Here is a 54,751-nt window from a genome sequence, read left to right as displayed (position 1 = left end):
GATCTATTCGTCCACCAGCGGCTTCAACGACCGGCGCGCCGTGCCGGACAGCGTTTTCCTGGGCAAGCCCTTCCGGATCCAGGACGTGGTCGACCTGGCCGGCCTGATGATGCAGGAAGCCGACCCGGCCTCCGAGCCGCCGATCCTGCGCGCGGCGGGCTGAGAGGTTCGCCGCCGTCAGGCCCTGAACAGGGCTCGGACGGCCGCGTTGGCCCGCCATCCCTCGACCCGGATGCAGCCGAGCGCCTCCGGCGCGTGGCGTCGGTAGATCGCGAAGCTCGCCGCGATGAATCCCGGAAGGTCGTAGAGCTTCGGGTCGCTCCGGCGTGCCCGGTCCTTGAACAGCATGGCGCCCGTCAGCCCGTAGCGTGCGGCGAGGTCGGGGTAGAGCGGCCAGACCACGTCGGCGGCGAGCTCGTCGGGGAGATAATCCTCGACCCGGGCCGGGATCGGCTCGAGGCCGGCTTCCGTGGCGAGGCGCCGGGCGAGGTCGGCCAGCACGAACAGCTTGGGATGGTTGAGGACGTGCATGAAGCAGCCGCGCCGGGACCAGCGGGCGAGCTCCGCCTCCAGCGGGAAGGCGATGTCGCGGGCGCTGCCGAGGAGCTCGGCCGCCGCGACGTTCCAGGCCTCGTAGAAGCCGAGCCTCGTATAGATCGAATCGCGGAACAGTCCGGCGGTGTCCTCCGGTCCCAGTCCTTCGAGGTAGGCGCACAGGACGATGGCCGAGTGATAGGGGCCGACCGGCGAGGCGATCAGGCGCGAGGCGGAGAGCGCGCCGACATCGCCCACGAGCACCATGTCGGGCTGGTAGCCGGGGAACAGGATGGTCGGGTAGAGGCGGATGCGCGGGTCCTGCGCGCCGAGTACGTGGACGTTTCCGCCGTCGACGAAGCCCTCGGGAAAGAACTGCGTGAAGACGTGATCGAAGGGGGCGAGATGGGCCTTGAGCCGGTCGAGGCTGCCGTAGCGGCGCCCGAGGCCGTCGAAGGGAACGAGCTGGACCCGGGCCCGGGGGAGCAGGAGGCGCAGGGAGCGGGCGATGCCCTCGGCCTGGCAATTGCCCATGACGGCGATCCGCGGCCCGTCCCGCGACGGATCGCTGGCGTCGCCGCCGGGCCGGCGCCATGCTCCCGCCCAGGATCGCCACGATGAGACCGGGCGTGCGAGGGAGGCCGCCCGCGCCGCCAAGGAACCCGGGATCGCCGTCTTGGTGGTCTTGCGCGGCAATGGCGTGAGCGATCGAATGGAGATGCCGCCGTGGTGACGAACCCTTACGCCGATCTACCGGCCGAGCGATTCTGGCGCAAGGTCGTCGCCGGCGTGCCGCCCTTCGCCCTGGCCCCGGGCCCGAGCGGCCGCTTCACCATCGCCCCCGACGCCCGGGTGGCGACCGCCGGCTCCTGCTTCGCGCAGCACGTCGCCCGGGCCCTGACCCAGGCGGGCTTCGGGCACTACCTCGCCGAGGCGGCCCCCGACGGTCTGGCGCCCGAGGCCGCCGCCGACCGGCAATACGGCACCTACTCGGCCCGCTATGGCAACATCTACACCGCCCGTCAGCTCCTGCAGCTGTTCGATCGCGCCTACGGCACCTACGCCCCCGCCCTCTCGACCTGGACCCGTCCGGACGGGCGCCTGGTCGACCCGTTTCGCCCGGGCATCGAGCCGGCGGGCTTCGCCGACCCGGACGCGGTCGAGGCCGATCGCCGCCGGCACCTCGCGGCGGTGCGGACGATGTTCGACAGCCTCGACGTCTTCGTCTTCACCCTGGGCCTGACCGAGGGCTGGGTGCACCGGCCGGACGGGGCGATGCTCCCGCTGGCCCCCGGCGTCGTCGGCGGCGCCTTCGATCCCGAAACCTACGCCTTCGTCAACGCGGGGGCGCGTGACGTGCGCGACGACATGCTGGTATTCCTGGAGCGTCTATTCGCGGTCAATCCGCGTGCGCGGGTGATCCTGACGGTCTCGCCGGTGCCCCTGATCGCCACCTACGCGGACCGGCACGTGCTCGTCTCGAACACCTACAGCAAGGCCGCCCTGCGGGTCGCCGCCGAGGAGGTGGTCGCGGCCGAGCCGCGGGCGGTCTATTTTCCGGCCTACGAGATCGTCACCAGCACCGCCAACGCGGCGCGCTACTACGACGACGACCTGCGCTCCGTCACGCCCGCGGCCGTCGCCCACGTGATGCGGGTCTTCCTCGACGCCTTCACCGCCCGGGCGAAGGCCCCGATCCTGACCCAACCCCTCGGGATCGAGTACCGGCGCGCGGCCAGCGTGATCTGCGACGAGGAGGCGATCGAGCGCAGCCTGGCGTGAATCCCTACTGGAGATGCCGGGCGTAGGTGTCGCCCGCCGCCCGCTTCAGCTCGGCGCCGGCCTCCCGTCCGATCCGGGCGGCGTCCGCGACGGCGCCGGAGCGCTGCACCGCCCAATGGGCGCTGCCGTCGGGCAGGAACAGCAATCCGTCGAGGTTGAGGGTGTCGCCGGTGATCCGCGCCAGGGCGGCGATCGGGGTCCGGCAGGAGCCGTCGAGCTCGGCGAGGAGGCCGCGCTCGGCATCGAGTTCGGCGGTGGCGCGGGCGGAGACCAGGGGGGCGAGGAGCGCGCGCACGGCGGCATCGGCCTCGCGGCACTCGATGCCGAGAGCGCCCTGCGCCACGGCCGGCAGCATCTCGTCGACCGCGAGGACGCTCCGGGCCATGTCGGCCATGCCGAGGCGCTCCAGGCCGCAGAGGGCCAGCAGGGTGGCGTCGCAGGTGCCCTCCTCCAGCTTGCGCATCCGGGTATTGGCGTTGCCCCGCAGGGGAACGATCCGCAGGTCGGGCCGGCGCATAAGCACCTGGGCGGCCCGGCGCAGGGACGAGGTGCCGACCCGGGACCCGGACGGGAGCTCGGCGAAGCCGGCGGCCCGCGGCGACAGGAAGGCGTCGCGCGGGTCGTCGCGCTCGAGGATGCAGGCGATGACGAGCCCGTCGGGCAGCCAGGTCTCCACGTCCTTCATCGAATGGACGGCGACGTCGACCACGTCGGCGTAGAGCGCCTGCTCCAGTTCCTTCGTGAACAGGCCCTTGCCGCCGATCTCCGAGAGGGGGCGGTCGAGGATGCGGTCCGCCACGGTGTTGACCACCACGATCTCGGTCTCGAGACCCGGATTGGCCGCCACGATCCGGTCCCGGACCATCCCGGTCTGGGCCAGGGCCATCGGGCTTCCGCGGGTGCCGATGCGGAGGGGGCGTTGAATCATGGGCGAGGATCGCTCGGAAGACAGGGGCGCCGGGAACGGCCCGGCCTGCGTCGATCCTAGGTACGCAGTCCGCGGGCGGATGTCACCGGGAGCCCGCGCGCGGGCTTCGGAAGGCGTTCAGTATTCCGAAAGCACGCGCGCAGGTCACGGGACTCCGGGGCCTTCGCGTTAGGCGAGGCTTAGCCCTGTTCGTACGACCCTCGGTTCAGGAGTCCGGCATCGGCCCGGTCGGCGGACGCTCAACCATGACGCGCAGCAAGCTCGAAGCCTACTACGAACGGGAGTTCGGTCCGCGCGACCGCGAGCCGGACGAGGTGGCGGACGATTCGCCGGTCCGGCGCCCGGCCCGGCCGGAGCGCGGCCCGGTCCGCCGCCGCGGGTTCGGCATCGGCCGGATGCTCAAGCTCACCCTGATGCTCGGCCCGATGACGATCCTGCTGGGGGCGAGCTTCCTGATGGATTGCGAGCGGGCGGCGGCGCGCGGGTCCTGGGTTCCCGAGATCCTGCGCGGCACCGCCTGCGCCCGGCGCAACCTCGCCGGCCGCGTCCTGCATCTCGACGGCGATCTTCGGACCGTCGCGAACAGCCTGCGGTAGCCGGGGATGATCGGGCGCGGGACGGACCCATGCGGGAGGGCGCGGTGAAGGCCGGCGCGGAGATGCTGGGCCCGGAGGCGTTCGACGCGGCCGCGCGGAGACCCGGCGAGAGGACGGCCGACGGGCCGGAGCCGGTCGGGCAGGCCCGGCAGGCGACCATCCGCGACGGGATGCGCACGCCGCGACCGGTGCGCAGCTTCCGCGAGACCGCGTTCGAGGCGGAGCCGGCGGCCCCACGCTTCACCCTGGGCTGGGCGCCGTCGCTCGTCCTCAACCTCCTGCTGCTCGCCGCGCCCTTCGGGCTGGTGATCGCGCTGCCGCCGGTGATGGCCTGCCGCGAGCGCGCCGAGCAGTTCGGGTTCTTCGCCGGCGAGACCCTGGCGAGCTGCTCCGAGCGCGGCATCCGCACGCGGATCGGCCGGCTCGACGACCGCATCAAGATGCTGGTGCGCGGCTCCGGCCGGTGAGGCGGCCTGTCAGAAGGCCTGGAGCGCGAGTTCGGTGTGCTCGACGCTGGGCGGCGCCTCGAAGCACGGCGAGACCATGGCCCGGTAGTCCTTCCAGGCCTGGGACCCGGTGAAGTCGACGGTGTGGTTCTCCAGGGTCTCCCATTCGATGAGCAGGCGGTAGCGCTGCGGCTTCTCGATGGAGCGGCGCAGCGCGAAGCTGCGGCAGCCCTTCGCCGCCTTGAAGATCGCCGCGGCCTTGGCGATGCCGGCCTCGAACTCGGCCTCCATCCCGGTCTTGACGTCGATCTGCGCGATTTCGAGGATCATGGGAGTCTCCGGCCGTACGGCGTGCGGGGGATCAGCGAAGGAATCGGTGAGGGGATCAGCGGAGGGGGCGGCCGAGGGCCTGGGCGAGCAGGCGCTGCGGGCTGCGCTCGGGGCGGGCCTGGTCGGCCACCGCGAGGTAGGCGGTCTGCTCCAGCATATACTGGCCGCCCATGGCGCCGTGCATCACGAGGTCGGAGAAGGTCACCCAGGTCTGGCCGGGGGCGAAGTGCACGTCGGCCTGGGGCGCCGTCTCCTGGTAGCCCAGGTCCTGCTTCAGGGCGTCGTGCAGGTGCAGCATCAGGTGGTCGTACTCGCTCCGCCGCGCCTTGGTGATCTTCAGCAGTGCCAGCATCCGGGCCGAGAGCGGCGAGTATCCGGGCAGGCGCGGCAGGAACTTCTGCGCCATGCTCGAGAAGTCCTCGCCCACGCGCCAGTGGCGGGGCTGGCCGTTCGGGTTGATGTTGCGGAAGATGCGCAGAATGCGCTTCTCGCCGATGGGGTTCGACGGGAAGGCGTCCACGTGCAGGCGGGTGTCGTCGCGCCGCCAGCTCAGCTTGCGCCGGTCGACGTCGAAGGGCCGGTAGGAGGTGCCCGCGAAGGAGACCTTGCCGGCATAGGCCGGCAGGTGCTCGGCGACCAGCGCCTCGGCGAAGCCGCGGTAGCGGATCAGGACCTGGCGCAGGGCCTCCTGCTCCTCCGGCGTGCCGGCCGCGCCCCGCAGGGTGGCCTCGGGCCCGCGGATGTTGACGTTCTTGGCCTTGCCGTCGGCGAAGGGGCGCTCGACGAAGCGCTCCTCGAAAGGGCTGAAGGGAAAGTCGAGGTCGGGGAACATCAGCACCGCACCGTCCTCGAGGGCCTCCACCAGGGAGGGCGTGCCGGGAGGCGGCCCGGCGCGGGAGACGGACACGATCGGGCTGATCATCGGGCGGGGATCCTCGAAAACCGCGGCGGGACCGGCGGTTTAGCCCAAGCACGGGCGCCTGACCACGGGCGCGGCGCAGCGTCGCCGACCTCACGCTCCTGCCTCACGCTCCTGCATCCGACCTTCCCCGCGCGACGGATAGCGGTGCGGATAGCGGTGGATGACGGATCTTGCCTGTTGTCACGACGCCCCGGCAGGCCCAACCCTGCGACCCTGTCCGGCGCAACCCTGGCGTGACGGTCGCGTTGATGGAACAGTCGCGGTTCCGGCCTCTCGGAACCCCGCGGCGATGAGGATGCCGACGATGGCGACGTTGAAGGAATTCGAGGAATCCCTGCGCGAGCACGGCATGCACATGGCCCTCGCCCTGCTGGAGCGCTTGCGCGAGCGGGACCGGGCCACACGCACGATCAAGCCGGCCCGGCGCCTCACCGGCCAGAAGATGACCCCGGAGCTCGCCCGCGCCATCCTCGACCTGCACGCCTCCACCGGCATGACCCAGCAGGAGATCGCCTTCAAGGTCGGCGTGAACCAGGGCCGGGTCAACGAGGTGATCAAGCGCGGCAAGTGGCTCGACGACGATCCGAACGCCCCCGAGGCCATCGCCCGCGACAGGGCGAAGGCGCGCCTGCGCGCCGATCCGCCGGCCCAGCGGCCGGTCGCGCGCCGGGCGACGGGAAAGCCGGCGGCCAAGCGCCCGAAGGCCGAGGGGCCCGCGCGCCGGCCGAGCCCGCAGGGCCAGCTGATCTTCGGCGACCTGTGACCGTCCGCCCCGCCTGAGGGGTGCGGGGGGCATGCGGCCCGACCTGGAACACGGGATCGCGCCGGGCCCGAGCGCGTTGATGCGCCATGCCGAACCGCGTATCCGCCCTCGCCCTCGCGCTCTCCATCGGCACCGCGCCGGCCCTGGCGCAGCGGGCATCCACGACGACCCTCTCCTGCGGTCAGGCCAAGGCGATGGTGGACCGGAGCGGCAGCCTCGTGCTCGGCACCGGCGGGCAGACCTATGACCGCTTCGTGCGCGACCGCAGCTTCTGCGAGGTCACCGAGATCACCGTCCCGGCCTTCGTGCCCGCGGGCGACACGCCGCGCTGTTTCATCGGCTATCGCTGCAAGGAGCCGAGCCGGGGCGACTGGTTCGACGAGGGATTCTGACGTGTTGGCGATGGGCCGGCCGCATGCCCGGCAGGCCCGCGACGTGAGAACGCCCCGGCCTCGCGGCCGGGGCGCTCCCGAAGTGCATCGGCGCCGATCAGGCGGCCTGCTGCACCGAGCCCTCGATCACCGGGGCCTGCGGGGCGCGGCCGGTGGCGATCTGGATCTGGCGCGGCTTCTTCGCCTCCGGAATCTCGCGGACGAGATCGATGTGGAGGAGGCCGTTCTCCAGGGCGGCGCCCGTCACCTGGACGTAGTCCGCCAGCTGGAACCGGCGCTCGAAGGCGCGGGCCGCGATGCCCTGGTGCAGGAACTCCGCCGGCTTGGCGGCGTCGGACTTGCGCTCGCCCCGCAGCGTCAGCGCATTCTCCTTGACCTCGATGGCGAGATCGGAATCCGTGAAGCCGGCCACCGCCACCGTGATCCGGTAGGCGTTCTCGCCGGTGCGCTCGATGTTGTAGGGCGGGTAGGTCGGGGCCGCGTCGGCGCTCACGAACTGGTCGAGGGCCGAGAACAGGCGGTCGAAACCGACGGTGGAGCGATAAAGGGGAGCAAGGTCGAACTGACGCATCACATATTCTCCGTAAGAAGCAACATGCTGGTTTCGGGTCCGCCCGGGGGCCGGACCAGTCGCACCGCCGTATTGGCCGGTGCTCGCCTGATATCGGGGCGGGATTTGAGCCTCGCAAGAGCCTGGACTGCCGCCAGGTCCAAAAATTTCGCTCCCTTTCTCTGCGCGAGACTTCGCCGATGCTGACCCTGCGTTCCACCCCCGACAATCCGGTTCCGCCGGGCGGCGCCCTGAAGGCGGTGCGCACCGAGGACGGGATCACGCTGCGGGCCGCCCATTGGCGCCCGACCACCCGCCTGGTGAAGGGCACGGTCTGCCTGCTCCAGGGCCGGGCCGAGTTCATCGAGAAATACTACGAGACCATCGCGGACCTGCGCGGACGGGGCTTCGCCGTCGTCGCCTTCGACTGGCGCGGCCAGGGGGAATCCCAGCGCCAGGTCGACGACCCGCACCGGGGCCACGTCGCGCATTTCGACGATTACCGGCGCGACCTGAAGGCGATCGAGGAGGCGATCCTGCGCCCGCTGATGCCCCATCCGCATCTCTGCCTGGCGCATTCGATGGGCGGCGCCGTGGCGCTCACCGGTGCCCATGACGGCTGGCTGCCGTTCCGGCGCATCGTCACCGTGGCGCCGATGCTGTCGATCCGCATGGTGCGCTGGCCGGCGGGCGCGGCCTTGCTCGCGCGCGCCCTGCACGGGATCGGCTGGGGCCGGCGCTACATCCCCTTCGGCTCGGCGGTCTCCATCGCCACCAAGCCCTATCCGAACAACCGCCTCTGCCGCGACCCGGAGCGCTATGCCCGCAACGCGGCCGCCGCCCGCGACGTCGGGGCCGGCGCCGTGGGCGATCCGAGCATCGCCTGGCTCGCCGGCGCCTTCCGGGCCATGAAGCGCCTCGCCGACCCGCGGGTGCCGGGCCGGATCGCGACCCCGACCCTGATCGTCGCGGCGGGGGCCGACCCCGTCTGCGGCACCCGGACCACGGAGCGGTTCGCCCGCGGCCTGCGCGCCGGGCACATCCTGGTGCTGCCCGATGCCCGCCACGAGATCCTGTCGGAGCGTGACGCCATCCGGCAGGATTTCTGGGCGGCCTTCGACGCCTTCATGCCGGGCTCGGACGCGGCCGAGCCGGCCGAGCGGGCGCGGGTTGAGGCCTGAGCCTCACGGATTGAGGCGGCGCAGGGCCGCCTCGTGCAGGCGGCGGTCCCCGGCGGCGACGATGCGGCCGCCCCCGGTGGCGGGGCCGCCGTCCCAGGTCGTCACCACCCCGCCGGCGCCCTCGATGATCGGGATCAGCGCGACGATGTCGTAGGGCTTGAGCCCGGCCTCGACCACGAGGTCGACCTGCCCGGCCGCCAGCATGCAATAGGCGTAGCAGTCTGTGCCGTAGCGGGAGAGGCGCACCGCGCCCTCCAGGGCGAGGAAGCGCTCGCGCTCCTCGCCCTCCGCGAACAGGCGCGGATCGGTGGTGGCGAGGATCGCCTGGTCGAGGGCGGTGCCGCGCCGGGTCAGCAACGGGCGCGCGCCGCGGGGGGCGCGCAGGTGAGCCTGGGCCCCGTCCCCGGAGAACAGCTCGCCGAGATAGGGCTGGTGCATCAGGCCGCGCACCGCCGCGCCGTGATGGGTCAGGCCGATCAGCGTGCCCCAGGTCGGCAGCCCGGCCACGAAGGCGCGGGTCCCATCGATGGGGTCGAGCACCCAGACGCATTCGGCCTCGAGGTTCTCCGAGCCGAATTCCTCGCCGAGGATGCCATGGGTCGGCAGCTGGCGCCGGATCATGCCACGCATCGCCACCTCGGCGGCCCGGTCGGCCTCGGTCACCGGGTCGAAGGCGGCCCCGCCGCGGGCCTTGTCGTCCATGCCGAAGGCGGCGCGGAAGAACGGCAGGATCGCCTGCCCCGAGGCGGCGGCGAGATCGTCCATGAACCGCGCGAGATCGACGACGCTCATCGGCACTCCCCCTCGGGCCCGGCCCGGAACAGCGCGGAGCGAAGCGGACGGAGGGGCCGCCGGTCAAGCCCAAATCGCCCCGGCCCCAGGCCTTCAGACCGGCATCGGCTGCGCCCGGGCGAATTCGGGCTCCGGTTCCGGCTCCGCGGCGGCCGGGGCCGAACCGCCGTGCGCGGCGGCGACCACCGCCTCCACGGCGGCCTTCAGGGACGTGACGTGGATGTCGGCATCCACCGCCCGGCGCCGGGCCGCCGGGTCGAGGCCGGCATCGTCCGCCTGCCACAGGCCGAGGACGAACGGGACCCCCGGCAGCGTGCGGCGCAGGCGCTCGGCCAGCCGGCGCAGGTGGGTGGGCTCGCCGCTGATCGCCATCGACACGATGCAGACGAGCCGGGCCGGGCCGGGATCGAACGCCGCGATCCGTGCCCGCGCCACGTCGGCGAAGGGCACCACCCGGGCGCCGATCCCGCGCTTGGCCAGGAGCTGGGCCAGGATCGCGCAGGCGGATTCGTCGACGAAGCTGCGCCCGGCCACGCACAGCACCGTGCCGTCGGCTCCCCAGGCCTCCGGCACCGGGTCGGGGCGCGGCGCGTCCGGATCGGCCTTGGCCTCGGTGTCGCTGCGCAGGTCGTCGCGGTCGGCCATCTCCTCGATCAGGCCGCCGACGCTGGCACGGATGTCGCTCTTCTGCTCGGTGGTGAGCACCCCCCGGGTGGCGTCCCGGGCGGCGAGCTCGAGGCCCTTCACCACCACCTCGTCGTAATAGGCGGTCAGCGAGCAGGTCTTCAGGATCAGGTCGGCATGCTCCTGCGCCTCCTCCGGGTCGTCGGCCAGGATGCGCTGGTAGAAGTTCTCCACCGGGGTCAGGGCCGGCCGGTCGCCGAACAGAACGTCGAGGAATTCGAGCTTGTCGACGTGGCGCCCGAGCACCACGAGGCAGACCGTCAGGGGCGTCGAGAGCAGCAGGCCGACGGGTCCCCAGAGCCAGGTCCAGAACAGGGCCGAGACCAGGACCGCGAAGGGCGACATCCCGGTGGACTGGCCATAGAGCATCGGCTCGATGAAATGCCCGACCAGGGGCTCCAGGACGAGGAACAGGATCAGCGTCCCGATCACCATCGACCAGCCCGGATCGACCGCGGCGGCGAGCGCCAGGGGAAACAGGGCCGACACGAAGGCGCCCACGTAGGGCACGAAGCGCATCAGCGCCGAGAAGATCCCCCACAGGACCGGGTTCGGCACGCCGAGGAAGTAGAGCCCGATGCCGACCACGAGCCCGAACGAGGCGTTGAGGCCGAGCTGGACCAGGAAGTACCGGCTCAGGCGCTTGGTGGCGTCGTCCATCGCGACCGTGGTGCGGTGGAGGTCGCTGGAGCCGGCCAGGCGGATCATCCGGTCGCGCAGGTCCTCCCGCTGCATCAGCAGGAAGAGCAGCACCACGAAGACGATGCCGATGGTGGCGAGCGGGTGCAGGATCGGCGAGAGCAGCGTGCCCGCCAGGGTCACCGGCCCCGGCGCCCGCTCCTTGACCTCCACCAGGACCGCCTTCTCCGGCGGGGCGGGGTTGGCGCGCGAGTCCGATCGGGGCTCGGGCTTGGGCTCCGGCTTCGCCTCGTCGTGGCTCTCGTGCATCGTGCGGCCGATGCTGGCGACGTAGCCGGCGAGGCGCCCGGCAGGGGTGTCGTTGAGGCCCTCGATCTTGCGCTCGATGGTGCTGCGGTAGCGGGGCACGTCCTTGGCGATGTCGGCGATCTGCACGCCGATCAGCGTCGCCAGGGCGGCGGCGGTGCCCAGCGCCAGCAGGACGGAGGCCGCCACCGACAGGAAGCGGCCGAAGTGCCAGCGCCGCAGCAGGTTCACCAGGGGCCCGAGGACGAAGGAGAGCAGGATCGCGATGGCGATCGGGATCAGGACGTCGCGGCCGACATAGAGCCCGACCATGATCAGGGCGGCGACGATGATCGGCGAGGTCAGGGCCTGGGTCGGGGTTCCGGCCGCCGCGATGCGCGTCGGTCGCGGCGGGACGAGGGACGGCTTCGGGTGTGATCGCAGGGCCATTCCGAATTCCGTGTTCCAGACGCGACGCGCGGAGCCCGCGCCTCCGCCGGCACCGCTGCGTTGAGAACGAAGCGCCCGCGAAAATCGATCCCTCCGGACGGCCCGGTCCGTCGCGAAACCGTGATCGCGGCGCGCGGGGCCTGCATCGAATGCATGGCTTGAACGCCAGCGACGCCCAGGCAACCGGAGGTTCGGACCGCGAACCGGACCGGGCCGCGCACGTCGTCCGCCGGGCAGTGCCAGGACTTCGCCCGCGCCGATCGAGAGCAGGACAGGGCCTCCGGCCCGCGATACAGGGCGCCATCTTGCGCCCGGGGGACGACGACGTCCTTCATGGGTCGACGGCTCCGATGTCGCGCGCTTGATCTTGATGAGAGCCGCAGAATCCTTCGCGGATTCCCGCTGATCGCCGACCGGAACCGCAGGATAACAAAGGATAGATCCCGCCTATACCCGCACACCGACTGCAAAGGCGGTGCCCTTTAATCGAATGATAAGTGAAATCTGGCAAAAGCCTCCAGGAACCACGACTTTTCGGTTCCGACGACGGCTGGAGGCAGTTTTGCATACGATGGCGATTGATGCCGGCGCCGCGCCCGATGCCACCAACCTGCGTGGCATCGCCAGCGAGATCGCGGAACTCCAGCGCATCTCGTCCGACAAGAGCCGGCGCATCCAGGCGATCACCGGGCAGGTGAAGATGCTCGCCCTCAACGCCCTGATCGAGGCGTCCCGCGCCGGCGAGATGGGGCGCGGCTTCTCCGTGGTGGCGCAGGAGGTGCGGGCGATCGGCACCGAGGTCGAGAACGTCGCCCGGGCCCTCGAGGTCGAGCTGTCGAACCGGATCGCCGGCCTGCAGGTCCGGGTCCGGAGCTTCGCCGAGGACTCGCAGACCGAGCGCCTGATCGACCTTGCCCTGAACGCGGTCGAGCTCATCGACCGGAACCTCTACGAGCGGACCTGCGACGTGCGCTGGTGGGCCACCGACGCGGCCCTGGTGGCCTGCGCCGCCGCCCCGACGCCGGAGGCGGCCACCTATGCCACCCGGCGCCTGGGCATCATCCTCGATGCCTACACGGTCTATCTCGACCTCTGGCTCTGCGACCTGCAGGGCAACGTGATCGCCCATGGCCGGCCCGACCGCTATCCGGGCCTCGTCGGGCGCAATGTCGCCGACCAGGACTGGTTCCGGCGCGCGGCCGCCCTCCCGGACGGGGATGCCTACGTCGCCGCCGACGTGACCGGACAGCCCGGCCTCGGGGGCGCGCAGGTGGCGACCTACTGCGCCAGCGTCCGGGCGGACGGGGACAGCCGGGCCCGGCCGATCGGCGTCCTGGCGATCCATTTCGACTGGCAGGCCCAGGCCAGGGCCATCGTCGACGGCGTGCGGGTGGCGGTGGAGGACCGGGCCCGCACCCGGGTCCTCCTCGTCGATGCGCGCCACCGGGTGATCGCCGCCTCGGACGGGCGCGGCGTGCTGGAGGAGACCCTGCCGCTGGCCGTCAACGGGCGCGCGAGCGGCGCCGACCAGGACGCCCGGACCGGCCGGATCGTCGCCTTCCACCGCACGCCCGGCTACGAGACCTATGCGGGGCTCGGCTGGTACGGGGTCATCGTCCAGTCGCCGACCTGACCGCCCCTCAGACCAGCACCGGCATCGCGGGTTGCGCCGTGATGCCGAAGACGCGGGTGTAGCGCGCGATCTCCTCGGCCGGGCCGATCGCCTTGGAGGGGTTGTCCGAGATCTTCACGGTGGGCCGGCCGTCGGCGGCGATCACCTTGCAGACGATGGAGATCGGGTCGAGCCGGCCGTCCGGCACCAGCCCGCGAAAGTCGTTGGTGAGCAGCGTGCCCCAGCCGTAGCCGATCCGCATCCGGCCGTGGAAATGGGCGTGGATCGCCTCGATGGTGTCGACGTCGAGCCCGTCGGAGAAGATCGCGAGCTTGTCGCGCGGGTCGGAGCCGCGCGAGCGCCACCAGGCGATGGCCTCCTCGCCGCCGGCGATGGGCTCCTTGGAGTCGATGCGTATGCCGGTCCAGGCGTTCATCCAGGCGGGGGCGTTGGCCAGGAAGCCCGTGGTGCCGTAGGTGTCCGGCAGCATCACCAGGAGGTTGCCGGCATAGTCCTGCTGCCAGTCGGCCAGCACGTCGTAGGGCGCGCGGGCGAGGCCCGCATCGTCATCCGCGAGGGCGGCGTAGACCATCGGCAGTTCGTGGGCGTTGGTGCCCACGGCCTCGACCTCGCGCCGCAGAGCGATGAGGCAGTTCGAGGTGCCGAGGAAGCGGTCGCCCAGGGCTTCGTGCATGGCCTCGACGCACCAGTCCTGCCACAGGAAGCCGTGGCGGCGCCGGGTCCCGAAATCCGCGATGGAGAGGTCGGGCAGGCGCTGCAGCCGCTCGATCTTCTCCCAGACCCGGGTCATCGCCCGGGCATAGAGCACCTGCAGGTCGAGCTTGCCGAGCTGGCGCACGACGCCCCGGGTGCGCAGCTCGTTGAGGATGGCGAGGGCCGGCACCTCCCACATGGTGGTCTCGAGCCAGGGCCCGTGGAAGGTGAGGACGTACTGCCCGTCGCGGGCCTCCAGGTCGTAGTCGGGCAGGCGGAACGCCTCGAGCCAGTCCATGAAATCGGCCGAGAACATCTGGCGCTGGCCGTAGAAGGTGTTGCCGCGCAGCCAGGTGGATTCGCCCCGGCTCAGGTGCACCGAGCGGGCATGGTCGAGCTGCTCACGCAGCTCGCCCGCATCCACGAATTCGGCCAGCCGCACCTGCCGCGAGCGGTTCTGGATGCCGAAGGTGACGCGGGCGTCGCGATGGCGGCGGAAGATCGTCTGCGCCATCAGGAGCTTGTAGAAATCCGTGTCGAGCAGCGACCGAACGATCGGGTCGATCTTGAAGCTGTGGTTGTACACCCGCGTGGCAAGATCGAGCATGGTTCGGATCACGGCTCCCCTGGTGGCGCTCCCGGCACCCCGCGCGGCGCAGAGGCGCATGGCAGCGCCGGGTGAGTCAATCGGTCGTCATACATGGCGGGGGGCGGGGGCGAGACGACGGCCCGGACGCGCAGGGCGATGCCGGATGGTGCCGGGTCGTCTCCAGGTCGCCGCTTTGGCCGTAATCCTGGAAATCCGTATCGAGCCCGTGAACGAGCTTGTCGAGGTCCGAATAGACGAAGCGCAGCAGGCCAAGGGGCTTCGCGCCACAATGACGGGGGGGCTGCCGGCACCATGCCTCCGCGCGATCGATCGCGGCGACGAAAAAGGGCGGCGTACCCCTCGGCACGCCGCCCTCGAAAACAATGCCGGGCCCGGGGCTCAGGCGAGATCAACCTTCTTGGTCTCGGTCTTGGGCGACTCGCCGGTCAGCGCGGCCTTCACGTAGCCGTAGATGTGCAGCATCGTGGCGTTCGGGCTGTCCCAGTACTCGCCCTTCTCGGGGTGCACGCGCAGCAGGGCGACCTCGGGGTCGTTCTTGCCATTGGGGAACCAGGTCTTCAGGCTCTCGCTCCACTTGTCGTCGATGACCGCCTGGTCGGTGACGATCTCGGCCTTGCCGGCGATCGAGACGTAGGTCTGGCTCGACGGGTCCGAATAGGCGAGGTTGATCTGGTTGTCCTTGCTGATCTCGGCGGTCTTGGGCGAGTGCAGCTTGGTGAAGAACCACAGGTCGCCGTTCTCGTCCGCTTCCTGGCACCACATCGGGCGGCTGTAGAGCTTCCCGTCCTGGTCAGCCGTGGTCATCATCGCGACCTTGACGTCCTTGATGAGGGCGAACAGCTTCTTGGCGCCCTCGTGGTCGCGGTGGTTGCCCTGGTGCATGGGATCGCAGTCTCCAACTCGTCGTAAAGGCATTCCGGCGCGGTCGTCGCCGGCCGGGTCGTGTGCTCAACGAGCCAGGGCCGCATTGGTTTCGGGATGGCGCGCGGCCTGGGTGGCCGGACGGGTCGTCTTCCGGCGCATGGCGCCGAGCCGTCCGAGGCGGCGGTCGTCGAGGACGATGCCCGGCTCGCCGATCGCCCGGATCACGTGGCAGTTCCGGCCGCGGCCCTTGGCGTCGTAGAGGGCGGCATCCGCCTCGGCCAGGAGTTCGGCCGGCGAGGTCGTGCGTCCGGCCGACGCCAGGGCGACGCCGATGCTGACCGTGACGAAGGCCTGGCCGTCGCCGCGGGCGGCGTGCGGGATCTCCAGTCCGGCGATGCCGGCGCGCAGGCGCCGGACCACGCGGGCGACGGCGCGGGCATCGCAGCCCCGCATGAGGATGGAGAATTCCTCGCCGCCGTAGCGGGCCACGCAGTCGCGCCCGCCCCGCGTCTCCCCCGCCAGGGCCTCGGCGATCCGGCGCAGGCAGGCATCGCCGGCCGGGTGGCCGTAGGCGTCGTTGAAGCGCTTGAAGTGATCGACGTCGAGCATCAGCAGGGCGGTGCCGCGCGCTTCCCCGGCCGTCTTGGCCAGGGCCGAATCCAGGGCGCGGCGATTGGCGAGGCCGGTGAGGGCATCGGTCTCCGACAGGGCGGTGAGCACGCGCCGGTCCTGCTCGAGGCCGGCCGAGCGCAGGATCTCGCGCAGGGAGACGAGATAGGCCCGCCGCCGCACGCCCTCGATCTGATGGTTGCCGTAGAGGACGAAGAAGCCGCCGGCCAGGGTCTGGAAGGCGAGGCAGAGGGCGAGTTCGGGGGGTAGGTCGGTGCGCAGGGCGATGCTGGCGAAGGAGGCCGCCGCGCTGAGGCCGGTGAGGATCAGGGCGTGGGGGAAGCGCAGCACCAGCATCATGGTGGCGAACACCATCATCAGCGGGTACTCGATGTAGCAGATGGCGGTCATCGTCTCCCGCTCCAGGCTGAACAGCAGGATCGGCACCGCCGTCATCAGCAGCATCGTGGCCGTGACCATGCGCTCGCGCCGCGGTCCCGGCATCCGGGTGACCGACCAGGCCAGCATCAGGCCCAGCGGCGTCACCAGGAACAGCCGCAGGGCCAGCCCCAGGGACAGCATCTCCGGCATCAGCAGCGCGGTCGTCAGGTTGTAGGCGTTGTGGAAGACAAGCCCGATGAGGATCGTGCGGCGCAGGTGGAGCGCCCGTTCGCGGCCGGTATCGATCTCGTAGCGGGCGGAGACCGGCCGGGAGAAGCGCAGGAGGTACCGGCTCATGGTGAGGTCGCGATCGGCGACCTCACCGCGCGGGCGCAGCGTCGAGGCCCGTGCGGGCGCCGAAGACCGGGAGCGCAGACCGGGAAGCACGCGAGACCAGGGGAGCACGATGGAAGGATCCTGCAGCGGTCGAGGCCGCCGGCGGGCGTCCTCTCTTGTGCTGCTTCGAACGTCGCGGAGCGCCGGGAGGACGCAAAATCGGACCCCTCCCCTCGACTCATGCCTACCGGAATCTGAACGAATTGAACGAAACCGGGGCGCCGACCCGGCCCGGTCCGGGCCGGCCGCGGAGCCCGCCGCGACCAGGGGTCTCGCCCCCGACGGAGCCGGGAAGCGCTTGCGCTCGGGCGGCGCCTGTGCTGTCGCATGGGTTCGTCGCGGGCGGCCCGGCCGGGGCCGCAACACCCGCGATCCCCCGATTGTCGCCGCGCCTCGGCTCCCGCCGGACGCGGCAAGGAGCCAGACCCTTGGCGATCACCCGTGACGACGTCCTCAAGGTGCTCTCGACCGTGACCGTCGATGCCGCGGGCACCACCCTGCCCGCCTCCGGTCGCCTGTCGCAGGTGGTGGTCGATCCCACCGACCGGGTGATGTTCTCGATCCTGATCGACCCCAGCGAGGCCGAGCGCTTCGAGCCGATCCGGCGCCGGGCCGAGGGCGCGATCCTGGCCACGCCCGGCGTTTCCGGCGTCTTCGCCAGCCTGACCTCCGAGCGCGGGCCGAACCAGCCGGCCCAGCACGGTCCCCAATCCGCGGCCCCGCAGCCGCCCTCCCCCGGCCGCCCCGCCGCCCCGCCGCCGCCGCGGACCGGTCCCGCCCTCCCGGGCGTGCGCCACATCGTGGCCGTCGCCTCCGGCAAGGGCGGCGTCGGCAAGTCGACCACGGCCTGCAACCTCGCGCTCGCCCTCTCGGCCCAGGGCCTCAAGGTCGGGCTGCTCGACGCCGACATCTACGGCCCCTCGGTGCCCAAGCTGTTCGGCCTGTCGGGCAAGCCCCGCGTCATCGAGGAGCGCCTGCTCGCCCCGATGGAGGGCTTCGGCATCAAGGTGATGTCGATCGGCTTCCTGATCGAGCCCGAGACGGCGATGATCTGGCGCGGGCCCATGGTGCAGTCGGCCATCACCCAGATGCTGCGCGAGGTCGCCTGGGGCGAGCTCGACGTGCTGGTGGTCGACATGCCCCCCGGCACCGGCGATGCGCAGCTCACCATGGCCCAGGCGACCCCCCTCTCCGGGGCGGTCATCGTCTCGACGCCGCAGGACCTCGCCCTGATCGACGCGCGCCGCGGCGTCACGATGTTCCGCAAGGTCGCGGTGCCGATCCTCGGCGTGATCGAGAACATGGCGACCTTCGTCTGCCCGCATTGCGGCACGGCCTCGCACATCTTCGGGCATGGCGGCGCGCGGGCCGAGGCCGAGCGGCTGGAGGTGCCGTTCCTCGGCGAGGTGCCGCTGAACATGACGATCCGCGAGAGCTCGGATGCCGGCCGCCCCGTGGTGGCGGTGGACCCGGACGGGCCGCACGCGCAGGTCTATCGCGGCATCGCCGCCAAGCTCTGGGGCAACCTGACCGGCGGCCCGGCCCCGCGGGCGGCCCCCCGCATCGTCATCGAGTAGCCGCGATGCCGCCGGTGCTGGGCGTGATCCTCGCCGGCGGGCTGGCGCGCCGCATGGGCGGGGGCGACAAGCCCCTGCGCCTTCTCGGGGGCCGCAGCCTGCTCGACCGGGTGCTCGCCCGGTTCGCGCCCCAGTGCGCGGCCGGCGTGATCCTCAACGCGAACGGCGATCCGGGCCGCTTTCCCGATTTCCCGGGCGCGATCGTGCCCGACGGCGTGCCGGACAATCCGGGCCCACTCGCGGGCATCCTCGCTGGGCTGGAGCACGCGGCCGCCCATCATCCGGACGTGCGCCACGTCGCCAGCGTCTCAGGCGACGCGCCGTTCCTGCCCCGCGACCTCGTCGCCCGCCTCGCCGGGGCGGCCGGGGCGGACGACGCCATCGCCATGGCGGCCTCGGGCGGGCGCGAGCACTTCACGGTGGCGCTCTGGCCGGTGGCCCTGCGGGCGGACCTGCGCGCGGCCCTGGTGGAGCGCGGCGAGCGCCGGGTCGGCGCCTTCCTGAGGCGCCACGGCGCGGTGGCGGTGCCCTGGCCGGCGGAGCCTCACGACCCCTTCGCCAACATCAACGCGCCGGAGGATCTGGCGGCGGCCGAGACACGCCTCGCCGAGACACGCCTCGCCGGAACCGAGGACGCCTGACGCGTCAGGTCGGCGCACTTTTGATCGCGGCGCGCGCCCGCCAGCGCGGATAGAGCAGCCCGAGGGCGAGGCCGCCGAGGACGAGGCCGGCGGCGCCGAGCTTCCAGCCCGGCAGCGGCTCGCCGAGCCAGAGGGCCGAGGCTCCCATGCCGAAGACCGGCACCAGCAGGGCCATCGGGGTGATCAGGGCGGCGGGGTGGCGCGCGAGCAGCCAGCCCCAGACCGCGTAGCCGAACATGGTGTTGCCCACCGACTGCCAGACCACCGCGGCCCAGGTCGTCAGGTCGGCCCGCAGGAGGCCGTCTCGGATGGCGTCCCAGCCTTCGAGGAGGAACGAGGCGGCGAGGAGCGGCGGCGCCGAGAACAGGCTCGCCCAGACGACGTAGGGCAGCATCGCCCGCACGCCGCTGCGCTTGGCCGCCATGTTCCCGCCGGCCCAGCTCAGGGCGGCGCAGGCCACGAGCCCGAGGCCGAGGGGCGTCGTCGCGGCATCGGTGTGGGCGGCGATGACGGCGAGGCCCGCCGCCGCGAGGCCGAGGGCCGCCCATTGGTGGCCGGACACCCGCTCGCCGGCGAGGCGGACCGAGAGGCCGATGGTGAAGAAGACCTGGATCTGGATCACCAGCGAGGCGAGGCCGGGGGCGATGTGGCCGCGCAGGGCGATGAACAGCAGGCCGAACTGTCCGGCCCCGATCAGCAGGCCGTAGGCGGCGAGGTTGCGCCAGGGGACCGCCGGGCGGCGCAGCAGGAACACGCCCGGCAGGGCGGCGAGCACGAAGCGCAGGGCGGCGAACAGCAGCGGCGGCAGGTGGTCGAGTCCGATCCGGATCACGACGAAGTTCGTGCCCCAGACCGCCACCACCGCGAGGGCGAGGAGGACGTCGCGGAGCGGGAGGGTGCCGGTCATGGAAGGCTGCCGGTTATGGGAAGCTGCCGGTCATGGGAGGGTGCCGTTCATGGCCCGCCGTTTCCCAGGCGGCGGGCGCCGTGCCAAGTCTCGCATCGCCCCGAAACGAAAGAAGTGTCCGCACGTTCGCGCGGACACTTCCCTCGGACGTCGATCGATCGGCTGGCCGGGATCAGGCGGCGCCGACGGTCGCCTTGACGATCTTGTCGGGGGAGCGCGGCGGCTCGCCCTTGTTCAGGGTGTCGACCACGTCCATGCCTTCCACGACCTTGCCCCAGACGGTGTACTGCTTGTCGAGGAAGCGGGCATCGCCGAAGCAGATGAAGAACTGCGAGTTGGCCGAGTGCGGGAAGTTGGTGCGCGCCATCGAGCAGGTGCCGCGCACGTGCGGCTCGGCGTTGAACTCGGCGTTGAGGTCGGGCAGCTCGGAACCGCCCGAGCCGGTGCCGGTCGGGTCGCCGGTCTGGGCCATGAAGCCGTCGATCACGCGGTGGAACGGCACGCCATCGTAGAAGCCCTGCGCGGCGAGCGTCTTCAGGCGCTCGACATGGTTGGGGGCGAGGTCGGGGCGCAGCCCGATCACGACGCGGCCCTTGGTGGTCTCCAGGATGATGGTCTCGGTCTCTGCCATGGGTCTAGACTCCTTTTCCCTTGGGTCCTTGGTAGATGAAGCGGAGCGCGATCGGGCGCCCCGCAATGGCCGCGCCGAGGCCGGGGGTGATCCGGACGGGCGTGCAGCGCCGGATCGCCGCCAGGGTCGCATCCGTGAGGATGCGGTAGGCGCGGGTGTCCGAATCCTGCGTCGAGAAGGTCACCCGGGGCGTGCCGATGACGGAGCCGTCCCGGCGCAGGGAGAAGCGGGCGGTGATCTCGGTGCGCTCGAAGCGGGCCAGGCCCTCCGGGATCTCCCAGCACGCGGCGAGCGCGGGATAGAGCTCCCGAAGCGTGTCGGCCGGCTCCCGGGTATCGGGAAGCCTCCTGCCATCCGGGGGCTTTTCGCCGTCGGCCATGCCGTTCAGCGGAACCTGGACGGTGCCCCGCAGGGTCTCCGGCAGGGTCAGCGGGCCCGTGGTGGGCGCCGCCCGCACGGGGAGCCCAACGGCGAGGAGCGCCGCGAGAGCCCCGAGATGGGCGCCGCCCCGCAAGCTACTTGGCTCCCTGCGCCATCTGCATCTTCACGATCTTGTCGGGGTTCTGCACCGCCCCGCCCGGCGCGCCGGGGGCAGCCTTCTTGATCGCGTCGACCGTCTCCATGCCCGAGGAGACGAGGCCGACCACGGTGTACTGGCCGTTCAGGAACGGCGCGTCGCCGAGGCAGATGAAGAACTGCGAGTTGGCGGAGTTCGGATCGGAGGAGCGGGCCATGCCGACGGTGCCGCGCTTGAACGGCGCCTGCGAGAACTCGGCCGGAATGTTCGGCAGGCTGGAGCCGCCGGTGCCGTTGCCCTTCGGGTCGCCGGTCTGGGCCATGAAGCCGTCCATCACCCGGTGGAACTTCAAGCCGTTGTAGAAGCCCTGCTTGATCAGGGTCTTGAGCTGGGCGACGTGCTTCGGGGCGATCTCCGGGCGCAGCTCGATGGTGACGCGGCCGTCCTTGGTGTCGAGGTACACCGTGTTCTCGTCCAGCGCCCAGGCCGCGGGGGTTGAGGCGAGGAGGCCGGCGACGGCGAGAAGGGCGATGCGGCGATTCAGTCCAAAGGCCATAGGGTCAGCATTCTTTCGTTGAGCGTGACGACGGGACTCAGCCCGCGCGAAAGCGCTGCGCGAGGCGCTCGGCCACCAGAGGCGGCACGAAGGGCGAAACGTCGCCGCCCATGGCGGCGATCTGGCGGACGAGGGTGGCGGTGATCGGGCGGACGCCGGTGGAGGCGGGCAGGAACACGGTCTGCACCTCCGGCGCCATGGCGCCGTTCATGCCGGCGAGCTGCATCTCGTAGTCGAGGTCGGTGCCGTCGCGCAGGCCGCGGATGAACACGGTGGCGCCGACCCGCCGCGCCGCCGTGACCGCGAGGTCGTCGAAGGTCACGATCGTCAGTGCCGTGCCCTCGGCCTGGGCCAGGGGCTCGCAGGTGGCGCGCAGCAGCTCCGCCCGCTCCTCGGGCGAGAACATCGGCGCCTTGCCGGGATGCACGCCGATGGCGATGACGAGGGTCTGCACGAGCCGGCACGCCTGACGGATGACGTCGAGGTGTCCGTTCGTGACCGGGTCGAACGAGCCGGCGTAGAGGGCGGTGCGGATCATCGCGGCCCGGGGTAGAGCATTTCGACCCGAAACGGAACCTCCGGCCCGGACACGAAAACGGCGTAAGCCTCCCGACGCGGCGCGGACGGCCGTGAGGTCGCCCGCGCCGGGGCGTGCGATCAGGCCTGCACGGCCTCCTCGCCGCCCTCGCTCTCGTCCTCGCCCTCGATATGCTCGACGGACACGACCTTCTCGGTCTTCTCCGTGTTGAACACTGTCACGCCCTGCGAGGCGCGCCCGACGATGCGGATGTCGTCCACCGGCACGCGGATGAGCTGGCCGCCATCGGTGACCAGCATGATCTGGTCGGAGGGCTGGACCGGGAAGGAGGCCACGAGATTGCCGTTGCGGGCATTGACCCGCATCGCCGTGATGCCTTTGCCGCCGCGGCCCGAGGTCCGGTACTCGTAGGACGAGGTCCGCTTGCCGAAGCCGCGCTCGGACAGGGTGAGCACGAACTGCTCGTAGGCGCCCATCTCGTTGTAGCGATCCAGCGAGATGGTGCTGGCCTCGGCCACCCCCTCCTCCGCCTCGGGGCTCGCGCTCTCCTCGCCCTCGATGCCGTCGCCGATCACGGCGCGGCGCATCTTCAGGTAGCCCGCCCGCTCCTCCGGGGAGGCGTCGAAGGCGTTGAGGATCGTCATCGAGATGACGCGGTCGTCCTTGGCGAGGCTGATGCCGCGCACGCCGGTGGAATCGCGGCCCTTGAAGACGCGGACGTCCTCGACGGGGAAGCGGATGCACTGGCCGGCCTGGGTGGTGAGCAGGACGTTCTGGTCGGCGCGGCAGATCTCCACGTGGACGATGTGGTCGCCCGCATCGAGCTTCATGGCGATCTTGCCGGCCCGGTTCACCTGCACGAAGTCCGAGAGCTTGTTCCGCCGCACGCTGCCGCTCGCCGTGGCGAACATGACGTCGAGGGTCTCCCAGGAGGCCTCGTCCTCGGGCAGCGGCATGATGGTGGTGATGCGCTCGGTGCCGGCATCCATCGACAGGATGTTGACCAGCGCCTTGCCGCGGGCGTTCGGCGCCGCCATCGGCAGGCGCCAGACCTTCTCCTTGTAGACCTGGCCCTGGTTCGAGAAGAACAGCACCGGCGTGTGGGTGTTGGCCACGAACAGGCGGGTGACGAAATCCTCGTCGCGGGTCGCCATGCCGGAGCGGCCCTTGCCGCCGCGGCGCTGGGCCCGGTAGGTCGAGAGCGGCACGCGCTTGACGTAGCCGGCATGGGACACGGTGACGACCATGTCCTCGCGCTGGATCAGGTCCTCGTCCTCGACGTTCGAGTCCCAGTCGAGGATCACGGTGCGGCGCGGGGTGGCGTAGGCCTCGCGGACCTCCGCGAGCTCGTCCTTGACGATGCCCATGATGCGCAGGCGCGAGCGCAGGATGTCGAGGTAGTCGGCGATCTCGTCGGCGAGCTTCTTCAGCTCGTCGCCGATCTCGTCGCGGCCCAGCGCGGTGAGGCGCTGCAGGCGCAGATCCAGGATGGCGCGGGCCTGCACCTCCGAGAGGCGGTAGGTGCCGTCCTCGGAGACCCGGTGGCGCGGATCGTCCACGAGGGCGATGAGCGGCGCGATGTCGTGGGCTGGCCAGTCGCGCGCCATCAGCGCGTCGCGGGCGGTGTTGGGATCGGGCGAGGTCCGGATCAGGCGGATGACCTCGTCGATGTTGGCGACCGCGATGGCGAGGCCGCACAGGACGTGGGCGCGCTCGCGGGCCTTGTTGAGGAGGAACTTGGTCCGCCGGGACACCACCTCTTCGCGGAAGTCCACGAAGGCCTGGAGTAGGTCCTTCAGGTTCATCAGCTCGGGGCGGCCGCCGTTCAGCGCCACCATGTTGCAGCCGAAGGAGGATTGCAGGGGCGTGAAGCGGTAGAGCTGGTTCAGCACCACGTCCGCCATGGCGTCGCGCTTGATCTCGACGACGATGCGCATGCCGTCGCGGTCGGATTCGTCGCGCAGGTCCGAGATGCCCTCGACGCGCTTCTCCTTCACCAGCTCGGCGATCTTCTCCATGAGCGTCGCCTTGTTCACCTGATACGGGATCTCGGTGAAGATCAGCGCCTCGCGCTCCTTGCGCAGCTCCTCGACATGGGACTTCGCCCGCATGATGATCGAGCCGCGGCCCGTGGCGTAGGCTTGGCGGGTGCCGGCGCGGCCGAGGATCGAGCCGCCGGTGGGGAAGTCTGGCCCGGGCACGTACTCGGTGAGCTGCTCGATCGAGAGGCCGGGATCGTCGATGAGGGCGACGCAGGCCTCGATCAGCTCGCCGAGATTGTGTGGCGGGATGTTGGTGGCCATGCCGACCGCGATGCCGCCGGCGCCGTTGACGAGCAGGTTGGGGAAGCGCGCCGGCAGGACGGTCGGCTCCTCGTGCTCCCCGTCGTAGTTGGCCTGGAAATCGACGGTGTTCTTGTCGATGTCGGCGAGCAGCGCATTGGCGGGCTTGGCCAGGCGCGATTCGGTGTAGCGCATGGCCGCCGGGGGATCGCCGTCCACCGAGCCGAAATTGCCCTGCCCGTCGATGAGCATCAGGCGCATCGAGAAGTCCTGCGCCATGCGGACCAAGGCGTCGTAGATCGATTGGTCGCCGTGCGGATGGTACTTACCGATCACGTCGCCGACGATGCGGGCCGACTTGACGTATCGGCGCTCGGGCAGGTGCCCGCTCTCGTGCGCCGCATACAGGATGCGCCGGTGCACGGGCTTGAGGCCGTCGCGCGCATCCGGCAGCGCCCGGCTCACGATCACGCTCATGGCGTAATCGAGGTAGGAGCGCTTCATCTCGTCGGTGATCGACACGGGCTTGATGTCGGAGGCGGGCGGCGGCGTGCCGGCGCCCGGAATGTCGTTCTCTGCCAAGGTCTTCGGTCTCTACCTGTCCGGGGTCCGGAGCGTCGGCGGCAAGGGTCGGGTCCGCCCGCTCACGGCGTTGTCGCGCGCGTGTCCGGCGGTTGGGCCGGACCGTGCTGTGTGCTGCCCGAACCTATAGCGCATCTCGTCGGTCCAGGCCAACAAATCGCGCCTTAACCCCCTGGTAACGAACGGTTTGCCCCGCGCGGCCGGACGCTCGCGCCGGCCTCGGTTCCTAGAGGAACTTCGCCGGGTCCGTGCTCGGCGGGGCCGGCTTCACGTCGGTGCGGTTCCACCAGCCGCCGCCGAGCGCCTGGAACAGGGCGGCGGTGTCGGCATACTGGTTGGCGCGCGCGCCCGCCGAGGTGACGAGGGCCGAGAGGTAGGATTGCTGCGCGATCAGCACCTGGGTGCTGTTGAGGGCGCCGGCCGCATATTGCTTGCGGATGAGGCCGAGGCTCTCGCCGGTGGCCCGCTCCGCGGCTGAGGCCGCCGCCACCGCCCTGGCGTCGGACTGAAGCGCGCGCAGGGTGTCGGCGACGTTCTGGAAGGCGCCGATGACCACGGCCCGGTACTGGGCCTGGGCCTCGTTGAGCGTCTCCTCCGCCGCGCGCTGGCGCCGGAACAGGGTCCCGGCATCGAAGATCGGCTGCGCCACCGTGCCGACGATGCCGTAGAACGAGGCGGCCGAGGTCGCGAGCTGCGCGATCCGCACCGCGCTGGCGCCGCCATTGGCCGTGATGTTGAACTGCGGCAGGCGGTTGGCCACCGCGACCCCCACCGCGGCGCTCGCCTGCTGCACGTTGGCCTCCGCGGCCTTCACGTCCGGGCGCTGCTGCACGAGGCGCGAGGGCAGGCTCACCGGCAGGTTGGTGGGCAGGCGCAGGGAGGCCAGGGTGAAGGTCGGCGCGATCTCCTCGCTCGGCAGGCGCCCGACCAGGGCGGTCAGCAGGTTGCGCTGCTGGGCGAGCTGCTTCTCCAGAGGGGGCAGCAGCTGCATCGAGACCGCCAGGGCGGCCTGCTGCACCACCACGTCGGCCCCGGCGATCTGCCCGAGGGAGAGCTGCTTGTTGTAGAGGTTCAGGACGTCGGTCTGGGCCTGGATCACCTTGCGGGTGGCGTCGATCTGGGCGCGCAGCGACGCCTCCTGGATCGCCGCCAGGACGACGTTCGTGGTCAGCGTCAGGTAGGTCGCCTCGAGCTGGAAGCGCTGGTTCTCGGCCTGCGCCTCCAGGGACTCGATCTGGCGCCGGTTGCCGCCGAACACGTCGGGCGTGAACGAGACCGTCACCTGCGGCGTGTACAGGCTGTAGAACAGCTGCCGGGTGTCGTTGAGCGGCCCCTGCAGGGCGCCTCCGGGGGCCTTCTGGCGCGAGCCGAGGCCGTTGGCGGCAACGACGGGAAACAGCGTGCCGCGCTGCGCCTCGACGTTCTCCTGCGCGATCCGCAGGGAGGCCTGCGCCGCGTCGAGGTTCGGGTTGTTGGCGAGCGCCTCCGCCACCAGGCGGTCGAGGGCGGGGGAGCGGAACAGCGTCCACCACTGGCCCGGCACGTCGGCGCCCGACACGAAGGTCTGGTCAGCCGAGCCGCCATGGACGGTGCGGATGTTGTCGGCGGCGGTGGGGTTGCCCAGGGGCTCGCGGGTGTAGCGGGTCACCGGCGGATCGGCCGGCGGCACGTAGTCCGGGCCGACGACGCAGCCGCCCAGGCCCGTGACCGCGAGGACGAGCAGACCCTCGCGGAGGCAGCGTCTCCGGCCCCGTCCGGCGGGTGCCGCGTTCTGGGGGGATGCCACCATCGTGCCGAGAAATCCTGTCGCCGTCCGGCGCCGTAGAGGCGCCGGGGCGGGGCCGAAGTCAACGCGGCCGGCGGCGCGCGCGCGGGTCCGTGATCGGCCCATCACGCGTGCTCCGCCTGGGCCGCCGCCCGGGTGGCGGCCTCCGTCGGGATCGTGGCCGGAACGCGCCGGGAGAACAGGGCGATCAGGATCGGGACCACCACGAGGATGAGATTCGGCGCGAGCAGGATGCCGCCGACCACCACCAGGGCGAGCGGCTTCTGGACCTGCGAGCCGATGCCGGTGGAAATCGCCGCCGGGAGCAGGCCGACGCAGGCGGCGACACAGGTCATCATGACGGGGCGCATGCGCACGTTGGCGGCGTGCCACACCGCCTCGGTTCGGGCCCAGCCTTCGTCGATGAGCTGGTTGTAGTAGGAGAGCAGGATCACGCCCTCCATGGTCGAGATGCCGAACAGGGCGATGAACCCGATCGCCGCCGAGATCGAGAACGGCGTCATCGTCAGGAACAGCGCGAAGATGCCGCCGATCATCGCCATCGGGATCACGCTCAGCGTCAGCACCATGTCGGTGACGGAGCTGAAGTTGACGTAGAGCAGCAGGGCGATGAGCGCGATCGTCACCGGGACCACGATGGTCAGGCGCTGCACGGCATCCTGCAGGTTGGTGAACTGGCCGACCCATTCGAGGTGGAACCCGGGCGGCAGGGTGACCTCCTCGGCGATACGGGCTTGCGCCTCCAGCACCGCGCCGCCGAGATCGCGGCCGCGCACCGAGAACTTGACCGGGATGTAGCGCTCCTGGTTCTCGCGGTAGATGAAGGCCGCGCCGGAGACGAGCTCGACGGTGGCGATCTCCGAGAGCGGGACCTGGATCACGCCGCCCGCCGGGTTGGCCGCCCCGACGGTGATGTTGCGGATGGTCTCCAGGCTGCGGCGGTACTGTGGCGCCAGGCGCACCCGCATGGGGAAGTGCCGGTCCGAGCCGTACTCGTAGAGGTCGCCCGCGGTCTGGCCGCCGATCGCCGCCTGGACGGTGGTGTTCACGTCGCCCGGCGACAGGCCGTAGCGGGCGGCCTTGCGCCGGTCGATGTCGATCCGCACCGTGGGCTGTCCGAGGGAGGCGAAGACCGCCAGATCCGCGATGCCGGGCACCTTCGCCAGGGTGGCCTTGATCGCCTCCGCGGTCCTGGTCAGGTCGTTGAGGTCGTTGCCGTAGATCTTGACCGAGTTCTCGCCCTTCACCCCGGAGGCCGCCTCCTGGACGTTGTCCTCGATGTACTGGGAGAAGTTGAACTCGATCCCCGGGAAGGCCTCGTCGAGCCGGGCCGAGAGGTCGCGCACGAGCGTCTCCTTGTCGAGGCCCTTGCGCCAGGTGTCGAAGGGCTTCAGGGGCGCCAGGATCTCGACGTTGAAGAATCCGGTGGCGTCCGTCCCGTCATCGGGGCGGCCCTGGTGCGAGAGCACGGTGACCACCTCCGGCACCTCGGCGATGATCTTGCGCAGCCGCTCCACGTAGGCGTTGCCGGCCTCCAGGGAGATCGAGGCCGGCATGGTGCCGCGGATGTAGAGGTTGCCCTCCTCGAGCTTGGGCAGGAATTCGAGGCCGAGGCTGCGGGCGGCGAGCCCCGAGACGCCGAGCATCGCCACGACCACGAGGAGCGACAGCACCTTGTTGCGCAGGCCGAAGCGCAGGATCCGCACGTGGCCGAAGCGCAGGAGCCGCACGATCAGGGTGTCGCGCTCCTCCACGTGCTTGGGCAGGATCAGGGCCGAGAGGGCCGGCGAGACCGTGAAGGTGGCGATCAGGCCGCCGAGCAGCGCGTAGGCGTAGGTCTTGGCCATCGGCCCGAAGATGTGCCCCTCGACGCCCGTCAGCGTGAAGAGCGGCAGGAAGCCCACGATGATGATCGTGGCCGAGAAGAAGATCGCCCGGTTCACCTCGGCGCCCGCGATGGCGATGGTGCCGAGGCGCCCGGCCAGGCCGCCCGGCGGGGCCTGGCCCGCCCCGTGTTCCGGTTCGGCGAGGTGCCGGAAGACGTTCTCCACCATGATCACGGTGGCGTCGACGATGAGGCCGAAATCGATGGCGCCGAGGGAGAGGAGGTTGGCCGAGTCGCCGCGCAGCACGAGGATCAGGATGGCGAAGCCCAGCGCTAAGGGAATCGTCGCCGCCACGATGATCGCGCTGCGCAGGGAGCCGAGGAACAGCCACTGCACCACGAAGACCAGCGTCACGCCGAAGACGAGGTTGTGCATCACCGTGTGGGTGGTGGTGTGGATGAGCCCGCTGCGGTCGTAGATCCGCTCCACCCGTACGTCCGGGGGCAGGATGCCGCTGGCGTTGATCTTGTCGATCTCGGCGTTGACGAGGCGCAGGGTCGGCAGGCTCTCGCCGTCGCGGCTCATCAGCACGATGCCCTCGACGATGTCGTCGTCGCCATCGTGCCCGACGATCCCGAGGCGCGGCGCGTGCGAGACCCGCACCTCGGCGACGTCGCGCACCAGCACCGGCACGCCGCCGACCTGGGTCAGCATGGTGTCGCGGATGTCGTCCATGTCGCGGATGAGGCCGATGCCGCGCACCACCGCCGACTGCTCGCCCACGTTCAGGGTCTGGCCGCCGACATTGATGCTCGAATTGTTGAGGGCGGAGACGAGCTGGACCAGGGTCATGCCCTGCGCCTGGAGCCGGTTCAGGTCGACGGCGATCTCGTATTCCTTGGTCCGGCCGCCGAAGGCCGTCACGTCGACGACGCCCGGAATCGCCTTGAACCGGCGCTGCAGCACCCAGTCCTGCAGCGTCTTGAGATCGGTGGAGGAGTAGCCCGGCGGCCCCGTCACCTTGTAGCGCATGATCTCGCCGACGGGGCTGGTCGGCGAGATCTGCGGCTGGGCGCCACCCGGCAGGGGCGGCAGCTGCGACAGGCGGTTGAGCACCCGCTGCAGCGCCTCCTGGTAGGTGAAGGCGTAGGTGAACTGCACCTTCACGTCCGAGAGGCCGAACAGCGAGATGGTGCGCACCACGGTGGCGTTGGGGATGCCGGCGAGCTGCACCTCCAGGGGAATCGTGATGTAGCGCTCGATCTCGTCGGCCGATTGCCCGGGATTCTGCGTGATGACGTCGACCAGCGGCGGCACCGGGTCGGGATAGGCCTCGATGTTGAGCTGCGTGTAGCTGGCATAGCCGAGCGCCAGCATCATCAGGAACAGCAGGCAGACCAGCACGCGCTGGCGCAGGGCGAAGACGATCAGGCTGTTCATCGCAGAGGATTTCCGGCCGCGGCCCGAGAACGAGAACGAGGAAGGGGCCTTAGGCCCGGCGGGTCAGGACGCCTTGTCACCGCTCGTCGCCCGATCCATGAACACGGCCCCGCGCGTGACGATCGCCTCCCCGACCGCGACCCCGGCGGTGACCTGCACCATGCCGCGGGCCGTCAGGCCGAGGGTGACGTCGCGGGCCTCGATGGCCCCGTCGGGCCGCGCGATCCAGACATGCGCGCGGGCGCCCTCGTACACGATGGCGGCGGCGGGCACGGCCGGCGCGGTCTGCCCCGGCCCGGTGAAGATCGTGAAGCTCGCGAACATCTCGGGCTTGAGGACCTGATCGGGGTTCTCGACCTCGCTGCGCACCGCGAGGCGGCGCGTGGCCGGGTCGAGGCTGGCGGACAGGTAGTCGACCCGCGCCTTGAAGATCCGGTCGCCGAAGCCCGCCACCGTCGCCTCGACCTCCTGGCCGATCCGGATGCGCGGGATCTCGCTCTCGCGCACGTTGGCGACCAGCCAGACCGTGGAGAGGTCGCCGATCACGAAGACCGGATCGCTGGAGGTGGAGAGGTACTGGCCGAGGCCGACCTTGCGCTGGACGATGGTGCCGGCGATGGGCGCCCGGATCTGGGTCTCGGGGCTGAGGGTGCCCTTCTTCTCGAAGGCCGCGATCTCCGCGTCGGTCTTGCCGAGGAGGCGCAGGCGGTTCTTCACCGCCTCGAGGCCGGCCTCGGCGGTCTTCAGGTCGCTCTGCGCCCCGATGACGTCGTTCTGAGCCGACTGGTAGTCCTTCAGCGCCACGGCCTTGGCCTGGAACAGCTCCTGCTGGCGCGCCGCGATGGTCTGGTCGAGCTTCAGCAGCGCGGTGGCCTTGGCGAGGGTGTTGAGGGCGGTCTGGTAGTCGTTCTGGGCCTGGACCATGTCCGAGGCCTCGAGGGTGAGGAGCACGTCGCCGGCCTTCACCGCGTCGCCGGCGCGCACCAGCACCCGGGTCACCCGGCCGGCATAGGGCGAGGTGACCGGGACGTTGTCGTCGTCGTTGAGGGCGATGCGGCCCTCCGCCATGCCTTCGGGCCGGAAGTTCACCGCCGCGACGGGCACGATGTCGAGGGCGGCGCGCTGCGCCGGGCTCGGCCGGAAGAGCCGGGCCGGCCCGCCCTCGCGCGGCTCACCGCCCGCGGCGGTCTCGGCCTCGCCCGCCCCGAGGCGATCCCGAATCGCCGTGCTCAATCCCGTGAAGACGCTCATGACCGGGCCGGGCCAGAGACTGGCGGCCACGACTACGCAGATCAGCAGTCCGAGAGGCGCGAGAATGGTCGCGAAGGTGCGCTGTGTCCCGGTCATGTGCCGCGGGCGTGCTTTCAGGTTGATCGCCGGATCTCAGGCCGTCAGTGCTCGGGAGGCGTGCACGACCTGATCGGGCGATCCGGATGGCGAGGATCGAGGGCGGGATGTCTTCGTGTATACGGATTTCATCAAATCGAGACCGTACCGGCTCGAAGAACGGACCGGTCGACGGCACCGGGCGCGACTGTCTAAGCCCTGATGCGCCCCGTTTGTGTGACGCCATTCGTGGCAAATTTTCGATTGGGTCTCCGCTCCCGCTGCCGCGACGGGACTGCCGCGGGCGCGCGGTGCCGCCGGGTCTCGACCCCGTCGGCGCCCGCGACCGGGCGCAGTGAGAAGGCCAAGCTCAGCCGCGAGTCAATCGGCCGGCGCGGCCGCGCGCGGAGCGGTGACGGCGGTCCCTTCGGGCAAGGCCCGTCACTGACGATTTCGTGTTGATCCGGTCGGCCGCGGCCGGCCCTTCGCGACGCACGAGGGCGCCGCGGCCCCACGCGGACGTAGGGTCACCCAGGCGCTTTCGCGCGCCGTCATCGATGGTCAGGATGTTGGAAATCTCATTGTGGGGGGCAATGAGTCCGAATGGTCGGAGCGAGAGGATTCGAACCTCCGACCCCTAGTCCCCCAGACTAGTGCGCTAACCGGGCTGCGCTACGCTCCGACGCCCCTCGCGGGGTGAGGGGTCTTTAGCTTTCCGGTCTTCGGGGCGCAACCCCAAAACATGAAGCCCGGATGCGGGGTCCGCATCCGGGCTCGGTTCGGGCTCAAGCGTGGGAGGGCGCCGCGTGCGGGTCGTGCTTGTCCGGCGTGGTGTTGTGCGGGTCCTTGCCGCGCTTCTTGGCGAGCCAGATCAGGAAGTTCCGGATCACCACGTAGAAGACCGGCGTGAGGAAGAGGCCGAACACCGTGGCGCCGATCATGCCGAAGCACACGGCGGTGCCCAGCGCCTGGCGCATCTCGGCGCCGGGGCCGGTGGCGATCACCAGCGGCACTGTGCCGAGGATGAAGGCGAAGGCCGTCATCAGGATCGGGCGCAGGCGCAGGCGGCAGGCCTCGACGGCGGCGGCCACGGGGCCCTTCCGCTCGGTCTCCTCCAGCTGGTGCGCGAACTCTACGATCAGGATGGCGTTCTTGGCCGCGAGACCGATGAGCACGATCAGGCCGATCTGGGTCAGGATGTTGTTGTCCTGGCCCCGCAACTGCACCCCGAACAGGGCCGCGAGCACGCCCGTGGGCACCACGAGCAGGATCGCCAGCGGCAGCGCCCAGGATTCGTACTGCGCCGCGAGCACCAGGAAGACGAGGAGCACGCCGAGCGCGAACACGTAGATCGCCGTGTTGCCCGCGGCCTTCTGCTGGTAGGCGATCTCGGTCCAGTCGTAGGAATAGCCGTCCGGCAGGGTGTCCTTGGCAAGGGCCTCCATGGCATCCAGCGCCTGGCCGGTGGAGATCCCGGGCTTCGACGTGCCCTGGACCGGAACCGAGTAGTACAGGTTGAAGCGCTGGACGATCTGCGGGCCGGTGATCTCGCGGATCGTGGCCAGGGTCCCCATCGGCACCAGGGCGCCGGTGGAGGAGCGGACCTTCAACTGCTCGATGTCCTGCTTCGAGACGCGGAAGGGGGCGTCGCCCTGCACGCGGACCTGGTAGATGCGGCCCAGGGTGTTGAAGTCGTTGACGTAGGCCCCGCCGAGCGCCGTCTGAACCGTCGAGAAGACGTTGCCGAGCGGCACATTGAGCATGCGCGCCACCGTGCGGTCGATGTCGAGATAGAGCTGCGGCGTGTCGTTGCCGAAGGTGGTGAACACCCGCTGCACCTCGTTGCTCTGGTTGGCCTTGCCCAGGACCTCGCCGACGGCGCCGAGCAGCGGGCCGATCGCCGAACTCTGCCGGCTCTCGATCTGCATCTTGAAGCCGCCGCCCTGGCCGAGACCGCGCACCGGCGGTGGCGGGATGACGATGATGCGGGCTTCCTGGATGTCGGAGGTGGCCTTGATCACATCGTTGGTGATCACCGCCGCGCTCCGCCCGTGGGTCGCGCGCTCCTTGGCGCCCGCCAGGGTGATGAACATCACGCCCGAATTGGTGGTGTTGGTGAAGGTGGCGCCGTCGAAGCCCGCGATGATGACGGTGTTGGTCACGCCGTCGATCTTGCGGGCCGCCGCCGCCGCCCGGTTCACCACCTCGGTGGTGCGGTCGAGGGAGGCGCCCGAGGGCAGCTGCACCACGCCGATGAGGTAGCCCTGGTCCTGGTCGGGGATGAAGCCCGTGGGCGTGGTCTGGGCGAGGTGGAGCGTAGCGGCGATCACGCCCGCATAGACGATCAGCATCGCGATCAGCCCGATCGCGTAGTTGGTCAGGCCGTAGATGATCCGGCCGTAGGTGTTCGAGAGCCAGTCGAAGCCCTTGTTGAACATGTCCGCGAGCCAGGCGACGAAGCGGAAGAGGAAGAACTTCGGCTTGGCGTGCTCGTGGTGGGGCTTGAGGAGCAGCTTGCAGAGCGCCGGCGACAGCGTCAACGAGTTGAACATCGAGATGATGGTCGAGGCCGCGATGGTGAGCGCGAACTGCTTGTAGAACTGGCCCGTGATGCCGGGGATGAAGGCGGTGGGAATGAACACCGCCGAGAGCACGAGCGCGATGGCGATGACGGCGCCGCCGACCTCGTCCATGGTCTTGTGCGCGGCGTCGCCCGGGGACAGGCCCTCGGCCATGTTGCGCTCGACGTTCTCCACCACCACGATGGCGTCGTCGACCACGATGCCGATGGCGAGCACCAGCCCGAACAGCGTGAGGTTGTTGAGCGAGAACCCGAAGGCCGACATGGCTGCGAAGGTGCCGACGAGCGAGACCGGGATCGCGATGACCGGGATGAGGGCGGTGCGCCAGCTCTGGAGGAAGACCAGCACCACGATCACCACCAGGGCGACGGCCTCGAAGAGCGTCTTGTAGACCTCGTGGATCGACTCCTCGATGAACTCGGTCGGGTTGTAGGCGATGCGGTACTCGATGTCGGGCGGGAAGTTCTGCTTCAGGTTGTCCATCACCTTGCGCACCGATGCGGCGGCGTCGAGGGCGTTGGTGCCGGGACGCTGGAAGGCGCCGATGCCGATGGCGGGCGTGTCGTTGAGGAACGAGTTGGTGGTGTAGTCCTTCTGGCCCATCTCGACGCGGGCGATGTCCTTCACCCGGACGAGACGTCCGTCGGAGGCCTTGACGATGACGTCGGCGAATTCCTCGGGACTCTGGAAGCGGCCCTGCGACTGCACGATGAGCTGGAAGGCCTGCCCCGTGGCGGCCGGCGGCGAGTTCAGGGCGCCGGCCGCCACTTGCACGTTCTGCTCGGACAGGGCCGTGATCACGTCGGAGGTGGTCAGCCCGTAGGCCGCGAGCTTGTTCGGGTCGAGCCAGACGCGCTCGGCGTACTCGTTGCCGCCGAAGATCGTGATGTCGCCGACGCCGTCGAGGCGCAGGAGTTCGTCGCGGATGTTCAGGTAGATGTAGTTGGCGAGGTAGTTCTGGTCATAGGTCTTCTTCGGCGACAGCAGGTGCACCACCAGCATCAGGTCCGGCGAGGCCTTGCGCACGGTGACGCCGAGGTTGCGCACGTCGGGCGGCAGGCGCGGCTGGGCCACCGAGAGACGGTTCTGGACGAGGACGTTGGCGATATCGAGGTTGGTGCCGACCTTGAAGGTCACCGTCAGCAGCATGTTGCCGTCGTTGGTGGACAGCGACGTCATGTAGAGCATGTTGTCGACGCCGTTGACCTCCTGCTCGATCGGGGTCGCGATGGTGGCCGCCACCGTCTCGGCGTTGGCGCCCGGGAAGCTCGCGCGCACCGTCACGGTCGGCGGCACGATCTCGGGATACTGCGCGACGGGCAGCGACAGGTAGGCGACGTAGCCGAGGATGAGGAAGACGATCGACGTGACCGACGCGAAGATCGGCCGATCGACGAAGAAGTGGGCAAAACGCATCGCTTGAACCTCTCGCCGCATGCGGCCCGCAGGGGCGGGTTCGAGGCGGCACCGTTTCTTCGTCAGCGGTCTGTGGGTCGCGTCCCGGCCGCGACCGGCCGGGGATGTCTCGTGTCGGGACCGGGTCGGTCTCGCCCGATCAGGTCTTGCTGGGCGGCAGGGTCGAGGCTTCGGCCGCGACCTTGGCGCCGGGGCGTACGCGGCTGACGCCGTTCACCACTACGTTCTCGTCGCCCTTCAGGCCCTCGCGGATCACCCGGTAGCCGTCGACCTTCGGACCGAGCTTGACCTCGCGCAGGGCGACCGTGCCGTCGTCGGCGACGATGTAGACGATGCGCTTGTCCTGGTTGGCCGAGACCGCCTCGTCGGGCAGCAGGATGCCCTGGAACGGCTTGGTGGCCGGCAGCGAGACGACGCCGAACAGGCCGGGCTTGATGAACCCGTCGGGGTTCTCCACCGTGGCGCGCAGCAGCACCGTGCCGGTGGCGTTGTCGACCCGGTTGTCCACGAAGTCGAGGGTGCCCTTGCGGGTCGGCTTCGCCTCGCCGGTGAGCGCGATCATGATCGGGACGCCCTTGCCCTTCTGCGTCTCGCCCATGCCGATGCCGAGGCTGCCCTGGTATTTCAGGAACGAGCGCTCATCGACGGTGAATCCGAAATAGATCGGGTCCAGGGAGACGATCGTCGTCAGCAGGGTCTGGTCGGTGATGACGATGTTGCCCTCGGTGACCAGGCGCCGGCTGATGCGGCCGGAGATCGGGGCCTTCACCTCGGTGAAGTCGTAGTTCAGCTGGGCCTGGCGCAGCTGCGCGTCGGCGCTGTCGACGTCGGCCTGCGCGGTCTGCGAGGCCTGGCGGCGCTGGTCCGTCACCTGCTCGGAGATGTTGCCGGACTTGCTGAGGGTCTGGGCGCGGTCGAGGTCGGTCTGCGAGAAGTTCAGCCGGGCCTTGGCCGAGACCAGGGCCGCCTGGGCCTGGTCGAGGGCCGCCTTGTAGGGCCGCCGGTCGATGACGAAGAGCAGGTCGCCCTTCTTCACCGTGGCGCCGTCCGTGAAGTTGACCTTGTCGAGGTAGCCGGTGACGCGGGCCCGGACGTCGACGATGTCGACCGGGTCGAAGCGGCCCGTATAGGTGTCGGTCTCGACGATCTGGCGCACCACCGGCTTGGCGGTGGTGACCTTCGGCGGAGGACCGCCGGGGGCCTGGGCCTCGGCGGGGGAGACGAGGGCCGGCGCGACGAGCGCTGCGGCCGCCAGCCCGAGAGCCGGAAGAAAACGGAAGAAGGAGCGCATGCGCATCTAATTATTCCCTACGCTGCGCCAGCTAGAGGTCCGGGCCGGATTGTGTCGTGCGTTGCCACACATGTTCTGTTCATCTTCAGACTTCGACCGGTTCGCCCGAACCGGCCCAGTCCTTGAACCCGCCGGCATAATGCGCCTCGATCGGCAGGCCGGCATTCTGCGCCGCCGCCAGCGCATGGACCGAGCGCACGCCCGACATGCAGGAGAAGACCGGGCGCCGGCCGTCCTCGGCGATCAGCGCCGCGATGGCGCCGGTGTCGAAGGTCGAGAGCGGGTGCGGCACCGCGCCGGGGATGTGCCCCTGTGCGAACTCGTGCGGTTCGCGCACGTCGATCACCAGCATCGAGCGGTCGGCGAGGCCGGCCTTGATCGCATCCCGGTCGAGGTCGACAACCTTCATCCGCCCATTCCCATCTCGGACCGCCCCGGCGGGTCGGCCGCTCGCTGACGAGTGTTCATATGCGTCAGGTATCAGGACCGCAAATCACCCGCCCCAGGGTCTCCTCCACCGTGGCGAAGTGATTCGTCCAGTTCGGCAGGGCGGCCTCCGCCACCCGGGCCGCGAGGTCGGCGCGCAGGGGCGAAGCCGGCGCGGAGAGATCCTCCACCGTCCGGCGCCAGCCCGGGCCGTCGAGGGGATCCAGGAAGCGCGCGAAACCGGCGCCGATCTCCCTGTGGACGGCCAGGTCCGAGGCCAGCACCGGAAGCCCGCAGGCGGCGGCCTCCACCACCGGCAGGCCGTAGCCCTCCGCGAAGGAGGGCATCAGCAGGGCGGTGGCCGAGCGCAGCAGGGCCGCCAGGCCGTGGCTCGACAGGCCGCCCACCTCGCTCACATGGGCGCGGATGGCGGGGCAGCGCTCCAGCATGTCGATGATGTTCTCCGCCTCCCAGCCGCGCCGGCCGACGAGGACGAGGTGGGGCGTGTCCGGCCCGTGCCGCTCGGCGAGATCCCGCCAGAGATGCAGCAGCGCCAGGTGATTCTTGCGCGGCTCGATGGTGCCGCAGGCGACGAAGGTCGGGCGCCTCGGCGTGAAGGACGGCCCCTCCCCCGCCGGCCGGAACACCGGCTCGACCCCGAGGAGCGCCACCGTCACGGGCCGGGCGGGCAGGCCCCGCGCCGCGCAATGGCGGGCGAACCGCGCGCCGACATCGCCGGAATTGACGAGCACGTGCGCGGCGTGGCGGGCGACGGTCTCCATCCGGACCCGGTGCCGCTCCGCCTCCCCGGGGCGGCCGTATTCCGGATAGTCGATGGGAATCAGGTCGTGGACGAAGAAGACGGGGCGGATGTCGCGCCGGTCGTAGAGCCAGTCGAAGCGCCCCGGCTTGTCGAGGCGCAGGTGCGAGGTGTGCAGGTAGACGGTGCCGGGGGGCAGGATCTCGGGGCCGCGCGCGCGCAGGACCGTCGCCGTGGTCCGGGCCTGGATGCGCCGCCTTTCCCCGCTGCCGCCGCGCTTCGCGAGGCCGGCCGGCAGGCCCGCCTCGGCGTCCGACCCGAGGGTCGCGGCGAGCCGGCGGTAGACCGGGTCCTGCGTCGCGTCGCGGTCCTCGACCCAGCCCGCCGCCACGGCCTCGACGATGGCGCGGGCCTCGGCCCGGCCCAGCACCCGCGGGCCGAACGCCGTCGAGACCAGCCCGAAGCGGTCCCCGTCCTGGGCCAGGACGTGGCGGGCATAGGCGAGATCGACCCGGTCGATGCCGCTCGGGCTGGCATGCCGCAAGCGGGTGATCAGGCGGGTCAGGTCGAAGGCGAGGCTCGGGACGGGCATGATCCTCCGGTGGCGTTCAGGTGCGGAGCCGTATGGCCTCTCTCCGCCTCGCGCCTATATGCGCACGCCTCAGCCCGAGGCTACCCGCGGCCGACGCCGCCAACGAGAGCAACGCTTCGTGTCTCCCGGATACCTGCCCTTCGCCGGCGCCCTCGACCTGCCCGCCTACACCTGTGACAATTGCGGGTTCTGGCAGCGCCATTTCGAGCGGCCGCCGGCCTGCCCGATGTGCCTCGACGCCCGCCACGTGGTGCCCCAGAAGGGCTGGCAGTTCTGGACCGAGCGCGAGGCGCAGGCGCGCTTCCCCTGCCACTGGGAGGAGCTGGAACCCGGAATCTGGCGGTTCTGGAACGATCCCGTCTCGGGCATCGGCCCGAGCGCCTACCTGGTCCAGACGCCGTCCGGGAACATGGGCTTCGAGGCCTGCCCGGTCTTCAGCGAGGCCGCCCTCCAGCACATCGCGGGGCTCGGCGGGATGCAGGTGCTGTCCTCCTCGCATCCGCATGCCTACGGCGCGCTGGTGCAGCTGCAGGACCGCTTCGACCCGGAACTCTGCTTGCCCGCCGCCGACTTCACCTGGAGCGCGGCGCTGCAGGTCTCCTGGCCCTACGACGACTTCCTAGAGCCCCTCCCCGGCCTTGAGCTCCACCGCACCGCCGGGCATTTCGACGGCCACGCGGTGCTGTTCGATCGCGCGCGCAAGATCCTGTTCTGCGGCGACGCCCTGAAGTTCGAGCTCGACCCGCAGGATTTCCGGCGGGCGCTGACCATCTCGGCCCACAAGGCCTTCGTGCGCGGGGTGCCGCTGACCACGAACGAGCTGCGGCGCTACCGAGACGTCTTCGCCCAGCTCGACTTCACCCAGACCTGGACGCCCTTCGAGCCGGCCGCCAATTGCGGCCGGGCCGAGGTGCTGGCCCTGATCGACGGCATGCTGGCGACCCGCCCGCACGCCGCCCCGGTGCCGCTCGACACCCTGAGACGCTGAGGGCGCGTCAGCCCCGCGTCGCCGCGGTCTGGCCGAACATGACCTTCTTGGCCTCCTCGCTCATGGTTTTCCCGAAATCCGGGTTGACCTCCGGTGCGCGGGCATAGGCGGCCTTCGTGCCCGCGCGCTCGGCGATGGCGTGGAACCAGCGCTGGAGGTTCGGAAAGTCCTCGAGGCGCTGGCCCTGCTTCTCGTAGGGCACGATCCAGGGATAGGAGGCCATGTCGGCGATCGAGTAGTCGGCACCGGCGACGTACGGCCGGTCGGCGAGGCGCCGGTCGAGGACGCCGTAGAGCCGGTTCGTCTCCTTGACGTAGCGGTCGATGGCGTAGGGCACCTTTTCCGGCGCGTACTGGGCGAAGTGGTGGTTCTGGCCGAGCATGGGGCCGAGGCCGCCCATCTGCCAGAACAGCCACTGCAGCGCCTCGGCGCGGCCGGCCACGTCGCGGGCGATGAAGCGCCCGGTCTTCTCGGCGAGATAGAGCAGGATCGCACCGGATTCGAACAGCGAGACCGGAGCGCCGCCGCCGGCCGGGGCATGGTCGACGATCGCCGGCATGCGGTTGTTCGGGGCGATCGCCAGGAAGTCCGGCTTGAACTGGTCGCCCTTGCCGATGTTCACGGGCTTCAGGGTGTAGTCGAGCCCCGCCTCCTCGAGGAACATCGTGACCTTATGGCCGTTCGGGGTCGGCCAATAATATAGATCGATCATCGCGGTCTCCGGGCTGTGCGCCCGGGCTCCGCCCGGTCGCCTCGACGCCGAGGTGGGGCTCGGAGCGGGCAGGGTCAAGCTTGTGGCGCCGGGTCGCGACGGATCGCTCAAATACGCAGCAGTTTCGCAAGCGGGTCTTCAGCGGTGTGTGGTTGCCTCGGTGAAACGAGGGCGGCGGCATGATCAGCGCGATTTCGGCGAGCAGCGGTGGCCTCCAGGCCGCGACCCAGCGTTACGCCACGGTGGCCGAGGGCATCGCGGCGATCGGCACAAGCCTGCCGAGCGCGACCCAGGTCGATCTCTCGACCACCGCCGTCCAGCTCATGCAGGAAAAGGCCAATATCGGGATGAACACCGCCATCCTGAAATCCACGCTCGACTCCGAGCGTCGGGTCCTCGACATCCTGGCCTGAGGACCGGCGCCCCTCGAAGACATTCGAAGGATCGACGCCCATGACGATCACCGTTCCGATCACCCAGGTCGGCATCCTCCGGGCCACCGAGATCGTGCACGACGCCCGGAACGACGCCGCCCGGCGCCACGAGACTGAGCCGCGCACCGTTTCCGTCGAGGTGGAGCGTGCGCCTGCGGCCGAGCGGGACGGGATGCCGGGCCAGGGCCGCGTGGTCGACGTGCGCGTCTAGGGCCTCTCCGATGTCGCGGGATCTCGCCGCAAGCGGCTCGTATCGCCGCCTGCTGCGCCCCCGGGAAGGACTGGAGCGGTCAAGACGGGCGGTCGTGACCCGGATCTCGGCCGATTCAGCGTCAGCCAGAGCGACTTCGGACGCGTACAGGTCGCCCAGAGCTGAATGCGAGACAGGACAGTTCTCGGAGAAGGATCAATTCGGCCTCGGCCGACGGCGCTCCACCGCTCGTTCGAGGGGCTCGGTGGAGCCTCGCGGTCGGACGGCACTCAGCCATCGTTCGCCGTCGTGCCGGGAGCGCGGGTCTTCGCTCGGCGCGATGGTCCGATGGAAGCCGGTGACGGCCGCCTCAGGCGGCCTTGGTCTTGTGTGCCGGGCGCTGCGCGGGGGCGTCGGCGTCGCGGCCCTTGGCGGCGATGTCGCGCAGCATCTTCACCATGGCGTCGGTCTGGTCGTCCGTGTTGTCTTCGAAGGACGCTTCGGCGTTCCAGTCCTCGCCGCGGCGCAGCATGATCACGGCGCCGGCCGCGGCGGCGCAAAGACTTCCTGTGAGGGGCGCGCACATCAATGCGGTCCAGATGCCGTACGGCAACAGCAGCGCCGTCGAGATGATGCCTCCGCCGATGGCGGACAGTAAGATCAGAAACATCGATCGACCCTCGTTCGAACCTCAATACCATGGTTCGCCCCCGAGGATGGGATTGGTTGCCGTCATCGTGACCGCCGCCTTAACGCTCGGCGTCGCATTGTTGAGACTTTCGCGGTGTTGCGCCGATCCGACGGCCAGCGGCGTCCCTCACGACCAGACCCGCAGGATGATCAGGAGCCCGACCGGAACGACGAACATCAGGGCGATCGCCCATTGGATGTCGTTGCGGGCGCGTTTGACCTCGCCTTCCAATGCGTCGATGCGCGCCTCCAGGGCGCGTATTTTCGCATCGTTCATATCCGGCTCCGTCGGTTCGGTTCACTCCGGCGATGGTGGCGGGGCGCGGTCGCGGCTGTCCAGAGAGGCGCGAGGCCGCGCGGGCGGCTCAGGGTTGCGATGTCTCCTCCGGCACGGGCCGGACGTTCCGCTCGATCCGCTTCAGGAGCTGGATCGCGCGACCGAGGGCCAGCATCACGAACCCGCCGATCGTGCCTCCGAGCGCCGGACCGAGATAGGCACCCCCTTCGGAGGCCGGCGCGCCGGAGGAGGCGAGCAGGAAGAAGATCCCGAACGCGATATGCAGCGCCCCGGCAATGTAGAGAGTGAGTTTCACGAGGCGCCCCGTTGCTGTGACGATGGTGTGGGGGCGCGGCGGCCTGTGGCGTTGCCTCGCCCGACGGTTCCGGGACGAGAACCGGGGAAAGCGCGGGTCTACCCGCCGGGCGAGCCGCTCACTGGATCACCTCGCCGTCGGGCTTCAGTCCCCGCAGCGCTTCCCCCAGCACTTGGTAGAGGGTCGACAGGGCCTCGTGCCCGAGGGGAATTCCGAACCGATCGCCATCGACGGTCTTCAGGATGACGATCCCGACATCCTCCCCCATCAGGATGCCGGCCCTGGCCTCGCAGAGCGGAAACATGAACGGGCCGTCGCCGTCGAACTCGACCTGCTCGGCCGTCTCCAACGCGAAGAACTGTTCCTGATCCGAAGTGCCGTCGTCGGCCATGCCCGTCCCTTGCTTTCCTGTGCCGTGCAACGCGACCGTGTCCCGGCGGGCGGCTCCGCGCAACGACGGATTTCAGGAAATCTTCGGCGCGTGAGCGCTCTGTCGGGGCGCCGGGCCGGGAATTCCGCGCCGCCGGCTCGCAAACCGGCGAACGCGGACCTGTCCACCGACGGGCGTGTCTTCGTTCCCGGGCCCGCGGGTCGCGAGCCCGGCCTCACCGGGTGGAGGGAAGAGCGTCCGGTCGACGCCCTCCCGAGGGTCGTCTCAGCCCAGGATCCAGTGCGCCAGCAGCATCACGGCCGAGCCGGCGACCGCCATGCCGAGCAGCGTCACGCTGCTGACCTGATCGACCTTGTCGACCGTGTTCCCGACCCGATGCTCCCGCTTCATGGAGGTGCTCTCGGGCCCGGCCCGGTTGGCGTCGGCGTTGAGGACGGGATCGGTGGTCTGGCGCGGATTGGCGTCGAGATGGGTCAGAGTGGTCATCGGGTGTCCTGTGCGTGGTGAGCGATGCGGTCGAGGGCCTGATCGGTGATCGCGCGGCGCGGCTTCAGGAGAACGAGCCGAAACCTTCGAAGTCGGACGCGGGCAGGACCGAGGCCGGGCTGTCCACGATGGCTCCGGCGGCCGGCACGGCCTGCTCGTCGTGCACCAGTTCCAGCCGCTGGTTGCTGTTGGCCGCGGTCGCGGCGAAGTGCGCCTGCCGGGATGCGTTCGCCCAGGCGGACTCGTCGGGCGTGATGTGGTTACGCATGCGGGAATCCCGTTGGTATGCCAGGGCTGTTCGGATGCGAGCAGGGAATGCACCGCACTGGCGGGCGTTCCTCGCGCGCCTGGGTCCAAAGGGTCGCACGAGCGCGGCGCATGCCGGACGAGCAGGGCTCGGCGACCGGAACCGACATGCGGGCATCCGGCCGAATGGGTTCCTCGCGAATCGGAGAGGGCTCGGGGTTGGATCGCTTGGGAACATCTCGACCGCTGCGACGGTCTCGGTATCGGTCACGCCCTCCGCGTTCCCGATGTCGCCACCGGTCTGCGCGCATCGTCGAGCTCGGCGGTCGTGGCGGCGGAGGTCGACGCCTTCTGATGCAAACCGCCAGCGCTGCGGGAAACGTCATGGAGCCGAGCGCCGCGACCCGGTTCGCCGCCAACGACGCTGCCTCGATCATCACGGGAAGTGCGGCGACCATCCGGTGTTGCTCTCCCCTGTTTATTAAGTTTTTGGGCTTTTAGAGGATCAAGATTTCATCCTCATCCCAAGAGGCCTCCTCCTCTTGGGCGTCCCGGGCAAGATTCAAAACTGAATCCGTGCCAAACATAAGAAAGCGCGGTCGTGGACGCTCTCCTTGTCGACGACAGTCAGACGATGCTGCTGCGGCTCAAGTACCTTCTGGAGCAGGAGCACGGGGCCTGCGTCACGGCGCTGACGAGCCCGGACCAGGCGCTCATCGAGGCGCAGACGCGGGCGTTCGACCTCATCCTGGTCGACCACCACATGCCGGTCATGGACGGCACCACCTTCATCCGGCGCATGCGCGCCATCCCGCATTATGCGCAGGTGCCGATCGTCATGGTCACCAGCGACGTGACCGACGCGGTCCGGTTGGCGGCCCTGGAAGCGGGGGCCTTCGATTTCCTGGACAAGCGCCTGAAGGGCCTCGAGCTGAGCGTCCGCCTGCGCAACCAGGTCAGGCTCGCGGCGGCCGTCCGCCGTCTCGACGATCAGGCGGCCTGGCTGGCCGGTGAGATCGAGACCTCGGTGCGTCACCTGCGCGAACGCGAGGAGGAGATCATCTTCCGCCTCGCGCTCGCGGTGGAATACCGGGACAACGACACCGGCAATCACACCTGGCGGGTCGCGCGCTACAGCCAGATCATCGCCGAGGCCTTGGGCCTATCTCCCGAGCTCTGCCACCGCATCTACCTCGCCGCCCCCCTGCACGATGTCGGCAAGGTCGCGGTGCCGGACGGCATCCTGCTCAAGAAGGGAGCCCTGACGCCCCAGGAATTCGCGGTCGTGCGCACCCATACGGCGATCGGCCGGCGCATCCTGGACGACAGCACGTCGGAGCTGATCCAGCTCGCGGCCGAGATCGCCGAGGCCCACCACGAGAAATGGGACGGCAGCGGCTACCCCAAGGGACTGGCAGGCGAGGCGATCCCACTCTCGGCGCGGATCGTGGCCGTGGCCGACGTGTTCGACGCGCTGACGACGGTCCGACCCTACAAGGCGGCCATGCCCGCGGAGGAGGCTCTGTGCTGTCTGCGCGCGGACAGCGCCCGGCATTTCGACCCGGATTGCGTCGCCGCCTTCGTCGCGCGCTGGCCGGACGTGCTCGCGGTCGGCGCGATCGCCACCGGTACGCGGGAGACGACGTTCGGCCGCCCCACGGCGCCCTGGGCCCGCGTGCCGGAACTGCTGCGCGAGGTGCAGGACGAGAGGCGCCTGCAGCCGGCCTAGCGAAGACCGACGACCCGGTCTTCGGGGAAGCCCTTGACCCGAACGGGACCGAAGTCGGTGCGAGCCGCGGCAGAACCGGCGACGGCCAGGAACGCGTCGCGAACCCGCTCCGCGAGCGTTTCGGGAGGGTCGGTCCCGAACGCCACCGGCCGGCGTTCGCCATCGGCCAGATCGCCCCGCACGCCGGTTGCCATTTGGCCGCCGAAACCGTACTTCCCCTCTACGCGCAAGCGTGTCGGGGTGTAGCGCAGTCTGGTAGCGCATCTGGTTTGGGACCAGAGGGTCGTAGGTTCGAATCCTATCGCCCCGACCATTCTTTTCGCCGAGGCTCCCTGGAGTTGGACGACCCGATGTCGAGCGCCCGCATCTACCAGCCCGCGAAGGATCCGACGCAGTCCGGGACAGCGCGCGCCAAGGCCTGGGTGCTCGAATTCGACCAGACGGCGCCGCGCGAGACCGACCCCCTGATGGGCTGGACCGGCTCCTCCGACATGCTGCAGCAGGTCCATCTCGAATTCGAGACCCGCGAGGAGGCCGTGGCCTACGCGACCCGGGCCGGCCTGTCCTACCGGGTCGAGGAGCCGCAGAAGCCGATCCTGCGCAAGGGTCTGTCCTACTCGGACAATTTCAAGTTCAACCGCACCGCACCCTGGACCCACTGAGGGCGCCGCCTCCGGCGCGTCAGAGCTGGATCAGGATCGTGACGGCTCCGAAGATCAGGACGGAGCCGACCGCGGCGGCGAGCAGGATCAGGGCGGCGCGCGATTCGCGCAGATCGTCGTTCATCATGGCCCCACGCTAGCGCCTGCGCCGGACGCCGCCAATCTTCTCATGGACCGGCGCCCCGGCGCGGGCCGCACTTTCAGAAGAAGATCGGCCGCGCGCTGGCATGGTGCTCGGCCAGCACCGCGTCGTTGGCCGGGTCGATTTCCTTCAGCACCGCATCGTAGCCCCAGAGATCGGCCAGGTGCTGGAGCACCCGCTTGGCGTCGTCCTTCTGCAGGGTGATGCGGTTCAGCGCGCGGTGATGCACGATGAGTCGCCGGTCCCCTTCGAGGTCGACGTCCACCACCTCGATGTCCGGGTCGAGCCAGGCGACGTCGTATTGCCGGGCGAAGGAGCGGCGCATCTTGCGGTAGCCGCGCTCGTCGTGGATCGCCTCGACGTAGAGGTCCGACTCGTCGGGATCGTCGACGACGTGGAACAGCCGCATGTCGCGCATGAGCTTGGGCGAGAGGAACTGGGCGATGAAGCTCTCGTCGCGGTAGTTCGCCCAGATGTCGCGCAGGGTCGCCATGGCGTCCCCGGTGCCGGCGATCTCGGGGAACCACTCCCGGTCCTCCTGCGTCGGCTGCTCCACGATGCGGGCGATGTCCTGCATCATGGCGAAGCCGATGGCATAGGGATTGTGGCCGTTGTAGCCGCGCTCGTTGTAGTTCGGCTGGCGCACGACGTTGGTGTGCGATTGCAGGAATTCGAGGTAGGCCGCCTCGCCGATCAGGCCCTTTTCCGAGAGGGAGTTCATGATCCGGTAGTGGCAGTAGGTGGCGCAGCCCTCGTTCATCACCTTGGTCTGGCGCTGCGGATAGAAGTACTGCGCCACCAGGCGGACGATGCGCAGGATCTCGCGCTGCCAGGGCCGCAGCCGGGGAGCCGCCTTCTCGAGGAAGTAGAGGATGTTTTCCTGCGGAAGTTCGAGGAGCGCCTTGCGCCGCTCCGCGGCAAGGTCGGGGCGGGCGCCGGCGACCTTCTGCGGCAGGGTGCGCCAGAGGTCGTTGTAGATCTGCTCGCCGTGCTCGGCGCGCTCGCGCTCCCGGCGCTGCTCGGAGGCGAGGTCGGGGCGCTTCTTGCGCGGGTAGCGGTGGACGCCCTGGCTCATCAGCGCGTGGGCGGCGTCGAGCACCGCCTCGACGGCGGCGTGGCCGTAGCGCTCCTCGCAGCGCGAGATGAAGCCCTTGGCGAAGTCGAGATAGTCGAGGATGCCCTCGGCGTCGGTCCACTGCTTGAACAGGTAGTTGTTCTTGAAGAAGTGGTTATGGCCGAAGGCCGCGTGGGCGATGACCAGCGTCTGCATCGTCGCCGTGTTCTCCTCCATGATGTAGGAGATGCACGGGTCCGAGTTGATGACGATCTCGTAGGCGAGCCCCATCATGCCGCGCCGGTAGCCGGCCTCGTGCTGGGCGAAGTGCTTGCCGAAGGACCAGTGCTTGTAGAACAGCGGCATGCCGATCGACGCGTAGGCGTCGAGCATCTGTTCGGCGGTGATGATCTCGATCTGGTTCGGGTACCAGGACAGGCCGAGTTCCGCGCCGGCGATCGACTCGCAGGCGTCGTGGATGCGCCGGATCGTGTCGAAATCCCAGTCGTTCCCGGTGAAGAGCGGCTCCTGGCCGCCGGAGATCCGCTGGGGCGTGGGGCGGATGATGCTGCCGACCATAGGATGTAGGCCTTCCTCGGAGGGTTCGTGTCCCGCGCGGCGCGCGGCCTCAGGCCTCGGCTTCCGCCCGGGCGTCCTTGCGCCCGAACAGTTCGCGGAACACCGGGTAGATGTCGCGTCGGTGGTTGACCTTGCGCATGGCGATGGGCGCGCCCGTCTTCGCCAGGCTCTCGTAGGTTCGCCACAGGGTGGTGCGGTGCTCGACGAAGCCGGCCCGCGGGCCGTTCTCGTCGCCGACCTCCAGGTAGGCGAAGTGCTGGCAGGCCGGCAGGATGTGGGCGCGCAGCAGCTCCGTCGAGGTCGGACCGTCGCTGGAGACGTTGTCGCCGTCCGACGCCTGCGCCGCGTAGATGTTCCAATCGTTGGGATCGTAGCGCTCGGCGATGACGCGCTTCATCTCGACCAGCGCCGAGGAGACCAGGGTGCCGCCGGTCTCGCGCGAGCCGAAGAACGTTTCCTCGTCCACCTCCGTCGCCTTGTCGGTGTGGCGGATGAAGACGATCTCCACGTGCCTGTAGCGCCGCGTCAGGAAGATGTGCAGCAGGATGTAGAAGCGCTTGGCGAGGTCCTTCATGTGCTCGGTCATCGAACCCGAGACGTCCATGAGGCAGAACATCACCGCCTGCGCCACCGGGCGCGGATAGGTCTCGAACCGGCGGTAGCGCAGGTCGAGGGGATCGACGTAGGGAATGCGCTTGGTGCGCTCGCGCAGGGCCGAGAGCGTCAGCAGCAGCTCCGGCAGGTCGGGATCGCTCGAGGGTGTCGCGGCGATGCGCGCCTCCAGGGCGGCGATCTCGTCGGGCTTCGGCCGCTTCAGGGCGATGCGGCGCGACATCGAATTGCGCAGGGTGCGCGTCAGGGCGAGGTTGGCCGGCGAGCCGGAGATGGTGTAGCCGGCCCGGCGCAGGCCTTCGGTCTCCACCACCGAGAGCCGGCGCTTGGCGAGATCGGGCAGTTCGAGGTCCTCGAGGAAGAGCTCGAGGAACTCCTCCCGGGTCAGCACGAAGCGGAAGGCGTCCTCGCTGTTCTCGGAGCCCTCGCCGCCCTCCCCCGAGCCCTTGCCGCCGCCGCCCGACGGCGGACGCTCGATTCGGTCGCCCTCCACGTAGGTCTTGTTGCCGGGCAGGATGTGGTCGTGCAGGCCGGTGCCGGGCTGGCGGGCGAAGCGCGGCTCGCGGACCCCGTCGGCCGGCACCGAGACGCGGCCGTCCTTGCCCAGGTCCTTGATGTCCTTCTCCCGCGCGGATTCCCGCACGGCGCGCTGGGCCACGTCCTTCACGCGGCGCAGGAAGCGCTGGCGGTTGGCGAGGCTCTTGCCCCCGGGATTCAGACGGCGGTCGACGATGTGCATCCGGTGTGTGTGCCTTCGCCCTCAAGACCAATGTGGGATCGACGGAGCGGGGCGGCCACCGTGGCGGCCGCCCCGTCACCGTGCGGACAAGGCTTGGTCGATGCCCTAGCCCGCCTGCTTCACCCGCATGTACCACTCGACCAGGCGGCGGACCTGCCGCTCGGTGTAGCCGCGGGCCACCATCCGGTCGACGAACTCGCCGTGCTTCTTCTCCGTCTCGCCGTCCTTCTTCGAGCCGAAGGAGATCACCGGCAGCAGCTCCTCGACTTGACTGAACATGCGCCGCTCGATGACCTCGCGCAGCTTCTCGTAGCTCGTCCAGGAGGGATTGCGGCCACCGTGCTGCGCCCGGGAGCGCAGGGCGAACTTCACCACCTCGTTGCGGAAGTCCTTCGGGTTCGCGATGCCGGCCGGCTTCTCGATCTTGGTCAGCTCCTGGTTGAGGAGTTCGCGGTTGAGGAGCTGCCCGGTCTCGGAATCCTTGAAGTCCTGGTCCTCGATCCACGCATCGGCATAGTCGATGTAACGGTCGAACAGGTTCTGGCCGTAATCGTGGTAGGATTCGAGGTAGGCCTTCTGGATCTCGTGGCCGATGAACTCCGCGTAGCGCGGAGCCAGCTCGGTCTTGATGAACTCCAGGTAGCGCTTCTCGGTCTCGGGCGGCAGCTGTTCGCGCCGCAGGGCCTGCTCCAGCACGTACATGAGGTGGACCGGATCGGCCGAGACCTCCGTGGTGTCGTGGTTGAAGGTCGCCGCCATCACCTTGAAGGCGAAGCGGGTCGAGATCCCGTCCATGCCCTCGTCGACGCCGGCGGCGTCCTTGTATTCCTGCATCGAGCGGGCGCGGGGATCGACCTCGCGCAGGGACTCGCCGTCGTAGACCCGCATCTTCGAGAAGGCGTTCGAATTGGCGTGCTCGCGCAGGCGCGAGAGCACCGAGAAGCGGGCCAGCATCTCCAGGGTGCCCGGCGCGCAGGCGGCCTCGGAGAGCTCCGAACCCGAGACCAGCTTCTCGTAGATGCGCTGCTCCTCGGTGACCCGGAGGCAGTACGGCACCTTGATCACGTAGATGCGGTCGATGAAGGCTTCGTTGTTCTTGTTGGTCTTGAAGGTCTGCCACTCGGACTCGTTCGAGTGGGCCAGGATCACGCCCGTGAACGGGATCGCGCCGATGTTCTCGGTGCCGACGTAGTTGCCCTCCTGTGTCGCGGTGAGCAGGGGGTGCAGCATCTTGATCGGGGCCTTGAACATCTCGACGAATTCGAGGACGCCCTGGTTCGCCCGGTTGAGGCCGCCGGAGTAGGAGTAGGCGTCGGGATCGGACTGCGAGAGGGTCTCCAGGCGCCGGATGTCGACCTTGCCGACGAGGCTGGAGATGTCCTGGTTGTTCTCGTCGCCGGGCTCGGTCTTGGCGATGGCGATCTGGCGCAGGCGCGAGGGCCGGACCTTGATGACCTTGAACTTCGAGATGTCGCCGTTGAACTCGTCGAGGCGCTTCAGAGCCCAGGGGCTCATCAGGCCGGTGAGGCGCCGCCGCGGGATGCCGTAGCGCTCCTGGATCTCAGGCCCCATCGTCTCGGGGTCGAACAGCCCCAGCGGGCTCTCGAAGACCGGGGACACCTCGTTGCCGGCCTTCAGCACGTAGATGGGGTGGGTCTCCATCAGGGCCTTGAGGCGCTCGGCGAGGGAGGACTTGCCGCCGCCGACGGGACCGAGCAGGTAGAGGATCTGCTTGCGCTCCTCCAGGCCCTGCGCCGCGTGGCGGAAGAACGAGACGATGCGCTCGATCGTCTCCTCCATGCCGTAGAACTCGGCGAAGGCGGGATAGACCCGGATGGTCCGGTTCATGAACACGCGCCCCAGGCGCGGGTCCTTCGCTGTGTCCACGAATTCCGGCTTGCCGATGGCCTCGAGGATGCGCTCGGCGGCGGAGGCGTACATCAAGGGTTCGTCGCGGCACGCTTCGAGATACTCGGAGAGGCTCATCTCCGTATCGCGACGCGCCTCGTAGCCACGGGCGAAGCTCTGGAACAGGTCGTTCGTCGACGGCATAGGCTTTCCGATCCCCTCACGACAGCGACAGCTTCATCCTGTCTCGCCTTGGATGCAACTGACAGGCCCAGTTTTGTCGCAGCGCATTCACGACGGAATTTGGGCGTGTGATGCGTGCCACAGTGCAACACTCGGACCGGTCACCCGGGTTCGGGGCCGGGGCCGCGGACGCCGGTGCGCCGCGGCCCCGGGGGAGGCTCACAGGTCGGTGGACTCCTTCTTGGCCGCGTCGGGCTTGGCCGCATCGGGCTTGGCCGCCCCCACCGTGATCTTGATGTTCTGGGTCTGGACGTTGCCGTCGGAATCCTTGACGTCGACCGTCACCTCATCGCTGCCGGTGAAGCCGTCCTTGCTCTGGTAGAACACCGCCTGGACCGCGGCCTCCTTGCTGGGGCAGCGGTACTTCGCCGGCGTCTTGATCTTGCCGACCTTGGTGATCAGCGAGCCGTTCTTCGGCGCGCCGCTGACCCGGATCTCCGGCATCGGACCGGTGGAGCAGTCCTTCTTCAGGTTCGGCACGATGGCGAGGCGCACGCTCTTGCCGCTGGCGGCGGTCTCGCTGCGGGTGACCGTGGTCTGCGCCAGGGCCGGCCCGGCCAAGAGGGCGCCGGCGGCCAGGAGGGTGAGGGGACGGGCGAGCAGCATGCGGGACGAACTCCGATCACGCCGGGCGATCCGCGCGGGACGCGGAGGATTCGGTCCGGGTGCAGCGGATGTGGGGATCGCGGGCGCGGGCGTCGAGTGGGCGCGGGCCGTCTCGGACGTCCCGAGTCCTTGGGGCTCCCCGTCCTCAGACGTCGCCTTCGATGTCCCCGGCCGGTTCCGGCGGCAGGCGCAGGCAGGCAAGCGCCGCGCGACAGGCCCGCAGGTCGTCCAGGGCCGCTTCGAGCACCGCCCGCTGCGCCTCGGTGAGCGCGTCTTCGGCATGTGGGCCTGCAAGCGGGCCGGCCGCCGGCGCCTCGTGCTCGGCATCCTGGAGCGAGGGGGCGGCCGCCACGACCTCGCCGCGCCCCACCGACTGGACGAAGCGCAGGCCGCGCTCCCGCAGCACGCGCTGGGCGCCCTTGATGGTGTAGCCCTGCCCGTGCAGGAGGCGCTTGATGCCCTTCAGGAGATCGACGTCGTCGGGGCGGTAGTAGCGCCGGCCGCCGGCCCGCTTGACCGGGCGGATCTGGGTGAAGCGCGTCTCCCAGAAACGCAGGACGTGCTGCGGCACGTCGAGTTCGTCGGCGGCTTCCTTGATGGTGCGGAAGGCGCCCGCGCTCTTCTCGGGGGCCTCGCGCACCGGCGTCTCCCCGTCGCGAGGGTCTGACTTCGTTTCGTCGATCCGCGCGGCGAGGGACATGGCGGGCCTATTCGTCGTCGTGCTCGGCCGCGCCGTTCAGGCCGTTGATCCGGGCCTTGAGCACGTTCGAGGGCTTGAACACCATGACCTGGCGCGGCTCGATCGCCACCTCGACGCCGGTCTTCGGGTTGCGCCCGACCCGGCGGCCCTTGCTGCGCACGACGAAGGAGCCGAACGACGAGAGCTTCACCGTCTCACCGCTCGCGAGGCAGGCGCAGATCTCGGACAGAACCGTCTCGACCAGGGCGGAGGACTCGGTCCGCGAGAGGCCGACCTGCTGGTAGACGGCCTCGCTCAAATCGGCGCGTGTGACCGTCTTTCCTGTCATGCGACATTCCCCAAGGCGATTCGAGTTTTCTTAGTATCTCTATGATTGCGCACGCTAATCGGCGTTCATCCTGCGGTCAACCTTGCGTGAGGTCCCGTTTTCGGAACGCCCCGCCCCTACCAGCGGATGAGGGCCGCGCCCCAGGTGAATCCGCCGCCGATCGCCTCGATCATCACGAGGTCGCCGGGCTGGATCCGGCCGTCCTTGCGGGCGACGTCGAGGGCCAGGGGGATCGAGGCGGCCGAGGTGTTGCCGTGCCGGTCCACGGTCAGCACCACCTTCTCGCGGGCGATGCCGAGCTTGTCGGCCGAGGCCTCGATGATCCGCCGGTTGGCCTGGTGCGGCACGAACCAGGCGAGGTCCTCGGCCGTGGTGCCGGACGCCCGGAAGGCGTCGTCGATGACGTCGGTGACCGAGCCCACGGCGAAGCGGAACACCTCCTTGCCGGTCATGCGCAGGTGGCCGGTGGTGCCGGTGGAGCCCGGGCCGCCGTCGACGTAGAGCTTCTCGCGGTGGCGGCCGTCCGAGCGCAGGCTCGCGGTGAGCACGCCGCGGTCGGCGCTGGTGCCTTCCCCTTCGCGGGCCTCCAGCACCACGGCGCCGGCGCCGTCGCCGAACAGCACGCAGGTGGTGCGGTCCTCCCAGTCGAGGATTCGCGAAAAGGTCTCGGCGCCGACGACCAGGGCGCGCCGAGCGCTGCCCGTGCTCAGGAACTTGTCGGCCACGGTCACGGCATAGACGAAGCCGGCGCAGACCGCCTGGACGTCGAAGGCGAAGCCGCCGCGCAGGCCCAGGGCCGCCTGGATCTCGGTGGCGGTGGACGGGAAGGTGTGGTCGGGCGTCGAGGTGGCGCAGATGATGAGATCGATGTCGTCGGCGGTCAGGCCCGCCTCGTCGAGGGCGGCCCGGGCGGCGCGGGCTCCGAGGACCGATGTGGTCTCGGTGGCATCCGCGAGGTAGCGCTGGCGGATGCCGGTGCGCTGCACGATCCAGTCGTCGGAGGTGTCGACGGTGCGGCTGAGCTCCTCGTTGGTGACGCATCGGGCCGGCAGGGCGGAGCCGCAGCCGACGACGACGGAGCGCAGGACCTTTCCGGAATGGGCCGTCCCGGTCGTGACCGTCATGGGACCGTCCTTCTGTTCGCGGACCGGCTCACTCACGATGCGACCGCGGCCGGCGTCAGGTCGAGCATGTCGCGGATGGTGCGCATCAGGTCGTGCCGCGCCATGTCGTGGGCGAGGTCGACGGCCGCCGCGAAACCGTGCGCGTCCTCGGAGCCGTGGCTCTTGATGACGATGCCCTCGAGGCCGAGGAACACGCCGCCATTGGCCCGGCTCGGGTTCATCTTGTCCCGCAAGGCCGCGAAGGCGTGGCGGGCGAAGAAGTACCCGATCTTGGCCGAGACGGTCCGGCTCATGGCGGCGCGCAGGTAGCTGCCGATCTGCTTGGCCGTGCCCTCGGCGGTCTTCAGGGCGATGTTGCCGGTGAAGCCCTCGGTGACGACGACGTCCACCGTGCCCTTGCCGAGGTCGTTGCCCTCGACGAAGCCGTGATAGGCGAGGTTCGGCAGGTCGGTCTCGCGCAGGTAGCGCGCCGCTTCCTTGACCGCCTCGTTGCCCTTCATCTCCTCGGTGCCGACGTTGAGGAGGCCCACGGTCGGCCGGTCGAGGTCGAACACGATCCGGGCCATGGCGGAGCCCATCACCGCCATCTCGACGAGGTGCTCGGCATCGGTGCCGATGGTGGCGCCGACGTCGAGGACCACGCTCTCGCCGCGTACCGTCGGCCAGAGGCAGGCGATGGCCGGGCGCTCGATGCCCGCCAGGGTCTTCAGGCAGATCTTGGACATCGCCATCAGGGCGCCGGTGTTGCCGGCAGAGACGGCGGCATCGGCCTCCCCGTCCTTCACCGCCTGGATGGCGCGCCACATCGAGGACTTGCCGCGCCCGGAGCGCACCGCCTGGCTCGGCTTCTCGTCCATGGCGATCGCCATGGTCGTGTGGCGGATCTCGACGGCGCCCTTCAGGCGCGGCTCGGCGGCCACCAATGGCGTGAGGATTGCTTCATCCCCGAACATCAGGAACGTCATCTCGGGATGGCGCTCGCGGGCGATGGCGGCGCCGGGCACCACGGTCGTAGGGCCGTGGTCGCCGCCCATGGCGTCGAGCGAGATGCACACTCTCTGGGACATGGTGGGTGGCCGGTGGCCTCTGATACGCGGAAGGGGTCTGCCTCCCGGCGGGGAGGCATCACGGTGGACGGGGTTGCTGGCGGACGACCGGCCCCCTGCCCGGCGCGGCGGAAAATAGCGATTGATGCCCGGCGGGCAAACGAAATCTGAACCTTTCGCGGAACGCCGTCCCGGCGAAGGCCCGGCCGGCTCAGTCGTTGGCCGGCTTCAGGCCGCGCAGGGCGGCCAGCGGCGGCTCGTCCATGTCCTCGATATGGGGCTCGAAGGCGACGCCGGGCTTGCGCGGATAGGGGTCGAGCCCGAGGGCCAGGAACTCGGCCGTGATGGTGCCGAAGTCGATCTTGCCGCCGACGATCGGATCGGGAACGTCGGCATCCTCCGCATCGGTCCCGGCGAGCCGGTCGGTGTCGGTGAACAGCAGGTCCACCGGCTCCGAGACGGGGCCCTCGAAC

General features: G+C 70.0%; 55 protein-coding genes and 2 tRNA genes (2 of these 57 running past the window's edge). 16 read left to right on the top strand and 41 right to left on the bottom strand.

The genetic code is table 11. From position 1 onward, the window contains the following. Positions 1-163, top strand: the end of a protein-coding gene (locus ACXJY8_RS04435) for a response regulator (RefSeq protein WP_463776473.1). Its footprint begins 257 nt before the window's first position; the window shows 163 of its 420 coding nt (coding positions 258-420); the start codon falls outside the window, past its left edge; the stop codon is at positions 161-163. Between the two features lie 14 nt (positions 164-177). Here ACXJY8_RS04435 and ACXJY8_RS04430 read toward each other — a convergent pair whose 3' ends face one another. Continuing rightward, positions 178-1,068 carry a WcbI family polysaccharide biosynthesis putative acetyltransferase gene (locus ACXJY8_RS04430; RefSeq protein WP_463776464.1) on the bottom strand — a complete coding sequence of 297 codons (891 nt, stop codon included), beginning with the start codon at positions 1,066-1,068 and terminating at the stop codon, positions 178-180. A 192-nt stretch (positions 1,069-1,260) separates the two neighbouring features. Between ACXJY8_RS04430 and ACXJY8_RS04425 the strand changes: the two genes are divergently transcribed. Next, positions 1,261-2,316: a GSCFA domain-containing protein gene (locus ACXJY8_RS04425; RefSeq protein WP_463776460.1), complete on the top strand. Its 1,056-nt coding sequence runs from the start codon at positions 1,261-1,263 to the stop codon at positions 2,314-2,316. A gap of 4 nt (positions 2,317-2,320) precedes the next feature. Here ACXJY8_RS04425 and hemC read toward each other — a convergent pair whose 3' ends face one another. Beyond that, positions 2,321-3,244, bottom strand: a complete 924-nt coding sequence (gene hemC, locus ACXJY8_RS04420) for a hydroxymethylbilane synthase (protein ID WP_463776456.1) — start codon at positions 3,242-3,244, stop codon at positions 2,321-2,323. A gap of 245 nt (positions 3,245-3,489) precedes the next feature. On the opposite strand from hemC, the gene ACXJY8_RS04415 reads away from it, so the two are divergent. Together ACXJY8_RS04415 and ACXJY8_RS04410 are read left to right on the top strand one after the other, a co-directional pair. Next, positions 3,490-3,840, top strand: a complete 351-nt coding sequence (locus ACXJY8_RS04415; RefSeq protein WP_463776450.1) for a hypothetical protein — start codon at positions 3,490-3,492, stop codon at positions 3,838-3,840. Positions 3,841-3,869: 29 nt separating this feature from the next. Further along, a complete protein-coding gene (locus ACXJY8_RS04410; protein WP_463776448.1) occupies positions 3,870-4,307 on the top strand; it encodes a hypothetical protein in 438 nt (145 codons plus the stop codon). A 9-nt stretch (positions 4,308-4,316) separates the two neighbouring features. Here the strand turns inward: ACXJY8_RS04410 and ACXJY8_RS04405 are convergent, their stop codons facing one another. Continuing rightward, entirely contained in the window at positions 4,317-4,616 is a 300-nt protein-coding gene (locus ACXJY8_RS04405; protein ID WP_463776445.1) for an antibiotic biosynthesis monooxygenase family protein, read from the bottom strand. Positions 4,617-4,671: 55 nt separating this feature from the next. After that, positions 4,672-5,538: a Kdo hydroxylase KdoO gene (gene kdoO, locus ACXJY8_RS04400; protein WP_463776443.1), complete on the bottom strand. Its 867-nt coding sequence runs from the start codon at positions 5,536-5,538 to the stop codon at positions 4,672-4,674. 304 nt (positions 5,539-5,842) lie between these two features. On the opposite strand from kdoO, the gene ACXJY8_RS04395 reads away from it, so the two are divergent. Beyond that, positions 5,843-6,301 (top strand): RNA polymerase subunit sigma-70, encoded by a 459-nt coding sequence (locus tag ACXJY8_RS04395; RefSeq protein ID WP_463776441.1) that lies wholly within the window; start codon positions 5,843-5,845, stop codon positions 6,299-6,301. Positions 6,302-6,387: 86 nt separating this feature from the next. Then, complete coding sequence (locus ACXJY8_RS04390) at positions 6,388-6,693, top strand: hypothetical protein (protein WP_463776438.1); 306 nt, start codon at positions 6,388-6,390, stop codon at positions 6,691-6,693. A 97-nt stretch (positions 6,694-6,790) separates the two neighbouring features. Here the strand turns inward: ACXJY8_RS04390 and ACXJY8_RS04385 are convergent, their stop codons facing one another. Continuing rightward, on the bottom strand, positions 6,791-7,264 hold the full coding sequence (locus ACXJY8_RS04385; RefSeq protein ID WP_463776435.1) for an Hsp20 family protein: 474 nt from the start codon (positions 7,262-7,264) through the stop codon (positions 6,791-6,793). A 179-nt stretch (positions 7,265-7,443) separates the two neighbouring features. Between ACXJY8_RS04385 and ACXJY8_RS04380 the strand changes: the two genes are divergently transcribed. Then, a complete protein-coding gene (locus tag ACXJY8_RS04380; RefSeq protein WP_463776432.1) occupies positions 7,444-8,424 on the top strand; it encodes an alpha/beta fold hydrolase in 981 nt (326 codons plus the stop codon). A gap of 3 nt (positions 8,425-8,427) precedes the next feature. Here the strand turns inward: ACXJY8_RS04380 and hisN are convergent, their stop codons facing one another. Together hisN and ACXJY8_RS04370 are read right to left on the bottom strand one after the other, a co-directional pair. Continuing rightward, a complete protein-coding gene (gene hisN / locus ACXJY8_RS04375) occupies positions 8,428-9,216 on the bottom strand; it encodes a histidinol-phosphatase (protein ID WP_463776430.1) in 789 nt (262 codons plus the stop codon). 93 nt (positions 9,217-9,309) lie between these two features. Continuing rightward, on the bottom strand, positions 9,310-11,274 hold the full coding sequence (locus ACXJY8_RS04370; RefSeq protein WP_463776427.1) for an AI-2E family transporter: 1,965 nt from the start codon (positions 11,272-11,274) through the stop codon (positions 9,310-9,312). Between the two features lie 571 nt (positions 11,275-11,845). Between ACXJY8_RS04370 and ACXJY8_RS04365 the strand changes: the two genes are divergently transcribed. Next, the gene (locus ACXJY8_RS04365; protein WP_463776424.1) at positions 11,846-12,907 is read left to right on the top strand and encodes a methyl-accepting chemotaxis protein; all 1,062 of its coding nucleotides are present in this window, start codon (positions 11,846-11,848) and stop codon (positions 12,905-12,907) included. A 7-nt stretch (positions 12,908-12,914) separates the two neighbouring features. Here the strand turns inward: ACXJY8_RS04365 and ACXJY8_RS04360 are convergent, their stop codons facing one another. From ACXJY8_RS04360 to ACXJY8_RS04350, 3 genes are all read right to left on the bottom strand, one after another. After that, a complete protein-coding gene (locus ACXJY8_RS04360; RefSeq protein ID WP_463776422.1) occupies positions 12,915-14,207 on the bottom strand; it encodes a nicotinate phosphoribosyltransferase in 1,293 nt (430 codons plus the stop codon). A 381-nt stretch (positions 14,208-14,588) separates the two neighbouring features. Then, complete coding sequence (locus tag ACXJY8_RS04355) at positions 14,589-15,092, bottom strand: pyridoxamine 5'-phosphate oxidase family protein (RefSeq protein WP_463776420.1); 504 nt, start codon at positions 15,090-15,092, stop codon at positions 14,589-14,591. 66 nt (positions 15,093-15,158) lie between these two features. After that, positions 15,159-16,421 carry a GGDEF domain-containing protein gene (locus tag ACXJY8_RS04350; RefSeq protein ID WP_463776418.1) on the bottom strand — a complete coding sequence of 421 codons (1,263 nt, stop codon included), beginning with the start codon at positions 16,419-16,421 and terminating at the stop codon, positions 15,159-15,161. Between the two features lie 467 nt (positions 16,422-16,888). On the opposite strand from ACXJY8_RS04350, the gene ACXJY8_RS04345 reads away from it, so the two are divergent. Beyond that, positions 16,889-18,037: an Mrp/NBP35 family ATP-binding protein gene (locus ACXJY8_RS04345; RefSeq protein ID WP_463776415.1), complete on the top strand. Its 1,149-nt coding sequence runs from the start codon at positions 16,889-16,891 to the stop codon at positions 18,035-18,037. A gap of 5 nt (positions 18,038-18,042) precedes the next feature. After that, a complete protein-coding gene (gene mobA / locus ACXJY8_RS04340; RefSeq protein WP_463776413.1) occupies positions 18,043-18,678 on the top strand; it encodes a molybdenum cofactor guanylyltransferase MobA in 636 nt (211 codons plus the stop codon). A gap of 4 nt (positions 18,679-18,682) precedes the next feature. On the opposite strand, the gene ACXJY8_RS04335 is transcribed toward mobA, so the two are convergent. The 14 genes from ACXJY8_RS04335 to ACXJY8_RS04270 all read right to left on the bottom strand — a co-directional run bounded on the left by ACXJY8_RS04335 (position 18,683) and on the right by ACXJY8_RS04270 (position 38,136). Next, positions 18,683-19,585 carry an EamA family transporter gene (locus tag ACXJY8_RS04335; RefSeq protein ID WP_463776410.1) on the bottom strand — a complete coding sequence of 301 codons (903 nt, stop codon included), beginning with the start codon at positions 19,583-19,585 and terminating at the stop codon, positions 18,683-18,685. Positions 19,586-19,757: 172 nt separating this feature from the next. Continuing rightward, positions 19,758-20,216, bottom strand: coding sequence for a peptidylprolyl isomerase (locus tag ACXJY8_RS04330; protein ID WP_463776407.1), 459 nt, complete (start codon positions 20,214-20,216; stop codon positions 19,758-19,760). A gap of 4 nt (positions 20,217-20,220) precedes the next feature. Next, the gene (gene tolA / locus ACXJY8_RS04325) at positions 20,221-20,730 is read right to left on the bottom strand and encodes a cell envelope integrity protein TolA (RefSeq protein ID WP_495885048.1); all 510 of its coding nucleotides are present in this window, start codon (positions 20,728-20,730) and stop codon (positions 20,221-20,223) included. Between the two features lies 1 nt (position 20,731). Continuing rightward, the gene (locus ACXJY8_RS04320; RefSeq protein ID WP_463780355.1) at positions 20,732-21,277 is read right to left on the bottom strand and encodes a peptidylprolyl isomerase; all 546 of its coding nucleotides are present in this window, start codon (positions 21,275-21,277) and stop codon (positions 20,732-20,734) included. Positions 21,278-21,326: 49 nt separating this feature from the next. After that, positions 21,327-21,827: a pantetheine-phosphate adenylyltransferase gene (coaD, locus tag ACXJY8_RS04315; protein WP_463776404.1), complete on the bottom strand. Its 501-nt coding sequence runs from the start codon at positions 21,825-21,827 to the stop codon at positions 21,327-21,329. Positions 21,828-21,946: 119 nt separating this feature from the next. Then, entirely contained in the window at positions 21,947-24,691 is a 2,745-nt protein-coding gene (gyrA, locus tag ACXJY8_RS04310) for a DNA gyrase subunit A (RefSeq protein WP_463776400.1), read from the bottom strand. A gap of 226 nt (positions 24,692-24,917) precedes the next feature. Beyond that, positions 24,918-26,480, bottom strand: a complete 1,563-nt coding sequence (locus ACXJY8_RS04305) for an efflux transporter outer membrane subunit (protein ID WP_463776396.1) — start codon at positions 26,478-26,480, stop codon at positions 24,918-24,920. Between the two features lie 101 nt (positions 26,481-26,581). Further along, positions 26,582-29,743, bottom strand: a complete 3,162-nt coding sequence (locus tag ACXJY8_RS04300) for an efflux RND transporter permease subunit (protein ID WP_463776393.1) — start codon at positions 29,741-29,743, stop codon at positions 26,582-26,584. 63 nt (positions 29,744-29,806) lie between these two features. Continuing rightward, a complete protein-coding gene (locus tag ACXJY8_RS04295) occupies positions 29,807-31,090 on the bottom strand; it encodes an efflux RND transporter periplasmic adaptor subunit (protein WP_463776389.1) in 1,284 nt (427 codons plus the stop codon). A gap of 583 nt (positions 31,091-31,673) precedes the next feature. Continuing rightward, positions 31,674-31,751: transfer RNA gene (locus tag ACXJY8_RS04290), tRNA-Pro, on the bottom strand. Positions 31,752-31,854: 103 nt separating this feature from the next. Next, positions 31,855-35,067, bottom strand: coding sequence for an efflux RND transporter permease subunit (locus tag ACXJY8_RS04285; RefSeq protein WP_463776386.1), 3,213 nt, complete (start codon positions 35,065-35,067; stop codon positions 31,855-31,857). Positions 35,068-35,206: 139 nt separating this feature from the next. Then, on the bottom strand, positions 35,207-36,358 hold the full coding sequence (locus tag ACXJY8_RS04280) for an efflux RND transporter periplasmic adaptor subunit (protein ID WP_463780351.1): 1,152 nt from the start codon (positions 36,356-36,358) through the stop codon (positions 35,207-35,209). A gap of 85 nt (positions 36,359-36,443) precedes the next feature. Continuing rightward, positions 36,444-36,767 (bottom strand): rhodanese-like domain-containing protein, encoded by a 324-nt coding sequence (locus ACXJY8_RS04275; protein WP_463776383.1) that lies wholly within the window; start codon positions 36,765-36,767, stop codon positions 36,444-36,446. Positions 36,768-36,831: 64 nt separating this feature from the next. Next, positions 36,832-38,136 (bottom strand): glycosyltransferase family 4 protein, encoded by a 1,305-nt coding sequence (locus tag ACXJY8_RS04270; RefSeq protein WP_463776379.1) that lies wholly within the window; start codon positions 38,134-38,136, stop codon positions 36,832-36,834. Positions 38,137-38,254: 118 nt separating this feature from the next. On the opposite strand from ACXJY8_RS04270, the gene ACXJY8_RS04265 reads away from it, so the two are divergent. Further along, on the top strand, positions 38,255-39,124 hold the full coding sequence (locus ACXJY8_RS04265) for an MBL fold metallo-hydrolase (RefSeq protein WP_463776375.1): 870 nt from the start codon (positions 38,255-38,257) through the stop codon (positions 39,122-39,124). Positions 39,125-39,131: 7 nt separating this feature from the next. On the opposite strand, the gene ACXJY8_RS04260 is transcribed toward ACXJY8_RS04265, so the two are convergent. Next, a complete protein-coding gene (locus tag ACXJY8_RS04260; protein WP_463776373.1) occupies positions 39,132-39,836 on the bottom strand; it encodes a glutathione S-transferase N-terminal domain-containing protein in 705 nt (234 codons plus the stop codon). A 179-nt stretch (positions 39,837-40,015) separates the two neighbouring features. Between ACXJY8_RS04260 and ACXJY8_RS04255 the strand changes: the two genes are divergently transcribed. Both ACXJY8_RS04255 and ACXJY8_RS04250 read left to right on the top strand, forming a co-directional pair. Beyond that, positions 40,016-40,249, top strand: coding sequence for a hypothetical protein (locus ACXJY8_RS04255; protein WP_463776371.1), 234 nt, complete (start codon positions 40,016-40,018; stop codon positions 40,247-40,249). 40 nt (positions 40,250-40,289) lie between these two features. Then, positions 40,290-40,481, top strand: coding sequence for a hypothetical protein (locus ACXJY8_RS04250; RefSeq protein WP_463776368.1), 192 nt, complete (start codon positions 40,290-40,292; stop codon positions 40,479-40,481). 349 nt (positions 40,482-40,830) lie between these two features. Here ACXJY8_RS04250 and ACXJY8_RS04245 read toward each other — a convergent pair whose 3' ends face one another. From ACXJY8_RS04245 to ACXJY8_RS04220, 6 genes are all read right to left on the bottom strand, one after another. Next, on the bottom strand, positions 40,831-41,130 hold the full coding sequence (locus ACXJY8_RS04245) for a hypothetical protein (protein ID WP_463776366.1): 300 nt from the start codon (positions 41,128-41,130) through the stop codon (positions 40,831-40,833). A 147-nt stretch (positions 41,131-41,277) separates the two neighbouring features. Continuing rightward, complete coding sequence (locus ACXJY8_RS04240) at positions 41,278-41,427, bottom strand: hypothetical protein (RefSeq protein WP_463776363.1); 150 nt, start codon at positions 41,425-41,427, stop codon at positions 41,278-41,280. 88 nt (positions 41,428-41,515) lie between these two features. Continuing rightward, the gene (locus tag ACXJY8_RS04235) at positions 41,516-41,743 is read right to left on the bottom strand and encodes a hypothetical protein (RefSeq protein ID WP_463776360.1); all 228 of its coding nucleotides are present in this window, start codon (positions 41,741-41,743) and stop codon (positions 41,516-41,518) included. A gap of 118 nt (positions 41,744-41,861) precedes the next feature. After that, a complete protein-coding gene (locus ACXJY8_RS04230) occupies positions 41,862-42,134 on the bottom strand; it encodes a hypothetical protein (RefSeq protein WP_463776356.1) in 273 nt (90 codons plus the stop codon). 264 nt (positions 42,135-42,398) lie between these two features. Continuing rightward, on the bottom strand, positions 42,399-42,620 hold the full coding sequence (locus ACXJY8_RS04225; protein WP_463776353.1) for a hypothetical protein: 222 nt from the start codon (positions 42,618-42,620) through the stop codon (positions 42,399-42,401). 64 nt (positions 42,621-42,684) lie between these two features. Beyond that, the gene (locus ACXJY8_RS04220) at positions 42,685-42,888 is read right to left on the bottom strand and encodes a hypothetical protein (protein ID WP_463776350.1); all 204 of its coding nucleotides are present in this window, start codon (positions 42,886-42,888) and stop codon (positions 42,685-42,687) included. Positions 42,889-43,467: 579 nt separating this feature from the next. On the opposite strand from ACXJY8_RS04220, the gene ACXJY8_RS04215 reads away from it, so the two are divergent. Further along, positions 43,468-44,595 (top strand): HD domain-containing phosphohydrolase, encoded by a 1,128-nt coding sequence (locus ACXJY8_RS04215; RefSeq protein ID WP_463776347.1) that lies wholly within the window; start codon positions 43,468-43,470, stop codon positions 44,593-44,595. On the opposite strand, the gene ACXJY8_RS04210 is transcribed toward ACXJY8_RS04215, so the two are convergent. Further along, positions 44,592-44,789, bottom strand: coding sequence for a hypothetical protein (locus ACXJY8_RS04210; RefSeq protein WP_463776343.1), 198 nt, complete (start codon positions 44,787-44,789; stop codon positions 44,592-44,594). The two genes, ACXJY8_RS04215 and ACXJY8_RS04210, sit on opposite strands and share 4 nt — an antisense overlap. Before the next feature lie 42 nt (positions 44,790-44,831). On the opposite strand from ACXJY8_RS04210, the gene ACXJY8_RS04205 reads away from it, so the two are divergent. Beyond that, positions 44,832-44,908: transfer RNA gene (locus tag ACXJY8_RS04205), tRNA-Pro, on the top strand. Between the two features lie 37 nt (positions 44,909-44,945). Then, entirely contained in the window at positions 44,946-45,257 is a 312-nt protein-coding gene (locus ACXJY8_RS04200; RefSeq protein ID WP_055950667.1) for an ETC complex I subunit, read from the top strand. Between the two features lie 200 nt (positions 45,258-45,457). On the opposite strand, the gene ACXJY8_RS04195 is transcribed toward ACXJY8_RS04200, so the two are convergent. From ACXJY8_RS04195 to ACXJY8_RS04155, 9 genes are all read right to left on the bottom strand, one after another. Then, the gene (locus ACXJY8_RS04195) at positions 45,458-47,032 is read right to left on the bottom strand and encodes a SpoVR family protein (RefSeq protein ID WP_463776336.1); all 1,575 of its coding nucleotides are present in this window, start codon (positions 47,030-47,032) and stop codon (positions 45,458-45,460) included. 49 nt (positions 47,033-47,081) lie between these two features. Further along, positions 47,082-48,383: a YeaH/YhbH family protein gene (locus ACXJY8_RS04190; RefSeq protein ID WP_463776333.1), complete on the bottom strand. Its 1,302-nt coding sequence runs from the start codon at positions 48,381-48,383 to the stop codon at positions 47,082-47,084. A gap of 105 nt (positions 48,384-48,488) precedes the next feature. After that, a complete protein-coding gene (locus ACXJY8_RS04185) occupies positions 48,489-50,435 on the bottom strand; it encodes a PrkA family serine protein kinase (RefSeq protein ID WP_463776329.1) in 1,947 nt (648 codons plus the stop codon). 198 nt (positions 50,436-50,633) lie between these two features. Then, positions 50,634-51,080 (bottom strand): 4-aminobutyrate aminotransferase, encoded by a 447-nt coding sequence (locus tag ACXJY8_RS04180; protein ID WP_463776326.1) that lies wholly within the window; start codon positions 51,078-51,080, stop codon positions 50,634-50,636. A 145-nt stretch (positions 51,081-51,225) separates the two neighbouring features. Then, the gene (locus ACXJY8_RS04175) at positions 51,226-51,780 is read right to left on the bottom strand and encodes a MerR family transcriptional regulator (protein ID WP_463776324.1); all 555 of its coding nucleotides are present in this window, start codon (positions 51,778-51,780) and stop codon (positions 51,226-51,228) included. Between the two features lie 7 nt (positions 51,781-51,787). Continuing rightward, entirely contained in the window at positions 51,788-52,108 is a 321-nt protein-coding gene (locus ACXJY8_RS04170; protein ID WP_056474070.1) for an integration host factor subunit alpha, read from the bottom strand. A 116-nt stretch (positions 52,109-52,224) separates the two neighbouring features. After that, positions 52,225-53,232 (bottom strand): beta-ketoacyl-ACP synthase III, encoded by a 1,008-nt coding sequence (locus tag ACXJY8_RS04165; RefSeq protein ID WP_463776322.1) that lies wholly within the window; start codon positions 53,230-53,232, stop codon positions 52,225-52,227. Between the two features lie 32 nt (positions 53,233-53,264). Further along, complete coding sequence (gene plsX, locus ACXJY8_RS04160; RefSeq protein WP_463776319.1) at positions 53,265-54,299, bottom strand: phosphate acyltransferase PlsX; 1,035 nt, start codon at positions 54,297-54,299, stop codon at positions 53,265-53,267. A gap of 190 nt (positions 54,300-54,489) precedes the next feature. Continuing rightward, positions 54,490-54,751, bottom strand: the 3' end of a protein-coding gene (locus tag ACXJY8_RS04155; protein ID WP_463776316.1) for a YceD family protein. 293 nt of this gene lie beyond the right edge of the window; 262 of the gene's 555 nt are visible here — the last part of the coding sequence; its start codon lies beyond the right edge, outside the window; the stop codon is at positions 54,490-54,492.

It is taken from the genome of Methylobacterium sp. TK31, assembly GCF_055361545.1.
Note: the sequence above shows the minus strand (reverse complement) of the source record. Positions and strands in the feature narration are given on the sequence as shown.

Coding starts and splice junctions, on each gene's coding strand:
- plsX (WP_463776319.1), bottom strand. CDS start 54,299: ATGTCCCAGAGAGTGTGCATCTCGCTCGACGCCATGGGCGGCGACCAC.
- ACXJY8_RS04190 (WP_463776333.1), bottom strand. CDS start 48,383: ATGCACATCGTCGACCGCCGTCTGAATCCCGGGGGCAAGAGCCTCGCC.
- ACXJY8_RS04285 (WP_463776386.1), bottom strand. CDS start 35,067: ATGCGTTTTGCCCACTTCTTCGTCGATCGGCCGATCTTCGCGTCGGTC.
- ACXJY8_RS04360 (WP_463776422.1), bottom strand. CDS start 14,207: ATGCTCGATCTTGCCACGCGGGTGTACAACCACAGCTTCAAGATCGAC.
- ACXJY8_RS04395 (WP_463776441.1), top strand. CDS start 5,843: ATGGCGACGTTGAAGGAATTCGAGGAATCCCTGCGCGAGCACGGCATG.
- ACXJY8_RS04430 (WP_463776464.1), bottom strand. CDS start 1,068: ATGGGCAATTGCCAGGCCGAGGGCATCGCCCGCTCCCTGCGCCTCCTG.
- ACXJY8_RS04405 (WP_463776445.1), bottom strand. CDS start 4,616: ATGATCCTCGAAATCGCGCAGATCGACGTCAAGACCGGGATGGAGGCC.
- ACXJY8_RS04365 (WP_463776424.1), top strand. CDS start 11,846: ATGGCGATTGATGCCGGCGCCGCGCCCGATGCCACCAACCTGCGTGGC.
- ACXJY8_RS04175 (WP_463776324.1), bottom strand. CDS start 51,780: ATGTCCCTCGCCGCGCGGATCGACGAAACGAAGTCAGACCCTCGCGAC.
- ACXJY8_RS04195 (WP_463776336.1), bottom strand. CDS start 47,032: ATGGTCGGCAGCATCATCCGCCCCACGCCCCAGCGGATCTCCGGCGGC.
- ACXJY8_RS04250 (WP_463776368.1), top strand. CDS start 40,290: ATGACGATCACCGTTCCGATCACCCAGGTCGGCATCCTCCGGGCCACC.
- ACXJY8_RS04165 (WP_463776322.1), bottom strand. CDS start 53,232: ATGACGGTCACGACCGGGACGGCCCATTCCGGAAAGGTCCTGCGCTCC.
- ACXJY8_RS04210 (WP_463776343.1), bottom strand. CDS start 44,789: ATGGCAACCGGCGTGCGGGGCGATCTGGCCGATGGCGAACGCCGGCCG.
- ACXJY8_RS04185 (WP_463776329.1), bottom strand. CDS start 50,435: ATGCCGTCGACGAACGACCTGTTCCAGAGCTTCGCCCGTGGCTACGAG.
- ACXJY8_RS04415 (WP_463776450.1), top strand. CDS start 3,490: ATGACGCGCAGCAAGCTCGAAGCCTACTACGAACGGGAGTTCGGTCCG.
- ACXJY8_RS04370 (WP_463776427.1), bottom strand. CDS start 11,274: ATGGCCCTGCGATCACACCCGAAGCCGTCCCTCGTCCCGCCGCGACCG.
- ACXJY8_RS04335 (WP_463776410.1), bottom strand. CDS start 19,585: ATGACCGGCACCCTCCCGCTCCGCGACGTCCTCCTCGCCCTCGCGGTG.
- ACXJY8_RS04170 (WP_056474070.1), bottom strand. CDS start 52,108: ATGACAGGAAAGACGGTCACACGCGCCGATTTGAGCGAGGCCGTCTAC.
- ACXJY8_RS04220 (WP_463776350.1), bottom strand. CDS start 42,888: ATGCGTAACCACATCACGCCCGACGAGTCCGCCTGGGCGAACGCATCC.
- hisN (WP_463776430.1), bottom strand. CDS start 9,216: ATGAGCGTCGTCGATCTCGCGCGGTTCATGGACGATCTCGCCGCCGCC.
- ACXJY8_RS04410 (WP_463776448.1), top strand. CDS start 3,870: ATGCGGGAGGGCGCGGTGAAGGCCGGCGCGGAGATGCTGGGCCCGGAG.
- ACXJY8_RS04240 (WP_463776363.1), bottom strand. CDS start 41,427: ATGAACGATGCGAAAATACGCGCCCTGGAGGCGCGCATCGACGCATTG.
- ACXJY8_RS04270 (WP_463776379.1), bottom strand. CDS start 38,136: ATGCCCGTCCCGAGCCTCGCCTTCGACCTGACCCGCCTGATCACCCGC.
- ACXJY8_RS04330 (WP_463776407.1), bottom strand. CDS start 20,216: ATGGCAGAGACCGAGACCATCATCCTGGAGACCACCAAGGGCCGCGTC.
- ACXJY8_RS04380 (WP_463776432.1), top strand. CDS start 7,444: ATGCTGACCCTGCGTTCCACCCCCGACAATCCGGTTCCGCCGGGCGGC.
- ACXJY8_RS04225 (WP_463776353.1), bottom strand. CDS start 42,620: ATGACCACTCTGACCCATCTCGACGCCAATCCGCGCCAGACCACCGAT.
- ACXJY8_RS04295 (WP_463776389.1), bottom strand. CDS start 31,090: ATGACCGGGACACAGCGCACCTTCGCGACCATTCTCGCGCCTCTCGGA.
- coaD (WP_463776404.1), bottom strand. CDS start 21,827: ATGATCCGCACCGCCCTCTACGCCGGCTCGTTCGACCCGGTCACGAAC.
- ACXJY8_RS04230 (WP_463776356.1), bottom strand. CDS start 42,134: ATGGCCGACGACGGCACTTCGGATCAGGAACAGTTCTTCGCGTTGGAG.
- kdoO (WP_463776443.1), bottom strand. CDS start 5,538: ATGATCAGCCCGATCGTGTCCGTCTCCCGCGCCGGGCCGCCTCCCGGC.
- ACXJY8_RS04390 (WP_463776438.1), top strand. CDS start 6,388: ATGCCGAACCGCGTATCCGCCCTCGCCCTCGCGCTCTCCATCGGCACC.
- mobA (WP_463776413.1), top strand. CDS start 18,043: ATGCCGCCGGTGCTGGGCGTGATCCTCGCCGGCGGGCTGGCGCGCCGC.
- ACXJY8_RS04260 (WP_463776373.1), bottom strand. CDS start 39,836: ATGATCGATCTATATTATTGGCCGACCCCGAACGGCCATAAGGTCACG.
- ACXJY8_RS04275 (WP_463776383.1), bottom strand. CDS start 36,767: ATGAAGGTTGTCGACCTCGACCGGGATGCGATCAAGGCCGGCCTCGCC.
- ACXJY8_RS04280 (WP_463780351.1), bottom strand. CDS start 36,358: ATGCGCTCCTTCTTCCGTTTTCTTCCGGCTCTCGGGCTGGCGGCCGCA.
- ACXJY8_RS04200 (WP_055950667.1), top strand. CDS start 44,946: ATGTCGAGCGCCCGCATCTACCAGCCCGCGAAGGATCCGACGCAGTCC.
- ACXJY8_RS04305 (WP_463776396.1), bottom strand. CDS start 26,480: ATGGTGGCATCCCCCCAGAACGCGGCACCCGCCGGACGGGGCCGGAGA.
- hemC (WP_463776456.1), bottom strand. CDS start 3,244: ATGATTCAACGCCCCCTCCGCATCGGCACCCGCGGAAGCCCGATGGCC.
- ACXJY8_RS04180 (WP_463776326.1), bottom strand. CDS start 51,080: ATGCTGCTCGCCCGTCCCCTCACCCTCCTGGCCGCCGGCGCCCTCTTG.
- ACXJY8_RS04245 (WP_463776366.1), bottom strand. CDS start 41,130: ATGTTTCTGATCTTACTGTCCGCCATCGGCGGAGGCATCATCTCGACG.
- ACXJY8_RS04355 (WP_463776420.1), bottom strand. CDS start 15,092: ATGCACCAGGGCAACCACCGCGACCACGAGGGCGCCAAGAAGCTGTTC.
- ACXJY8_RS04300 (WP_463776393.1), bottom strand. CDS start 29,743: ATGAACAGCCTGATCGTCTTCGCCCTGCGCCAGCGCGTGCTGGTCTGC.
- ACXJY8_RS04255 (WP_463776371.1), top strand. CDS start 40,016: ATGATCAGCGCGATTTCGGCGAGCAGCGGTGGCCTCCAGGCCGCGACC.
- ACXJY8_RS04350 (WP_463776418.1), bottom strand. CDS start 16,421: ATGAGCCGGTACCTCCTGCGCTTCTCCCGGCCGGTCTCCGCCCGCTAC.
- ACXJY8_RS04385 (WP_463776435.1), bottom strand. CDS start 7,264: ATGCGTCAGTTCGACCTTGCTCCCCTTTATCGCTCCACCGTCGGTTTC.